This is a genomic window from Nonomuraea sp. NPDC049158, from assembly GCF_040648335.1.
GTDB lineage: Bacteria > Actinomycetota > Actinomycetes > Streptosporangiales > Streptosporangiaceae > Nonomuraea.
In genome coordinates, this window is record NZ_JBEZDM010000002.1 from 57,672 (window position 1) to 115,342 (window position 57,671).

The following is a 57,671-nucleotide window of genomic DNA, read 5'->3' on the forward strand; positions in this document are numbered from 1 at the left end:
CATCGCCGACCCCGCCACCGCCGAGCGCGTCATCGCCGCCGGCATCGAGCGCTTCGGCCGTATCGACACCCTGGTCAACAATGCGGGGATCTTCATCGCCAAGCCCTTCACCGACTACACCGCCGACGACTACGCCGCCGTGAGCGGCGTGAACCTGACCGGGTTCTTCCAGATCACCCAGCTGGCCATCCCGCACCTGCTCGCCCAAGGCGGCGGCCACATCGTCAACATCACCACCAGCCTGGTCGACAACCCCGACTCCCATGTCCCCTCGGTGCTCGCCTCGCTGACGAAGGGCGGCCTGCAGTCCGCCACCAAGTCCCTGGCCATCGAGTACGCGACCCGCGGCGTCCGCGTCAACGCCGTCTCACCGGGCACGATCAAGACCCCGATGCACCCGGACGAGATCCACCAGACCCTCGCCGCGCTGCACCCGGTCGGGCGGATGGGCGAGGTGAGCGACATCGCCGACGCGGTGGTCTACCTCGAGACGGCCCCGTTCGTCACCGGGGAGATCCTGCACGTAGACGGAGGCATGAGCGCCGGCCACTGACAGCCGCGCGGAAGCGGCATCGCGACGGTCCTCGCCGCGTCAGTCGTCCTTCTCGTCCGCATCATCCTGCTCATCCGAATCGTCCTCGGCGTCGTCCTCATCGTCCGAATCGTCCTCGGTGCCGTCCTCGTCGTCCCAGTCGTCCTCGGCGTCGTCCTCATCGTCCCAGTCGTCCTCCTCGTCGTCCCACAGGTCGCTCGCCGACAGCGGGTGCTCGTCATCGATGAGGGAACTGTCCACCGAGCGGCGCCAGGCGCCCCTCTCGTCTGGGTCGGCCCAATCCTCGTCGGTGATCCTCGGGATGGGGATGGTGGCCCGCCGGTGGTCGACCATCCAGGAGTTGCGGAAGAAGTCGAACTTGAGGTGGTAGCAGCCGGCGGACTCGGTGTACATGATGGGCGGGACGAGGAACTTCGCTACCCCGACCTTGGCCGCGACGATCACGTAGTCCTCGGGAATGGATTCGTCGTTCCAGCAGGCGGCGAAGTTCACCGGCTTGAGCGCGCCCTCGCCGAGCACGTGGATGAGGGTGTCCTGGATGACGAACCGGTCTGGGTCAAGGGCCACGTCCTCGCCGAGCATGAGGATCGGCGCGGGCAGGATGTGCGCTTTGGCGAAGGACTGCGCGTCGGTGTAGAGCTCGATGATCTCGTCGTGGCGCGTGGGGTCGTAGCGTCCGGAGTGGAACGGGCAGCAGATCTGGCCGTTGGGCCGCTCCGGCTCGGGGAAGAACGCGGATTTGTCGACCCGTGTCATGGCCGACCCGCTGTGCCGGGCCCGCAGGAACTCCGGGATCCAGCCGGCATTGTCGGACTCGATCACCTCTGTCCGGCACAGCGCCCGGAACGCGGTGTCGCCGAGCTTGCAGTTGAAGTAGTCGAGAAGGGTGAGCGCGGCGCACTCCGCCAGCGACAATGCCTCGGTCTTGGGGAACCAGAAGTCGTAGCCGTTGGCCACGAAGTGCACGCCACGGAACTCCTTGTGCACGAAGGTCTCGCTGCTGCGGCTTCCCCCCAAGCCGCTCCAGTGGGCCGCCGCCACCTGGTTGTAGTACGCGTCGGCCGACCGGGCCAACTCTGGCGCGAACACACTCTCACCGGTCAGGTAGCACGCCTTGCTGAACAGCTCACCGATCTCCGGCGCCTCGGTGACCTCGTCGGCGGTGAAGATGAGTTCGGTACGCAGGAACACCTTGCGGCCGTCGCGGTAGGGGGCGCCCTCGTGCTCGTACCGCTGATCGAAGATCACACACGTGAAGTCGCCGATCTCGCTGAGCGCGGCACCGCCGACCAGGTCAAGCGCCGGCGATCCCGTACCGCCGGTCAGGTACAGCAGCACCGTGTGCCGGGAGATGTGCCGCCGCGCCGCGTCGAAGTACGGCGTGTCCCGATGCCGGTGGAAGTTCGCGTCATCCGGCTCGAACCGGTTGCACCTGAACACCGGGTTCACGTGCGAGAACCCCTCCGCCGTCGCCGGAGGCAACGCGTCGGCCACCGCCGCGGTCAACGCCTCGGCCAGCAGCGCCGAGTGGAAGATGAACCGTTCACCGCCCCGGGAGGCGGCATTCAGCGGCGGCACGTACAGGTTCAACTCATCCAGCTGTGCCAGCCGGGCCTGGGCCTGCGCCGGCAACCGCAGCGAGAACGAGAACACCCCCTCCGTGTGCTCCACCCGCCCGGCCAGTTCCGCCTCCAACGGCACGTCCTCGAACAGGCGGTCCAGCGGGATGATGTTTTCGAACGTGCGAAACGACAACTCGTGCGGATCCACGAACACCGCCGCCAGGTACGGCGCGTCCGCGCTGGGACGGGCGAACAGATCCCGCACCCGCTCGTCGATTCGCTCGGCATCAATGAACCGCACCGCCTTGAACCGCGCCGACGGATGCCACGAGATGTCCAATCCATCGACCGTCGCGGCCGGCTCGGCATCGGTCGCGTCCACCTCCGCCCGATATCGAGCGGCCTCATCGGTGGCCACATCCCTGGTCGACAGGACGAAGAACCGATCCCGAAGTTCGATGCTCACACGCACCTCCACAAGCTGCGCAGCCCCGACGGAAGGTTCGCGGCGTGCGCCAGTTTCCGCACGCCGGCCTGGCCCACATCGGAGCCGTACAGCCACAGCCGCGCGAGGGACCCGACGAACGGGGCGGCGAGCAGGGCTTCCGCGCCCGCCTCGCCGATGTCGTTGTACCGCAGGTCGAGCTCGGTCAGCTCCGGAAACCGATGCAGGGAACGCACGCCCTCGGCGGTCACCCTGTTGCGCTGCAGGCGCAGGCGGCGCAGTCCGCCCAGGTGCGGGGACGCCCCGAGGGCCGCCAGACCGGCGTCGCCGATACGGCAATACCGCAGTTCCAGCGCCCGTAACCGGTCGGTGCGGAGCGAGGCGGCGAGAATCTCGGCGCCGTCGGGGCCGAGATCCAGATAGGAGAGGTCAAGCTCGACGAGTCGCCCGACATCCAGTCCGTCGAGAAGCCGCATGTCCAAGGTGCCAGGGCGCAGCTCGGCCGCCGGGCCGCCTTCCCCCTCGTCGTCGTCCCCCTCGTCGTCGTCCCCCTCGTCGTCGTCCCAGTCGTCGTCCTCGCCGGCCGCCGCGTTCGGCGCGATCCTCAGCGTGGTGACGAACCGCCCGTGCAGCACCTGCTCCACGGCCTCGCGGACGTCGTCCGACCACTGGACGGCCACTTCCGCGGCGAACCCGTACCGGCGCGCCAGCACACGCGCCGTCGCCGGCAACCCGTCGTCCCATCCGTCCTCGTGCTCCGCGACGAGGTCGGCGATCTCGCGCTCCAAGGCCGGGCGATCAGCGGGGCGGGTGCGCGCCAGGCGCTGCTCAAGGCGGATCAGCGTGCCTCTGGCGTCGCCGTGCTCCAGCAGCCAGTCGCTGTAGGCACGCCACGAGGCCATGTCATCGGGATGAGCCCGTAACGCGTCTTCGACGGCGGTCACTTGCATTCGTCCGAATGTACGGAGATCGGCGGATGTGTCAAGGCGACCCACGCCGTCGGCAAACGGACCCCGAGTGACCTCGCGGGCAGGTATTCTGCTGCGCCGAGTACATGATCGCTGGGGTGGGCGGCCCCAACCGGCACGAGTACATTCTGGCGTCCTCGGACGGGGTCAGAGGCTCGCCTCAGTTGGAGGTCTCCACCGTGAATCCACCGGGTTCAGCCCCTTCGGCAGCCGATGATCGGGATGCGGAGCGCATGCCCCGGGCCGCGTGCGGCCGCGACGACACCGCCGCCGAGAGGCGGGCGTGGGAGTCCGCGGCCCGTGCCTGCTACCAGAAGATCGGGCTCCCGTTCCCCGAACGGGTCGTGTGGGTGTCCTCACCGCTCGTCGGCGCGTTCGCCGCACCGATCGCCGCATGTCTGAGCACCGGCCACCGCAACAACCGCGTCCTGGACTCCGTCTACCGCGCGTTGGACGATACCGCCGGTGAGGCCGTCGGTCACGCGGTGCGCGCCGCGGTCCGGGTCGCGGCCGACGGCGCGGTGAGCGATCCGGTGCACGGCGCGGCGGCCACCGCCCTGCACGCCGAGATCGCCGAGACAATGGGCTCCGCGATGGCCTCGGCGGTGCGGGAAAGGGCGCGCGTCACACCTGCCCGCAAGGAGTCGGCACCGCCGACGAGCCGGAATGTACCCACCGGCGCATTGGCCACGCTTGCCACGGCGTCGCAAGCGGCCGTGGGGGCGGCGGTGGACGCAGCGGTGGGCGGCCCGCGGCAGGATACGATCCGCGGCGAGGTGCGTCGGCTGTGGCGGGCCCATCTGGCGGGCCAGCGGTCCGACACCTGGCTGACCCTGGTCGGCCTCTTCGGGCAGGATGCGGTCCCGCCGCTCGACGAGCACCGGTCGTGGCCAACCGTCGCGGAGCAGGCCGCGGCGCAATCCGCACCCGCCGGCTGGTGGTGGTGGCCTTTCCGGGGCTTTGTCATGCTCTGTCCGCGCCCGGCCGAGCTGTACCTCGAGCAAGTCGGCGAGGGCGCCGGAGTCACGCACCGGCCGCACCGCGCCGACGGCCCCACGGCCGTCTGGCCCGACGGGTTCGGGCTGTACTTCTGGCACGGTACCCACGTCACCCGAGCCGTCATCGACGACACCCTCACCGCCGACGAGATCCTCCGCGAAACCAACGTCGAGATCCGCCGCTGTGCCATCGAACGTCGCGGCTGGGACCGCTTCATCACCGAGGCCCGCCTTGCCCAGGTCGGCCCTGCCGTACCCGACCCCGGCAACCCAGGGCAGACCCTCACCCTGCACGAGGTCCCCGCGGACATATACGCCACACGCGTGCGGGTCCTGCTGTGCACCAACGGCACCGTCGAACGGGACGGCACCCGCCGCCGCTTCGGCCTCACCGTCCCCGCGGACTGCACCGACCCCCTCCAGGCCGCCGCCTGGACTTACGGCCTCACCTCCGCGCAATACATCACTGCACAACGACGATCCTGACCCTCCGCCCACCGGCAAAGGAGCCCGAGAAGATGCCCACCATCGAACAGGCCATCGCCACCTTCGGCGTCACCATCGACGAGCACCTCGACCGGCACGCCGAGATCCCCGTCCTGTCCGGCCTGCAGTTCCAGGGCGATGTCGCCGTCGTACCGGCCGACCGGGATCCGGCTCGCATCCCCGTCCCCGAGATCGGCGTCCCGATCGTCCGCGGCCAGGCCGAGGCCAACACCCACCTCCTGCTCGCCACCGGCAAGGCGTTCTTCAGCCCGGAGCGCTTCGGCGGCGGAATGGTGCTCGGTGTGCTGACCGTCGCAGAGGGGGCGTCCGCCTACCTCGCGCATCCCGAACACGCCTTCACCGGCATCGCACCGGGCACTTACGAGCTGCGGCGCCAGCGCGAGCAGGCCGGCGAAGCCCGGCTCGTCGCCGATTGAGGGTGCCGCCGGTCCGGGTGAAGGCAGTCTGAACGGCCTCTGGACACGTGTGGTGCGCCTCAGGTCACCAAGCCCCTGCGGTAGGCGTAGACCACGGCCTGCACGCGGTCACGCAGGTCGAGCTTGGTGAGGATGCGCGACACGTACGTCTTGACGGTCTCCTGGCTGATCACCAAGGTCGCGGCGATCTCGCTGTTGGACAGGCCGTCGGCGATGAGGCGCAGGACCTCCAGTTCGCGCGGGGTCAGCGCGATGCCGTCCGGGGTGTCCTCGGCGGGACGGATCCTCGACGCGTACCTGCCGACGAGCCGCCGCGTCACCTCGGGTGCCAGTAGCGCGGCACCTGTCGCGACGGTGCGGATGCCGTTCAGCAGCTGCGCCGGTGGGGCGTCCTTGAGCAGGAACCCGCTCGCGCCCGCCCGCAGCGCCTCGTAGACGTACTCGTCCAGGTTGAACGTCGTCACCACGAGCACCTTGATGGGATCCGCCACCCCGGCACCGGCCAGCAGGCGGGTCGCCTCGATCCCGTCGAGCACCGGCATCCGTACATCCATCACCACCATGTCCGGCTTCAGCCGGCGGGCGAGGTCGACCGCGGCGCGACCGTCCCCGCACTCCCCCACCACCTCAAGGTCGGGCTGCGCACCGATGATCGTCGCGAACCCGGTACGGATCAGCGCTTGGTCATCGCAGATCAGCACCCGAACCGGCGCGTTCATGACGGGCTGCCCGCGGGGACGCGGGCCCGCACGACGAAGCCGCCGCCCGCGGGCCGGTCCGCGCTGAACTCGCCGCCCAGGGCGTCGACCCGTTCGCGGAGCCCGGCGAGACCCCGCCCGCTCCCACCAGGAGAGCGGCTCCGCGAGCCGGAGCCATCGGTGCTGACCTCCACGCTGATCTCCTTCTGGCCATAGCGCACACGGACCACGGTGCGGCTGCCGTGGGCGTACTTGAGGGCGTTCGTCAGAGCCTCCTGCACGACCCGGTAGGTCACGAATTCGGCGCTGCCGGCCGACTCCGCCGGCCGGCCCTCCTCGGTGAACTCCACCGGCTGCCCGGCCTGGCGCGTCTGCTCCACGAGCGTGTGCAGCTCGCCGACGGACGGCGTCCTGACGTCGGTGTCGTGGCCGGGGTTGAGCAGGTCGAGCAGGTGCCGCAGGTCGGCGATCGCCCGCCGGCCGGTGTCGGTGACGGCGCTCAGCGTCTCGTCGAGGCGATCGGGCACGGCGGTCAGGTAGCGTGCCGCCTCGGCCTGTACGACCATCGCCGTCACGTGGTGAGTCACGACGTCGTGGAGCTCGCGGGCGATGCGGGTGCGCTCGGCGGCGCGGGTGGCCTCGGCGACGTGCCGGCGGAGCTCGGCCTCGGCGGCCCGGGTGGAGCGCAGCCAGGCCCCGACGCCCCAAGCGAGCACCAGCGCCAGGTAGAACAGCACGAACCCTTCCGGCCGCTCGGCCCCGCCGGGCCGGTCGAGCGCGACGGCCAGCGGCAGGTACGCCACGGAGAGGACGACCGCGATGACGCGACGATGACGCTCCAGATGGGCGCCCGCGCTCACGAGCGCGATGGGCAGCCCGGTGCCCGCCAACGCGTGGTAGCCGCGCAGCTGGTCGAGCGCGAAACCAAGCGACACCAGGACGAGACAGACGGCCGGCCACCGCCGGCGTACGGCGAGCGGCAGGCTCTGGAGGGCGACCGCCACGACGGCCAGCACGTCGAAGGGGCGGAGCGGCAGGTCGCCGACCTGTGTCCCGGCGCTCTGCAACGCCGGAAAGAACGACGCGACGGCCAACAGCAGCGCCAACGGAGAATCCCGGACCGTGACGTCACACCGCCGCCACAGATCCGGGACCCGATGGAGACCGATCACTGGGAGAGCGTAGCGGCCGTGCCGGGCCGGGCGCCGCGCCGGCGAGGGACCAGGTTGCCGCGACGGCGGGCCAGCCACATGAACGCGATCGTCGCCAGCACGCCGAAGACGACCGAGTACGGGCTTCCCTCCGGCCCGAAGTCGCCGCCGGTGAGCAGGGCCGGGCCTGACGTCACCCCGTGCAGCAGCCCTTCCGACGCGCCGTTGCCGGAGACCTCGGTGCTGAAGATGCCGGCCGCGGCGAAGTTCCAGCCGAAGTGCAGGCCGATCGGCACCCACAGGGTGCGGGTGGCGACGTACGCCGCGGCGAGCATGCCACCGCCCTCGATCGCGATGGCGAGCGCGCCCCACAGGCTGGCATGCTGGTTGAACAGATGCGCCATGCCGAACACCAGGGCCGTCAGTGTCAGCGCTATCCACGTGCCGGTACGTTCCTCGACGATCCGGAACAGGATGCCGCGAAAGAGCAGTTCCTCCGTCACCGCGGCGGCGGCCATGAACCCGACCAGCCCGATCGCCCCCGCCACCGAGCCGCCGCCGTCGATCCGGTAGCCGCCCATGAAGGCGATGTTCACGATCACGGCCGAGAACAGCCCGATACCGATCAGCACCCCTCGGCCGACGGCGGTGGCGGCGCCTTTCGCGGCCACCTCCACCGGCTCGCGGCGTTCGGACCACCGCACCACCCGGGCGTACACGAACACCGCGAGCGCGGCCGTCGCGACACCGAGAACCAGAGTGAGAAACGCGTTCCCCTGTACCGCGCCCACCACCGAACTGCCGACGAAGGCGACCACCGCGACGGCCACGAGCTGCTTCAACAGTCGCATGACGACTCCTCTGCGAGATTCCATGAGATTCCGCGACCGGGGCGCCGCGGCTACGTCGAGAACGCTAGGGATTCGACGGCCGGGAATCGTCACCGCGCAGTGGACACTCGCGGGTAGCTCGCACGGGGGACAAACGTCAAGCAGCCACCTCAGCCGGGACGCCGGGGCGTGATCCGGGCCTCGATGGCGTCCAGCAGTGCGGCCAGGCCGAACTCGAACTCCTCGCGGCTGCCCACGCGAGACAGCTCTTCGGCATGGGCGACCAGTCCAGGATGCGCGAGCAGGAAATCGCGGAACGAGTGCGTCCGCGTGGCGCGCGCCCGAGGTGGCCGGCGTCCGCACCGTGCTCGTCACCAAGAAGGTCTGAGCCATGCCCGAAGTGATCATCTCCGGCGCCGGCCCCGCCGGTCTGACCCTGGCCATCGAACTGGCCCGGCGCGACGTGGACTTCGTGCTGATCGACAAGGCGTCGCATCCGCTCATCGGATCCCGGGGCAAGGGCATCCAGCCCCGGACCCTTGAGGTGTTCGAGGACCTTGGCGTGCTGGACCGGATGGTCGCGGCCGGCGGCGAATACCCGCTCCAGCGCGTCTACACCGAGGACGGCCCGGTCGACCGGCGCGTCATGGAGCACCAGGACCCGGCGCCCGCGGAGCCGTACCGCAACGCGCTCATGCTCCCGCAGTTCCGCACCGAGAGCGTGCTGCGCGATCGGCTGGCCGAGCTCGGCCACGCCCCGCGATACCAGTACGAGCTGCTGAGCTTCGACGCTGTTCCACATCACCGACGGCGAATGGGAGGTCTACGTCAACGACACCGTGCACCTGGTCACCCCCGGCTGCACGGTGTGGATTCCGCGGAACACCGCTCACTCCATCTTCGTCCGGTCCAAGCGTGGCCGCGGCTTCTGCGTCGTCACCCCGGCGGGGTTCGAGAAGTTCTTCGAGGACATGGGAGAGCCGGCGACGGTGCCGAGCATGCCGACGCACCAGACCCGCGACTCGTCGGTCGAGGAACTGCTGGCCGGCGGTCAGGCGATGGGCTGGGAGTTCGTGGAGCCGCGACCACGCCGGCTGCCCGGCTGATCGTTCGGACCATGGGCGGGGCGTTCGCGCTGCTCGTCTCCCCTCGACCGTGCGTTCGCCCCCCGGATTGCGGGTACGTGAGCCCGGGGGGCTCGAGCATCCATGACGACCAGGGGGACGTCTCATGACTGAGCACATCTTGGAGCCGGCGGCACAGGAGATCGCGGACGCGACCTCGAAGCCCCCGTTCCTGTACGAGCTGGGCCCCGAGGGCGCCCGGAAGGTCCTCGACGACATCCAGGCCGCCCCGATCGACAAGCTCGACGTCGAGGAGAAGTGGATCACCGTACCGGCCGAGGTCGGGGACGTTCGGGTCCGCATCGTCAAGCCCCCGGGCGCCACCGGCACGCTGCCCGTCATCCTGTACGTCCACGGCGGCGGCTGGATCCTCGGCAACGCCGGCACGCACGACCGGCTCGTCCGCGAGCTGGCCGTCGGGGCGAAGGCCGCCGTGGTCTTCGTCGAGTACGAGCGCTCGCCGGAGGCGCGCTACCCGGTGGCGATCGAGCAGGCGTACGCCACGGCCCGCTGGATCACCCGCGACGGGGCCTCCGAGGGACTCGACGCCACACGCCTGGCGGTCGCGGGCGACTCCGTCGGCGGCAACATGACGGCCGCCCTGGCCATCCTGGCCAAGCAGCGCGGCGACGTGACGTTCGTCCACCAGTCGCTCTACTACCCGGTCACGGACGCCGCCCAGGACACCGGCAGCTACCGGGAGTTCGCCAACGGGCCCTTCCTGACCGCGAAGGCCATGGCCTGGTTCTGGGACGCGTACCTGCCGGACCACGACAGGCGCGCGGAGATCACCGCCTCGCCGCTGCGGGCGAGCCTGGAGGACCTCACCGGGCTGCCCGAGGCGTTCGTGATCGTGGACGAGAACGACGTGCTGCGGGACGAGGGCGAGGCGTACGCGCGCAAGCTCGTGGCGGCCGGGGTGCGTACGACGAGCCTGCGCTACAACGGCATCCTGCACGACTTCATGATGCTCAACCCGCTCCGGCAGACCGCCGCCACCACGGGCGCCGTCGAACAGGCCATCCAGGTCCTGCGCAAGGCCCTCGGCACGACCTGACGCCCGCACCCGCCACGAGCACCCGGACGCCATGGTGACGCCTGATCACCAAGCCGCCCGCGTCGGAAAAGCCGCAGCTCGAATGCTCAGACGGCCAGCCGGTCGCGGAGCTCGTCGGCGGTGATCCCGAAGGTCTCGCGCACCGTCGCCCCGCCCGGGCCGACGTCGATGACGGCGACGTCGGTGTAGACGCGGCTGACGCAGCCGATGCCCGTCAGCGGATAGGCGCAGGTGGACACCAGCTTCGAGCGGCCCTGCTTGTCGAAGAGCGTCATCATCACGAAGACCTGCTTGGCGCCGATCGCCAGGTCCATCGCGCCGCCGACGGCGGGGATGTCGCCGGGCTTCCCGGTGTGCCAGTTGGCCAGGTCACCGGTGACCGAGACCTGGAACGCGCCCAGCACGCACACGTCGAGGTGGCCGCCGCGCATCATGGCGAAGGAGTCGGCGTGGTGGAAGTAGGAGGCGCCGGGGAGTTCGGTCACCGGGACCTTGCCGGCGTTGATGAGTTCCGGGTCGATCTGGTCGCCGGTCGCCGCGGGGCCCATGTTGAGCATGCCGTTCTCGGTGTGCAGGACGATCCCGGAGTCGCGGGGAAGATGGTCGGCGACCTTGGTGGGCTGTCCGATGCCGAGGTTGACGTAGGAGCCGGCCGGGATGTCGCGGGCGACGATCGCGGCGAGTTCGTCGGTGGACAGGGGCATGATCAGCACGCTTCCTGGACGATGCGGTGGACGTAGATGCCGGGGGTGACGACGCTCTCGGGGTCGATGCCTCCGGCGGGGACGATCTCGCGCACCTGCACGATCGTGGTCGTGGCGGCGGTGGCCATGACGGGGCCGAAGTTGCGGGCGGTCTTGCGGTAGACGAGGTTGCCCATCGTGTCGGCGCGGTGGGCGCTGACCAGCGCGACATCGCCCTTGATCGGATACTCCAGGACGTAGGCCCGCCCGTCGATGGTGCGGGTCTCCTTGCCTTCGGCCAACAGCGTGCCCACGCCGGTGGGAGAGTAGAACGCGCCGATGCCCGCGCCCGCGGCGCGGATCCGCTCGGCGAGGTTGCCCTGCGGCACGACCTCAAGCTCGACCTTCCCGGCGCGGTAGAGCCCGTCGAAGACGTAGGAGTCGGTCTGCCGCGGGAAGGAGCAGATCACCTTACGCACGCGGCCGGCTTGGAGCAGCGCGGCCAGCCCTGCTTCGCCGTTGCCGGCGTTGTTGGACACGACGGTGAGGTCCTTGGCGCCCTGCCGGATCAGCGCGTCGATGAGGTCGAGCGGCATTCCGGCCATGCCGAAGCCGCCGACGAGGACGGTGCTGCCGTCCTCGATGCCGCTGACCGCCTCGTCGGCGCTGTCCAGGATCCGCGCCCGGCTCATGCTGCCACCGCCAGGTTCTCCAGGACCACGGCCAAGCCCTGGCCGACGCCGATGCAGATCGCGGCGACGCCCCACCGCTCGCGGCGCTCGCGCAGCACCCCGGCGAGTGTCCCGAGGATGCGGCCGCCGCTGGCGCCGAGCGGGTGGCCGATCGCGATCGCGCCGCCTCTGGTGTTGACGATCTCCGGGTCGATGCCCCAGGCGTCGACGCACACGAGCGACTGTACGGCGAAGGCCTCGTTGAGTTCGACCGCGCCGACCTGGTCCCAGCCGATTCCGGCGCGGGCGAGGGCACGTTCGGCGGCCTCGACGGGGGCGTACCCGAACTCCCGCGGATCGAGCGCGGACGCGCCCCGCCCGGCGATGCGGGAGAGCGGTTCGATGCCGAGCCGATCCGCGGCGGCGGGCGAGCCGAGCAGGAGGGCGGAGGCGCCGTCGCTGAGCGGCGAAGCGTTGCCGGCGGTGATGGTGCCCTCGGGGCGGAAGCTCGGCTTGAGGGCGGCGAGCTGCTCGAGCGAGGAGTCGGAGCGGACGCCCTCGTCGCGGGCCAGCCCTTCTGTGGGGACGATCAGGTGGTCGTAGAAGCCCTCTTCCCAGGCGGCCATGGCCAGCCGGTGGGAGCGCAGCGCGAAGGCGTCCTGCCGCTCCCGCGTGACGGCGTGTTTCTCGCCAAGTTGCTCGTTGGCCTCACCGAGGGAGACGGTCCATTCCTTGGGCATGCGCGGGTTGACCAGCCGCCAGCCGAGCGTCGTCGAGACCGCGGTGAGGTCGCCGGGCGGGAAACCTCTGGACGGCTTGGGCAGCACCCACGGCGCGCGGGTCATCGACTCGGCCCCGCCGGCCAGGACGATGTCGGCGTCGCCGGTCTCGATCGCGCGGGAGCCGATCATCGCCGCGTCCAGGCTGGAGCCGCACAGCCGATTGACGGTGGTGCCCGGCACGCTGGTCGGCAGCCCGGCGAGCAGGGCGGCCATCCGGCCGACGTTGCGGTTGTCCTCGCCCGCGCCGTTGGCGTTGCCCCAGACGACCTCGTCGATCGCGGCCGGGTCGAGCTCCGGCACCCGGTCCAGGAGCCCGGTGATGACGCGCGCCGACAGATCGTCCGGCCGTACGCCTGACAGGGCGCCGTTGAACCGGCCGAAGGGAGTCCGGACGGCGGAGTAGAGGTAGCAGGCCATGACACCGAGATTAAGGACCGAGCTTGATACTGTGAAATATCAATATCCAGCCCTATTGAGACGCAACTCCTATGGATCTACGTCACCTGCGGTACTTCGTGGCCGTCGCCGAGGAGCTCCACTTCGGGCGGGCCGCCGACCGGCTGCACATGGCCCAGCCACCGCTGTCGCAGGCGATCCGCCGGCTCGAGGACGATCTGGGCGTGGAGCTCCTCCAGCGGACCACTCGCCGGGTCGGCCTCACCGACGCGGGGCGCGGCTACCTGGCCCGGGCCCGCCGGATCCTCGACGCGGTGGACGAGGCGGCGAACGAGGCCCGCCGGGTCGCGGCCGGCGCGGTCGGCCATCTCGCGATCGGCTGTGTGGGCTCGGCGACCTACAGCCTGCTGCCCGCGCTCGCCCGCGGCCTGTCCCACGAGTTGCCGGGCGTCGACTTCTCCTTCCGCGGCGAGATGCTGGTGCCCGACCAGGTAGCCGCGCTGCGGAGCGGTGAGATCGACGTGGCGCTGCTGCGCCCGCCGATCGCCGATCTCTCGCTCACGGTTCTGCCGCTACGCCGGGACCGGCTCGTCGTCGCGGTCCCCGCTGAGACTCGCCTGGCCGCCCAGCGGCAGGTGATGATCACCGATCTGTCGGAGGTCGGCCTCATCGTCCATTCCGCGGATCGGCGCTCGGTGATGTACGACGTCGTCCTCGGGTTGTTCCGCGATGCCGGCGTCGAGCCCCGGATCCGGCACGAGGTCGGCGAGACCTCCACCCTGATCACGCTCGTCGCGGGCGGCCTCGGCGCGGCCGTCGTCCCCGAACCGGTGACGGCCCTGGCCTTGGAAGGCGTCGCCTTCCGGCCGCTGGCCCCTCCCGCGGCCATCGACCTGGCGGTCGCCCATCGGGCCGACCGCGCCGAAACCCACCTCATCCGCGCCGTCTCCGCCGTCCAGCGCATCGTCCGTACTTACCAGATGAGTCCCATCAGCCGGTCGCGAGCCAGCGGTCCATCGATCGAGTAGGTCACCCTAAGCGTGGTGAGTTGCTAAATTCCCTACGCAATGAGGCAAATGTTGCCTATGGGGGAGGTTGGATGCGCAGGTGGACTGCTCCATCCATGATCGGCTGGACGCTCGTATCGGTCGTCGCGCCAGGCGTCGTACACCTGCGGGCGGGCCGCAAGCGTACCGGCATGATCATGCTGGGGATCTTCGGCGTGCTGCTGATCGGTGTCGTGATCGCGCTGATCAACCGAAATGCGCTGGCTGGTCTGTTGCTCGATCCGACCTGGCTGGCCGTGATCACCGGCCTGTGCGTGGTGGCCGGGCTGGCCTGGGCCGGGGTCGTGATCAGCTCGTACATCGTGCTGCGACCCGCCAGGCTCGGCAAGTGGGGACAGATCGGTACGGCCACGGTCGCGGGCGTGCTGGCGGTGACCGTGGCGCTGCCTTTCGGGCTGGCCGCCACGACCGCGCGTACCTCTGACGACGCGATCGGCAGCGTCTTCAAGTCCTCACCGACCAAGCCGATCGATCACCGGGATCCGTGGCAGGGCCGCGATCGGGTCAACATCGCGCTGCTGGGCGGGGACGGCGCCGCCTCGCGCAAGGGCGTGAGCATCCGTACCGACAGCATCAACGTGGTCAGCATCGATGTCCGCACCGGCAACTCCGTGGTCCTGGCGCTGCCGCGCGAGATGGAGAACGCGCCGTTCGCGCCGGGATCCGCGCTGGCCAGGCGGTTCCCGCCGCCGAAGAACTTCTACTTGCCGCCGGCCCAGGGCCGCGGCTCGGCCGACCTGCTCAACGCGGTCTGGGCGTACGCCGACACGCACCCCGAGGTGGCCGGCCACTCCGCCGACCGCGCCCCGGAGGCCGTCAAGGGCACGCTCGGCCAGATCCTGGGCCTCAAGGTCGACTACTACATGCTCGTCAACATGTGGGGCGTGGCACGCCTGATCGACGCTCTCGGCGGCGTCACCATCAACGTCGAGCAGGACGTCTGCTACGGCGTGGGCCGCTCCGACGGCGGCGTGGTCAAGGCCGGCACCCGTACCCTCGACGGCAACGAGGCCCTGTGGTACGGCCGGGCTCGCGACCATCCGGGCAGCACCTGCGCCGGCGCCGACAACCACACCCGCATGCTCCGCCAGCAGTGCGTGATGAGCGCCATGCTCAACCAGCTCAACCCGAGCAACGTGCTGTTGAAGTTCAACGCGCTGGCCAAGGCCGCCAAGGAGACCTTCCGCACCGACATCCCGCGCGATCTGCTGCAGGACCTGGTGCCGCTCGCCCAGAAGGTCAAGGGCGCCAAGGTGGCCAAGATGAACTTCGTACCACCCGCCTACAACCCGGCCTATCCCGACTATCCGCGCATCCGCAAGGCGGTGCGGGCCGCCATCGCACGCGCCGGCAAGGTCGTCCGCGCCGGGGCCGCCACCCCATCTCCTGCCAGCACGCCCACCACCACGCGATCACCAAGCCGGCTCGCCCAGCCGTCCGACCGACTGGACACGCTGGACTCGGCATGCGCACCCGCCAAGAAGAAGACCTAGCCGTCTCCTTTGTTGGCGAGATGCAAGCGGCGGCATAGAAGCAAGGGGACAATTGTGGCGATTGGTACCGTTCGCACATCCCTTACCGCCTCAGGCGAGAGGATGCCCCCAACGATGGGTTAGGTCATGGCCACACGACGAGAACGTCTGCGCTACCGGTTCGACAACAGCATGTCGAAGGGCACACCGGCCCTCATCGGCTGGCTCGCACTCGTCACCGTCGTGATGGTCGTGATCTTCGCGGGCCTGTCCATAGTCTTCGCCGACGACGACGTCCACGACAGCTGGTACCAAGCGCTCTGGGGCAGCCTCATGCGCGCCATGGACCCGGGCACCGTGGCGGGCGACAACGAGGGCAGCACGATCTTCACGATCCTCGGGTTCGCCATCACGATCGGCGGGCTGCTCATCGTCTCCAGCCTCGTCGGCGTGCTCACCACCGGCTTGGACAACAAGCTGACCGAGTTGCGCAAGGGCCGGTCCCGCATCGTCGAGTCCGGCCACACGGTGCTGGTCGGCTGGTCGGATCAGGTTTTCACGATCATCCCCGAGCTGGTCGAGGCCAACGCCAGCGAAGCCAAGTCCTGCATCGCCATCCTCGGCGACGGCGACAAGCTGGAGATGGAGGAGGAACTGCGGACGCGCGTCGGCGACACCGGCAAGACCCGCGTCGTCGTACGCAGCGGCAGCACCGCGGAGCCGACCGATCTCGACCTGCTCAGCCTGGACACCGCCCGGTCCGTCATCGTCCTCTCCCCCGCGGGTGAGGACGCTGACGCGCACGTCGTCAAGACGCTCCTCGCTCTGACCAACCGCAACTGGCGCCGCCGCCGCCCGCCGATCATCGCCTCGGTCACCGACAGCCACAACCGCGTCGCGGCCGAACTGGCCGCCAACGGGCACGCGCAGGTGGTCGACACCGACGACATCGCTTCGCGGCTCATCGTGCAGACCTCCCGCCAGTCGGGCCTGTCGGTGGTGGTCACCGATCTGCTGGACTTCGGCGGCGACGAGATCTACATGCGGACGGAGCCGAAGCTGACCGGTTTCCCGTACGGGGAGGCGCTGTTCGCGTACGAGACCGCCTCGCTGATCGGGATCCGGCGCGGCGACGGCTCGGTGGTCCTGAACCCGCCCATGGACACCCAGGTCATGGACGGAGACCAGATGATCGTGATCGCCGAGGACGACTCCACCGTCCGGCTCGTCCGCAGCTTCCCGCCCATCGTCGAGCAGGCGATCGCCCATCCCGCCCGCGAGGCCTCGCCTCCGAAACGCACACTGATGCTCGGCTGGAACAGCCGCGCCCCGAAGATCGTCGCCGAGCTCGACCAGTACGTGACCCCCGGCTCGATCCTGAACGTGGCCGCCGCCGTCGACGAATCCGAGTTCGCGCTCGAGCTCCCCAACCTGGCCCTGAACGTCAAGGAATGCGACACCACCGACCGGATCACGCTGGAGTCGCTGGAACCGGGCATGTTCGACCACATCATCGTGCTGGCCGACGACCGGGTGGAGTCGCAGCACGCGGATTCACGCACGCTGGTGACGCTGCTGCACCTGCGCGACCTGGCATCCCGTACCGGGCAGCGCTTCCCGATCGTCAGCGAGATGAACGACGACCGCAACCGCCGCCTGGCCCAGGTGACCAAGGCCGACGACTTCGTGGTCGGCACCAAGCTGATCAGCCTGCTGATGACCCAGTTGTCGGAGAACCCGCACCTGGGCGGGGTGTTCCGCTACCTCTTCGACGCCGACGGCTCGGAGATCTACCTCAAGCCCGCGACCGACTACATCCGCCCTGGGATGACGGTCAGCTTCGCCACCGTCATCGCCTCCGCCAGGGCCCGCGGCGAGACCGCCATCGGCTATCGGCTGACGGTCGAGGCCACCGCCCCGCCCAACTACGGCGTCGTGCTCAACCCCGGCAAATCCGACCCGGTCACGCTCGGCCCCCGCGACCTGGTCATCGTCCTCGCTGAAGACTGACCTGCTGGGAAATGACACGACGGCCGAGGCGCTGCATGGGGCCTTCGATGAAGCGGTGGCTGAGCCAGCTGGCCGGGATGAGCAGGCTCAGGAAGAGCACGCTGATCCCGATCTGCAGGGGCAGCGGCGACCAGCGCATCTCACCGGCCACCCGCATGATGATCAGGAGTATCGGCAGGTGGACCAGGTAGAGGGAATAGCTGATCGTGCCGAGCCAGGTGAGCACGGCAGGAAAGGGGCGAGCACGTAAGGCCATGCCACCGGCGAAGGTGAGGGCGGCGAGGAGGACGGTCAGCCCCCACACGTCCGGTCGCACCCACCACCACCCGGCATTGAGCGCCCAGAGCGGCGTCGCGGCCACGACCATCGCGGTGACGACCACGGGCCAGAGCGGCGCCTGCCCGCGTTCCCAGCGACGGATCGCCGTGCCGGCGAACATCACCGCCAGGATCGCCGCCCCGAACCAGGGGACGCGGCTGCTCAGCAGTACCAGCGCCAGCCCCATCACACCCAACGCGCAGGCCGCGACCGTACGCCCCCGCCCGGAGACCACGCAGCCGAGCCCGACCACGAAGAGGCCGGACGACACCCAGGCCAGCCATCCGCCCGACAGCGGCGGCCCGGTCAGGACCAGCCCGGCGACGGCGCCGATCAGCGCGAACGTGGCCGGAAGCAGGTTCCGTCCGTCGCGTACACCGACCACGAACAGCGCCGCGGCCAGCAGATAGAAGACCATCTCGTACGACAGCGTCCACAGGGTGTTCAGCACACCTGCCGCCCCGACCGCGTCCAGCAGCATCGTCAGGTGCGCGGCCACCGAGGACAGGTCCCTGGGCACCTCCAGCCGCACCGGGATCCACCAGGCAAGAGCGAGGACCAGGGCGATGACCGCCAGGTAGAGCGGATAGAGGCGGAAGAACCGGCCGATCCAGAAGGCCCGCACGTCGCCGTGCCGTTCCAGCGAGGACGGGATGATGTAGCCGCTGACCAGGAAGAACACCAGCACGCCGTAGACGCCGAGGTTGAACGAGGTAGGCCGCAGCCACGGCATCGCCCAGGTCGTCAGATGCTCCCCCACCACCGCCAGAGCGCCGATGCCACGCAACGCGTCCAGCCAGGCGAACCGGGAGGGAACCTGTTGCACATCAAGGGCGGGGAGCATACGGCCCAACGTATCGGAATCGTGATCCTTCGGACGCCACGTCCGACCTTGGCGCCCGGCCAGCGCGGACCCACGACGCGATCCCGCCCCACCGGCCCCTCTTGACCTGCTCTCTTGACCAACGTATGCACATTCCTATGCACTTACTTTAGCCAAGCAGGTCCCACTGCTCTCCATGAGCACACCAGCCGGAGTGGAAATCCCCGATGTCTCATTCACCGGTTCCTCCCGACGCGTTCACCTCCACCTCCGGATCGATGTCCCGCCGGGCCGTCTTGGCGGGCGGCGCCGCCGCCCTCGCCGCCGTGCTCACCCCGGCCTCGCCGGCGAGGGCCGGCATAACCGGGAACGGCGGTAAGACAGCCGTCGCCTCCGGCACCGACTTCGCCGTCGCGGCCTCGCCCGACGGCCGCCTGCTCGCCCTCGACCTGCTCGGCGTCCTGTGGGTCTGCTCCGCCTCCGGGGGCACCGCCCGCAGGCTCACCAGCGATCTGTACGACATCGCCCAGCCCGACTGGTCCCCGGACGGATCCACCATCGTGTTCCAGTCGTACCGCGACGGTGTCTTCAACCTGTGGACGATCCGGCCCGACGGGTCCGCGATCAAGCAGTTGACCACCGGCCCGTTCGATCACCGCGAGCCCCGCTACAGCCCGGACGGGCGCACCATCGCCTATTCCTCCGATGCCGGCGGCAGCTACGGGATCCACCTGCTCGACCTCGCCACCGGAGCGACCCGCGTCCTGACCGACACCTCCGCCGAGGAGTACGAGCCGGCCTGGTCACCCGACGGGAGCAAGGTCGCGTTCGTCGTCGCCGACACCAGGATCGACGTCATCGAGGTCGCCACCGGCACGCGCGCCACCGCGGTCACGGTCCCCGCCGGTCAGGTCATTCACCAGCCGTCCTGGCTGCCGAACGGCACCGACCTCGCCTACCACCTCTTCCACGCGGGCGCCAACGATCTGGCCGGCACCGCGGGCACCCTCGTCACCGGCGAGGAGGTCTTCCCGTTCCGTGCCCGGTTCGCCCCGGACGGACGCTATTACTACACCTCCGCGGGCACCATCAAGGTCCGCCGCCTCAGCTCCACGTCCGTCGGCACCATCGGCTTCACCGCCGCGCTGACGACGACGACTCCGGCGTACAAGAAGAGGGTCCGGGTATTCGACCAGCCCGGGTCATTCCCCGTCGTCGGAATCGGCAGCCCGGCCGTCTCCCCGGACGGGTCCGCCATCGCCTTCCGCGCGCTCAACGACATTTATCTGATGCGCGACGGTGGCCCGCCGGAACCGCTTTTCCGTGACCGCTGGTGGAAAACCGACCCGGATTTCTCCCCGGACGGGCGGCAATTGGCATTCGTCACCGACCGCACCGGCACCCTCAATATCTGGGTCCGCGACCTGAGCACCGGCGCCGACCGGCAGCTGACCCAGCTGACCGACTCCGCCGCCCTGTCGGTCCGGTGGTCACCCGACGGCAGGGAGATCGCCTACCTGGACCAGGACGGCGCCCTGTGGGTGGTGGACGTCTCCACCGGCGACATCCAGAAGGTCTTCGACGCCACCTTCGAACCAGGCCGCCCGACCTGGTCACCCGACGGCAGAACCCTCGCGCTGGCCGCGGTGGTGCCGTACTCACGACGCTACCGTGAGGGACTGTCCAAGATCCTGCTCGTCGACCGGGCCACGGGTGCCGGCACGTACATCGACCCCGCGCCGCACCGGTCCTTGCAGACCCGTGGTGACGACGGCCCTGTCTGGTCACCTGACGGCGGCATGCTCGCCTTCGCCATGGAATCGCTCCTGTGGGTCCTGCCCGTAGACAAGAGCGGACGGCCCACCGGCAGCGCCCGTCAGGTCACCCGGGAGGTCTCCGACGCCCCCGTCTGGGCAGGCGGCTCGGCCGCCCTCCTCTACCTGAACGAGGGCCGTCTCAGGAGCGTGCGCCTCGACGGCAAGCCCGCCCAGTCGATTCCGATGCGGCTGACCTGGCGCAACGACACGGGCCCCGATCAGGTCGTCATTCACGCGGGCCGCATGTGGGACGGCGTCTCCAAGAGCGTCGTCCGCGACGTCGACATCATCGTACGAGGCCAGCGCATCGCCGCGATCGAGCCGCACCGGGACGGAAGGCCCGGCGCCCGGATCGACGCCCGCGACAGGTTCGTCATGCCGGGCCTGATCGACATCCACCATCACCGTGAGATGCAGGGCTACGCGTACGGATCGCGGCAGGGTCCGCTGTGGCTCGCCCTGGGCGTCACCACGACGCGCTCACCTGGCTCGCCCGCGTACCACATGGTCGAGGAGCGCGAGTCGGTGCAGTCCGGTGCCCGGCTCGCACCTCGCTACCTGGGCACGGGCGAGGCCATCGACGGGGCGCGCATCTACTACAACTTCATGCGCCCGACGTACTCCCACGACCAACTGCGGCTCGAACTGCAGCGGGCCGCCGCCCTCGACTACGACATGATGAAGTGCTACGTGCGGCTACCGGTCATCTGGCACAAGGAGGTCATCGACTGGGCCCACCGCCAGGGCAAGCCGGTCAGCTCGCACTACCACTATCCGGCGATCGCCATGGGCGGCGACCAGACCGAGCACGTCGGCGCCACCAACCGGTTCGGCTACTCACGCACCGTCACGAACGTCGGCTCCGCCTACTCGGACGTCATCGCCATGTTCAACGCCTCGAAGATGGCCAGAACCCCCACCCTGTTCAACTCCTCGACCCTCTACAGGGACGACACCTCGCTGGTCACCGACGAGCGAGTCCGCCGGCTCTACCCGAACTGGCGGATGGCCGCGCTGCGGGCGACGGTCACCACGGCGCAGACCGCCGACCCGACGGCGGTCCAGGTGATCCGGACCAACCTCGCCAACCAGGTCGCGCAGCTCACGGCGATGATCCGCGGCGGCGGCGTGGTCACCGCGGGCACCGACGCACCGATCGATCACCTCGGGATCAGCCTGCACATGAACCTGCGCGCCATGGTCAAGTACGGCCTGACGCCGCAGGAGACGCTCACCGCCGCGACCAGCACGTCCGGGACCTACCTCGGCCTCCCGCTGGGCAGGATCGCCAAGGGCATGTACGCCGACCTGGCCATCATCGACGGCGACCCGCTGTCACGCATCGAGGACGCCGCCAACGTCACCGCCGTCGTCGTCGGCGGGAGACACCGCACCGTCGAGCAGCTCCTCGCGCCGTACCCGTCCTCGACCACCAGCGACCAGGCGCCACCCGCGACCTCCGCGCCTTCCGGAAAGGTCAAGGACCGCGTCCCCGTCCACCAGAGCGCGGCGAGCCACTGGTGGAACGACCCCGCCGAGCTCGAGGGAGCCCGGGTCGCCTGCTGCTACGACCACTGAAATTTTCATCGGGTACGACCCGCGTGGGCGGGTGATCCGGCGGCCTTGACCACCGCCTTCGCGATCGGCAGGGACCGGAGAGCCTACCCGGGAATTGACAGGCCGCGGCGGCGTCATATTTGCTCTGTGCCATCACCGCTATCCCTCAATGGCGCCCATGAAAGGGATTACTCCATTGAATGTTAGCGCTCACAATGTCGGCTGGAATCTCAAGGGATGCGCGCCCCGCCGACCCGGCGTCTGACGCGGTCCTTTCGCCATTGGGGTGACAGGAGAAGCCATGCGTAAGGTCCTGTTATCAATCGTCTCCGCCCTGATCACATCCCTGTCGCTGGTCGCCCCGGGCCCCGCCTCGGCCACGGTGATCGGCGCGACCGGGTGCGACGCCCGGGTCGCCCACGCGGCCGCGACCGCCGCCCTGGCGACGACCACCGTCTGGATGGCCGGCGACTCGACCATGGCCAACCCCAGTTCCACCTGCCCGGTGGGCTGGGCCACCGAATTCGACTCGCTGTTCCACAGCAACATCGTGGTCGACAACCTCGCCGTCGCCGGGCGCAGCATCCAGACCTGGCTCTACGAGGGGAACGTGACCTCCACGATCGGCTCGAACGGCGAATGCGTCCTCAGCTCCACCGCCTACTCGTCCCGGTGGCAGCAGATGCTCACCGGCATGAAGGCCGGTGACTACCTGTTCATCCAGTTCGGCATCAACGACAGCTCGACGACCTGCCCGCGCCACGTCGGCACCGCCCGATACCAGGCGCTGATGACGATGATGGCGCAGGCGGCGAAGGACCGCGGCGCCCACCCGATCCTGCTCACCGCCGTCGCGGCCATCACCTGCTCGGGCGGCACCGCGGTCAAGAACCGCGGCTTCGTCTCCCAGACCACCGCTGCCGCCACCGCCACCGGCTCACCGGTCATCGACCTGCAGACCCTCAGCGTCGACTACTACAACTCCCTGGGCCTGTGCCCCAACAACGGCGACTACACCTCCGGGCCGGTCGGACAGTTCTTCTGCAACGACCACACCCACTTCGAGGCGTACGGCGCCCGGCGGATCGCCCGGCTGGTCACCGGCGCCCTGCGAACGCAGAACATCCCGCTCGCCGGATCCCTGCTGTGACACCTGCCGCCACTAGCGGTCCCTGGCCGCGCGGCGGGCCGCGTCGATGGCCTCGGCGGGCACCGACCGGGCCGGGCGGGTGAGGATGCGGCGGATGACCGCCGCGGGCACCTTGGGCTCGCGGTCCTCGGTCAGCAGCCCGTTCGACTCCTGCTCGGTGTCCGTCAGCTGGGTCCAGCACAGACCGGCCAGCTCCGGGTTGTCCAGCACCGCGTCCACGATCTGCCGGAAGCCCTCGGCCAGCTCCTCGGTGGAGCCGACGGTGCCGTACCCGTGCCAGGCCTCGTCCCGGGCCGGGCGGAGGCTGGTCCCGCCGATCTCGGACAGCACCACCGGCTGGCCGCGCCGGACCGGGTCGCCGAGCAGGGCGACGCGCCGCGCGGGCGGGCGGTCGCCGAGGATGCGCGCGAGCGCCTCGGGACCGGCGTAGCGCTCGCGGATCGATTCGCCGGTCGGCGCGTAGTCGTGCAGTCCCCAGATGTCGCTCTCCGTGTGCTCCCATCCGTCGTTGGAGATCACCGGCCGGGTACCGTCGAGCGCCTTGGTGAGGTGGTAGAGCGCGGTGGCGGCGTGCCGCTGCTCGGGTACGTCCGCCGCGTGCCAGACGCCCCAGCTCTCGTTGAACGGCACCCACGTCACCACGCACGGGTGGCTGCGGTCGCGGGCCACGACCTCCAGCCATTCGCGGGTCAGTCGCTCGACCGTGCGGGGGGCGTACTCGTACGCGCTGGGCATCTCGCTCCACACCAGCAGGCCGAGCCGGTCGCACCAGGCCAGGAAACGCGGGTCCTCGACCTTCTGATGGATCCGGACGCCGTCGAACCCCAGCTCCTTGGCCAGCTCGACCTCCCGGCGCAGCGCGGCGGCGTCCGGCGCGGCCAGGTGCGAGCGGGGCCAGTAGTTCTGGGCCAGGACCAGGCGCAGGAAGCGGGGCTGGCCGTTGAGGAGGAAACGGCCGTCCCGGACGCCGGTGCTGCGCAGGCCGACGTACGAGGTGACCGCGTCGATCGGCGCGCCGTCGCCCCTGATCACCTCGACCCTGGCGGCCAGGAGTGTGGGCTGCTCCGGCGTCCACAGCAGGCGGCCCTGCTCCATTTGGTGCCGGGCCGCCGGGACGGCGATCGTCCAGCGGCCGTCCCGCCGGTCGGTGCGGCACGTCTGCTCCGCCAGGACCTCATCGCCCAGGCTGAGGACGACGCGGACGTCCACGGCGGGGTCCGGCCGGCGGGACAGCTCGACCTCGACGGTGACGGACGCGCCGGGGACGTCGGGGGTCCAGTGCAGGCCGCGGACGTGCAGGTCGGGCACGACCTCCGCCCAGACCGGCTGCCAGATGCCGGTGGTGCGGTGGTACCAGATGTCGTGGGGCTCTCCGCGCCAGTCCTGCTTGCCGCGCGGCTGGGTCGCGTCGTCGCACTCGTCCTGCGCGCGGACCACGACGACCTGCTCCTCGCCGGGAACGACGGCCTCGGTGACGTCGAAGGTGAAGGGCGTGTGGCCGCCCTCGTGCTCTCCGGAGTACTCGCCGTTGAACCACACCCGCGCGCGGTAGTCCACCGCGCCGAAGTGCAGCAGGAGCCGCTCGCCCGGCCCCGGCTCGCGCTCCAGGCGCAGCCCGCGGCGGTACCACACGATCGGGTGGGGCTCAGGCTCGTGTACGCCGGACAGCTCGCTCTCGGGCGGGTACGGCACGACGATCGCGCGGGTGAAGGCCCCGGCGTCGCGGTGCCAGCCCTCGGCCAGGCCGCGGTCGCGGTCGTCGGTCGCGTAACCCCACTCGCCGCACAGGTCCTGCCAGTGCGGGCGCATCAGGAGGGGACGGGGGTAGCCGGGATCGTGGGTAACGAAAGCTCCCCGAGAGTCGGTAACGAAGGCTTCTCGAGTGTGGGTCACGAAAGCTCCTCCAGCAGGGTCAGCACGGTCACCGAGTGCGGCGAGATCTCCCACGCCCCACCGCTCGCCTCGACCTCGCCCAGGTCCCGCACGGCGATCGTGTCCTGCGCGCCGAGCGTGTTGACCGCGCCGAGCCCGGGGGCGTCGCCGCCGACGGTGCGCACCCGCGCGCGGGCGGGGGTGGCGCCGGTGCTGCCGTCGAGGACGATCCGCACCCGGATGTTCTCGTCGCGGTGCCGGTTGACGACGGCCACCCGCACCGAGCCGTCGTCGGCGCGGGTGGCCGACACGTCGATGTACGGGACGGTCATGGGCGCGGTGACCAGCCGGCCGTCAGGGCCCCAGCTGTCGCCGAGCCGGACCGCGGCCGTCCTGGCCGGACCGTCCACCTCAGACGGCAGCACGGTCCTGCCGGTGTGGTGCCGGTAGAGGTGCCAGACGTGGTAGATCGCCGAGCGCAGGGCGCCACCGGGGCGGGCGACCACCAGGCCGTTGGCGTTGACCAGGTTGACCGGGTTGGCCATGGCCACGGGCGCGGGCAGGGCGGCGGAGCGGTGGACGGCGTGGAACACTCCGGCGCAGAAGACCAGGTCGGCGACCGTGCGGGGACTCCACCGGTTCACCCGCACCCGGCGTCCTGGGCCGCCGCCCGCCTCGGGCAGCTCGGGCCCGGCGACGCCGCCGCCTGTCTCGGGCAGCTCGCGCTCGGCGATGCCGCCGTCGTCGCCGGGCAGCGGCCGCGGCCAGTCCTCGGGTTCGAGGTGGCGCATGGTCCACTCGTCGAGCGTGAGCGCGGGCGGGCGCTCCAGGCCCAGCTCGGCGGCGAGTTCGGTGACGAGCTGGGAGTAGGCGTGGATCTCCCGCTCGAAGTACAGCGCCTGGGCCACGACGGCGTCGTAGTCGTCGTCGCCGGTCCACAGGTGGGTGCTGGCGCCGTACAGGTGCAGGGACAGGTAGTCCAGCAGCTTGCCCGCGCGAGCCAGCAGCGGGCGCGTCCACTGCTCCTGCTGCCAGGGGATGCCGACGCCGATCAGGCGGATCTCGGGGTCGACCAGGCGCATGAACCGGGCGTGCTCGAGAGCGGCGGCGGCGTACTCCTCGGCCGTGCGGTGGCCCATCTGCCACGGGCCGTAGACCTCGTTGCCCACGCCCCAGTAGCGCACCTTCCACGGCTCGGCCCGCCCGTTCCCGGCGCGGCGGCCGGTGAGCGTGGTCGCGCGGGCGGAGTTGGTGTACTCGACCCAGCGCACCGCCTCGTCCACGTCCCGGCAGGAGTGCACCAGGTACGGCTCCGCGCCCGCCGCCTCGCACCAGGCCAGGAACTCGTCGGTGCCGAAGCGGTTGGACTCCTGCCCGCCCCAGGCCAGCTCCAGCCGGCTCGGCCGCGTCTCGCGCGGGCCGATGCCGTCCTCCCAGTGGTAGGCCGAGGTGAAGTTTCCCCCGGGCCAGCGGATGGGACCCGGCCCCAGCTCCCGTACCAGTTCCAGCACGTCGGTGCGGGTCCCGTGGAGCAGGCCTGGTTCGGCGACGGACAGCGGTGAGCCCTCGTCGAACACGCCGCCCTCGATGTTCCCGAAGAACGCCGATTCCAGGAAATGTCCGTATACGTCGTCGTCGATCCGGCCCGCCGGGCGGCGGGTGTCGATCGTCACGAGTGCCTCACGGCCGTGGACAGACATATGGCTCAAAGCTCCATTCCGATCACTGCTTCACCGCTCCCGCGATGCTGTCGACGAACTTCCGCTGCAGGACGACGAACACGGCGATCACCGGGATCAGCGAGATCACGGCGGCCGCGGCCATCCCCGACCAGTCCGTTTCCCGCTCGCCCATGAAGACCGTCATGCCCACGGCCAGCGTCCGCAGGTCGGGGTCGCTGAGGGTGAACACCAGCGGTAGCAGGTAGACGTTCCAGGCGAACAGGTACGTGAGGATGACCACCGTGGCGGTGATCGGCCAGGCCAGCGGGAGCATCACGCGGAAGAAGACGGTGAAGTGGCCCGCGCCGTCCAGGCGGGCGCACTCCTCCAGTTCGTTCGGCAGCTTCCTGAAGAAGCCGGCGTACAGGAGGGTCGAGGCGATCTGCCCGCCCGCGCCCAGGCCGAGTATCACCCCGGCGTGGGTGTTGAGCAGCCCCAGCTGGTCGGTGAGCTGGGTGATCGGGATGATCGTGTACCCCTCGGGCAGGAAGAACGTGACCAGGAACAGGCCGATGACCACCTTCTTGCCGGCGAAGTCGTAGCGGCCCAGCACGTAGCCCGCCAGGGCGCTGCGCACGACGACGAGCACGACCGTTCCGATGGTGATGACGAGGGTGTTGACGAAGTACCTGGCGAAGCCGACCTCGCTCCAGGCGCGGGCGTAGTTCTCCCAGACCGGCTCCTCGGGCAGCAGGCCGAGCCCCGAGCCGAAGATCTCGGGCGAGGTCTTGAGCGACGCCGAGACCAGCCAGACGAACGGGTAGATCCACAGGGCGCCGAGCACGAGCAGCAGGACGGCGGTCACCACCTGCCCGGCGCTCAGCCGGGACCGCGCGGTCATGCCGAGCCCATCCGGTTCCTGGCCCAGCGCATGCCCAGCGCCTGGGCGATCGCCAGGGCCATGGTGAGCAGGCCGAACAGCACCGCCGCCGCCGAGGCGTACCCGAGCTGGGGGACGGTGGCCTGGAAGGCCGTGCGGAAGATGAAGATCTCGATCACCTCGGAAGAGAAGGACGGGCCCCCGCCGGTGAGGGTCTGCATCAGGTCGAAGACGTTGAGCGCCGCCACGGTGTCGATCAACGTGATGATCACCAGGAACGGCACCAGCAGCGGCAGCGTGACGCGCCGGAACTCCGACCAGGGGCCGGCGCCGTCGATCATCGCGGCCTCGTGGACGGCCGGCGGGATCGTCTGCAGCGCGGCCAGCCAGTAGATGAGGGTGATGCCCAGCCACTTCCACACCCAGACGGCGATCCCGGCGTAGAGCGAGGTGCCGGCGTCGGCGGCGAAGTTCGCCGGTGAGTCGATCAGGCCCGCCCAGACCAGCGACACGCTCACCGGGCCACTGGCGTCCAGCAGCAGAGTGAACACGATGCCGACGATCGCGCCGGTGGTGACGACCGGCAGGAAGAACAGCGTGCGGAAGAAGCCCTTGAACGGCGTCTTCCTCCGGTTGAGCACGATCGCCAGCGCGAGCGCCAGCCCGACCCGCAGCGGCACGGCGATCACGAGGAAGACGATCGAGTTCCAGAACGCGTTCCAGAACAGCTCGTCCTCGATCAGCCGGGTGAAGTTCTCGACGCCGATGAACGTCCCGGTGTCGGCGAAGCCCGGCCAGTCGAGGAAGCCGAACCACCACGACGCCAGCAGGGGGTAGATGGTGTACGCGCCGTACCCGACGAGGGTCGGCAGCAGGAAGAGGTAGATCCACCAGTCCTTGCGCAGGCGCCTCAGCCGTCCGGGCCGGGGGCGCGCGGAGTGGGTTGTCGTCATGGTGCTCCTGTCCGGCCGCCCCTCAGCGGCCGGCGTAGTCCTGCTGCTCGTAGTCCTTCTCGCGGTCCCAGTTGGCGAAGACCCAGGCGTCGAGGCCGACCTCGACCCCCTTCTTCTCCTTGACCGCCTTGATGGCGCGCTCGCGCTCGGCGCTGAGCTGGTCCTTGTAGCGCCGGAGCTGGCCGCCCACGTCGGAGTTGGAGCCGGTCAGCACCGACTGGACGATGTCGCCGAGGTCGGGATGGATGTCGCGCATCTCGGCCAGCACCTGCCACACGCCCGGCGTGCCGACCTCGGGCACCGGTGCGATGCGCACGTCGTCCTGGAAGTTGGCCACGCACTTCCGGTAGGCGGGGTGCACCTCCGCCTCCTTCACCACCTCGGCCAGCGCGGGCGGCTGGTCCATGGCGGCGGCCAGCTTGAGCTGGAACTCCTTGGTGGTCATCCGCAGCAGCACCTCGGCCGCGGACTTGGCCTTCTTCGACTGGCTCGACACCCAGAACGTGCCGGGCATCGGCGGGCTGTAGACGAGGTTCCTGGTGGTCTCGGGGCACGGGATGTGCCACACGCCGACCCCGCGCTCGACCGCCTCGGGCTCATCCACGCGCAGGCCGCCGACGAACCACGCGCCCCACGGGTAGATGGCCGCCTGCCCGGCGGCCCAGCGGGCGCGGGCGTCTCGGGGGCCCATCGACGCGGACGCCGGGTGGACGACCTTGTCCTTCTGCAGCGCGAGGAGGAATTCGACGGCGTCGATGTACGGCTGGGAGTCGTGGACGTACGCGCCCGTCGCCCAGTCGATGGCGCCGGGGGCGCCCGCGGTCATGGCGAGCCGGTGCACCAGCGTCGCCAGGTACGCGGGGTCCTTGAGCGGGATCACCATTCCGTACGCGCCCGCGGCGTTCCCCTTGGTCACGCGGCGGGCGATGGCGCGCAGGTCGTCCCAGGTGGCCGGCTCGTCCTCGGGGTCCACCTTGGCCTCCTTGAGCAGCGCCGAGTTGAACCACGGCACCGCCTCGTGATTGCGGCCGGAGAACGGGGCGAAGGAGTAGATCTCACCGTTGAAGCGGTGGATGCCGTCGTAGAGCTGGCCGGCGATCGAGCTGCCGGCGAAGTCGGCCAGCTTGCCGACCGGCTGGAACCAGCCCCCGCTGACCAGGGCGGCAGGGGAGACGGAGCCCAGCCCCGCCAGCGAGTGCACGTCCGGCATCTGGTTGCTGCGCCGGGCCACCTGCAGCGCCTGGCCCAGGTCGGGCGCGTCCATCTGGCGCCGTTCGATCGTGACGCCCGGGTGACCCTGCTCGTAGGGGGTGAAGAGGTCGCTCTCCAACATCTTGGTCAGCGGCCTGAACTGGTCCCACCACTGCAGCGCGTCACCCGCGGGCTGGCTCCGGCGGCTCATCTGCCCGCCGCCGGTGCACGCGGTCAGCGCCGTGGCCAGGACGGCGGCGCCCGCGCCGCCGAGGAACTGGCGGCGGCTGACGCCTGCCAGGCCGGGCGGGATTTCAGGGATTCGGCGATGCGACCCCATGGCGACTCCTCTTGGTCGTCGGCTCGGTCACGATCCCGCCCAGCCCTGAAGGTTCAGGACTCCCCGCGAAGCGGATCCATGTTTGCGCAAACCTATGGCTGACCTCTATCAACGTCAAGGTCATGACGGTTAGCTTGTTAAAAGACCAGTTCAGAGGCCTAACCTCCGCTGCGACATGTTTGCGGAAACACGCATGACGGCTCCATGAGCGGCGACAGAGGACGTCGATGTACGCTGTACGCCGCTGCTACGAGGAAGGGAGAGCGCCCCGCGTGGCTCGACTACCAGGAACGGGATCGTCCGGCGGCCCGTCGATGGCGGACGTCGCCCAGCTCGCCGGTGTCTCAGGCCAGACCGTGTCGCGGGTCGTGAACGGCAACGACCGGGTGACCGCCGCCACGCGGCTCAAGGTCGAGACGGCCATGAGACAGCTCGGCTACCGCACCAACATCGCCGCGCGGGCGCTGGCCACCGGCCGCTTCCGCACGATCGGCGTGGTCATGTTCAACCTCAGCGCCGTGCTCAACGTCCGCATCCTCGAGGCCGTCGTGACCGGCGCCCAGACCCGCGGCTACTCCGTCAGCGTCGCGATGGTCGACGGCCCGACCGAGAAGGACATCCGCGCCGCCGTCCGCGGCCTCACCGACCGCGCGGTGGACGGCGTGATCGTGATCGAGGCCCGGGTGCTCGACACCCCGCACCTGCAGCTGCCCGAGGAGGTGCCGGTGGTGATCGCCGACAGCAGGGCGGCGCACCGGCACCCCACGTTCGGCATGGACGAGGCCGCCGGCACCCGCGCGGCCGTGGATCACCTGCTCGGGCTCGGCCACGCCACCGTCCACCACGTGGCCGGGCCGACCGACTCGATCCCGGCGCAGCGGCGCCGGGCCGCGTGGCAGCGGCTGCTGAAGCGGTCGGGCCGCGCCGTCCCGCCGCCCGTCGTCGGCGACTGGTCCCCGCAGTCGGGGTACGACGCCGCCCGCCGCCTGCTGGCCGCCGACGACGTGACCGCCGTCTTCGCCGCCAACGACCAGATGGCCGTGGGCGTCCTGCGGGCGGCAGCCGAGCTGGGCCGCAGGGTGCCGGAGGACCTGAGCGTCGTCGGCTTCGACGACCTCGACTTCACGCCGTTCCTGTCCCCGCCGCTGACGACCGTGCGCCAGGACCTCGCCGCGGTCGGCCGCCGCTGCCTCGAGCAGCTCATCGCGCGGATCGAGGCCCCGCAGGGGGCCGAGGCGTCCGCCTCCGCCAGCCGGTTCGTGCTGCCGGAGCTGGTGGTGCGGGCCTCCACGGCGCCGCCGCGCCGCTGACCTCGACGCCGACCTCCCCGCAGACCTCACCGCAGACCTCATCGCCCCCGTCCGTTGACAGGCCAGCCGGGTTAGCGCAAACATGAATGCGGCCAGTCGAACGACGCATCGGCCTCCCTCCGAGAGAGCAGGTCCCATGCTGCGCCGACTCTCGACCCTCGCCATGACAGCGGTTCTCGCTCTCTCGACCCTCACCCAGGCCGCCGTCGCGGAAGGAGCCGAATCCGTGGCCCACGACAAGCCGTGCGCCCGCGCGTACGGCGCTCTGGGCGCCAACTTCAACGAGAATCTCGACACCCTCGACTTCCGGGAACTGCGCGAGGCCCACGCGCGGTGGGTGTGTACGCGGCCAAGACCGTGCGGCCCCGCGGCGACCTCGCGGGACGCGGCTACTGGCTCGACAGCTTCCGCGCGCTGCGGCAGCCCTGACCCACCTGCGCGATCACCGACTAATTCTTCCGGGTTATTGACGATAAATAAGCGGCTGGGGACACTCACCCGCAGGCTGCGCACCGAACGGACCGCGCGCGGACGTGGAGGACGTGACTAGTGACTGATTTCAACGACGGATCGACCGTCAACCGACGGTCCCTGCTGGTGGGAGCCGCAGGCCTGCTGGGTGCGGCGGCACTGCCCGCGACCGCCGCGCGGGCGACCACCTCCATGAAGCGATACCCGTCGAACTGGCCCGAGCTTGCGCCCTACGGCCTCGCCGACACCCGGCTCGACCTGTGGCCGCGCGAGGACAACTCCTTCATCCTCCCGCTGGAACTCCGCCCCCGTGACAAGGAGCTGGGCCGGGTCTGGATGCGGGACACGTACGTCAACTGCTTCGTCGTGCAGGGTCGTCCCGTCTACGTCGCCACCGGCACCACCCGGGTGCCCGGGCTCGCGGGCGCCGCCCCGTGGAACGACGGCGTCTTCATGTGGGTGTCCCCGTCCCTGCGCGGGCCGTGGACGCTGGTCGACACCACCGGCATCCGTCCCGGCGCCGAGAAGGGCAAGGTCTGGTCGCCGGAGTTCGTCGAGGAGAACCGGCCCGGACGCATGGTGGTCGCTCCGTGGCAGGAATACTGGAACGACGACCAGTTCGGCAAGCGCGGCGATGTCTGGGCGCCGGAGGTGCACTACTTCCGCGGCAAGTGGTACATCGTCGCCTGCATGGGCGACCACTCGAAGAAGGTCGGCTCGTTCATGCTCGTGAGCGAGGGCGGGCCCGAAGGCCCGTACCGGCTCGTTCAGGGCAACCACGACAAACCCTTCGGCGACTCCTTCATCGGCGGGCCCGGCTTCATCCTGCCCGGCGCCTACCACCACATCGACGGCGGCCTCTACACCGAGGGCGATGACGCCTGGCTGGTGCTGCACAACAACCTGTACGCGAAGTTCCGGGACGACATGGAGGACATCGTCCCGACCACCAACCTCCCGCAGTTCCAGCAGACGCCCTACGCGCCCGAGCCGTATCTCGAAGGCGCGTACGTCTTCAAGCACGGCGGCAAGTACTTCCTGCTCCAGGCCGCCTGGAACCGATCCTCGGCCAATGCCGACGGCAGCACCCGCTACGCCTACGACCCGCCCGGCGCCGGTCGCGAGCAGTACCACTACGACGCGGTCGTCGCCGTCTCGGACACGTTCGAGGGACCGTACTCGAAGCGGTGGACCCTGGGTGTCGGCGCCGGCCACAACAACTTGTTCGTGGACCGGAGCGGCCAGCTGTGGGCGACGTTCTTCCGCAACCCCAGATTCGGCTACTGGGCCGACCCGTCACGCGTCGGCGACACGGCGGTGCCCGGGATCGTGCGGGTGGAATGGACGGGGCCGAAGGGCGACCGCCTGTACGTCCAGCGCCGGAACCACGGGCGCGCGATCAACGACTGACCCTCCGGCCGCCGGTGCCGCTCATCCGAGCTCGGTGACCGTCACCGTCGGCTCATCGATCTCCGCGTCCGTGCACGACCGGAGGATGACGTCCCATGCCCGCGGCCCGGAGCGCACGATGCTGTTGCCCCTGAAGCGAATGCCCCGGGTGCTCTTGGCGTCGAGCGCCGGGACGTCACGGAGCACGAAGAGATTTCCTTCGACGACGACGCCGCGGTGAACCGGGTACGCGGAGTCGGTCCGCGGATCGACGAAGACCGCCGGTCCACCCGGTTCGACGAACTCGTTCCCGCGGACGACCAGATCGCGTACCGGACCGGACTCCCACCATTCGGCGGCGTCTCCTGAGACGTAGACCGCGGCCATTCCCGGGCGTTCGAACCGGTTGTCCTCGATGACCACCGGACGCCGCGTGGTCACGAGGACGGCGCGCGTGGGCACGTTCCGGAAGAGGTTGCGGGCGATGTGCACGGCCGGCGTCCGGGTCACGTTCTCCACCGCGGCCCGCCCGGTGAGGTCGCCGGGAAGCTCGGCGCCGGCGGTCAGGACGACGACCCTGAGCGGGTGGGCGCGGTCCCGCCCGCTCGGCTGCCGTACGCGCTGCACCGTCGCGGTCGCGATCGGCTGGAGCGTCTCCCGCTCGACGATCTCGATCAGGTCGCCGAGCGAGAACTGCGGGAGTCCGGCCGTCTCCGGATGCGCGTACTCGAGCACCAGCGTGCGGCGATCGGGCTGCTCGGCGACGCGGAGGTAGGTGCCGTGCACATTGATCGGGTCGTCGTGCGGCCCGTCAAAGAGGCAGTCGCGAACGGCCGCGACTCCCGAGCAGCCGGAGAACTGGACGAAGTCGGCGAAACCCGCCGTGTGCCGCCCGCTGCCCGGCGGGCTTCGGAACTCGCAGCCCTCGATCGTGATGTCACGGCTCGCCTGAGCCACGACGCCGAAGCCGTGCAGGAACCGGAAACGCAGCCCGGACAACCGCACGCCGGAGCTGTCGAGCACGAGCGCGCCGGGATGATCACGTGTCGTCAGGCGCATCTCATAGACGAGACCGAGGTCGGCCGGTTCCTCGCCGCGGTCGTAGTCGATCCGGATCTCGCGGTCCCCCACCGCCGTGATCGACCGGACGTCGTCGAAGAGCGGGTTCGGCCCGCGCCGCGTGGTGTGGCCGGACGGATCATGGATCTGCGTGTACTCGAGCGCGTCACGGCCCTCCCAGGCGACGGCGCCCGAGCCGAGGGCCTCACCGTGCCAGCGGATCGAGCGTCCTTCGACGGAGAACAGCGTGACCTCGGGCACCCGGATCACCCGGTACGCCCGCCCCGCCTCGACGCCCACGTCCACGACCGTGGCGTCGACGACCGTCGGCACCGCGAAGTCGAACTCCAGTCCCTCGACGCGCACCCGCCGCGAGTCGATGATGGCGAAGGTGGTCTGGAGCCCATGAAGGAGGATGCGGGCGCCCTCCCCCGAGACGACGAGGTCGTCCATCGCCTCGACGAGCACGGCGATCGTCTTCTCGCGGTACCGCGGATCGTCCCCCACGGTGTTGGAGACGTAGAGCTCACGACGTTGAGCGCCGTCCGGCCAGAAGTGATAGTCGCCCGGCGGGAATCGGAGGACCACCGGCCCCGCCACGGCGCCGGCGGCCTGGAGGGCCGCCGCGACCGCGGGCGCGGCATCGGAGCGGCTGCCGGGAGCCGCCCCGAAGTCGGTGACGTCCAACGTCACCGGGCTCATGTCGAGGGCATCGATGAACGGGCTCGGCGCAACCGGGCGAGCCCGCCGGAAGGAATGGCCAGCGCGTGGGGCCCGGCGGCCAGAACGATGTCCCCCTCGACGACCCGCCGCCCCCTGGCGTCCCAGATCTCCAGGCCGGCGCTGACCTCGTCCCCCTCGTTCAGCAGGATCGGGGAGCTGTCGTCGGCATTCGCCACCAGCAGTTCCGTCCAGTCGCCGGCCGGAATCGCGATGGCGTGCGGCGCGTACCTCGCGACGAAGTGCCGGCCGCCGTCGTGAACGCGGGCGACCGGGTACATCAGTTCGGGGCGCTCGGGCACCAGCCGGCCGTGCAGCAGCAGGTCGCGGTGCTCGCGCCAGACACTGAGCCAGAACGTGAGCGCCTCGGACTGGCCCCCGGGAAGCCGCGTCAGGTCCACGGAGATCTGCGGCACGCCCAGCAGTGCGTTGATCAGATGATGGGCGACCCGCTCCGGGCCGTCGCCCTCGGCCCACATGATCGGGTCGCTGTGGATCGGCATGCCCGGCCGGCTCAGGCGCAGGTCGAGGATGCCGACGCGGTTCTGGACCGCGTTCAGCGGGCAGTCGCCGACGCGGATCATCGAGGCGTGCCGGCTGGGCACTGGATGAACGTACGGCTCCCGGAACTCGATCAACGGCTCGACTCCGAGCCCTCGTAGCCTGTCGACGATCTCGGATACGGTGTCGACGGCCGCGGCCACGGACCCCGGCGCCCCCTGGTCATGGAACTCCTCCAGGAAGTCGAGCTTCAGGCCGTCGGCCCCCGTCCGCGCGATGATCTCCTCCATCCGCCCGACCAGGTAGGCGCGGGTGAAGGGGTCTCGCGGGTCGAGGACCTCCGCCTCCAGTTCGAGTTTGTCGCGCAGCGTGGAAAGCCCCAGGTCGCGGGCCTTCGCCCGATAGCCCAGGAAGGGTGTGCCGATCCACCACACGGTACGCAGCCCTCGGGCGCGCAACGCCGCGACCAGGCCGGCCGCGTCGGGGAACTTGTCCTGCGTGACCTCCCAGTCGCCGCACGATCCGTATCCCCGGCCGTGCGAGTTCGTCTGCCAGCCGTCATCGACGATCACCGTGCCGAACCCCATCGCGGCCGCGCGATCGGCCTGCGCGAGCACGGTGGCGGCCGAGACGTGCTGGTGCGCGAAATACCAGGTGCACAGCACCGGGTCCTCGGCCCCCGGCGCCTCGCGATGACCTTGCTCCCCCTGGAGCCAGCGCCCCGCCTCAGGTACGGCTTCCGCGAAGGTGCCGCCGGACACGTCCAGGAGAAGCCGCACGTCGCCCGTCGTACCAGAGCCGCCGACGGCGATCTTGATCACGAAGTCGGCGGTCTCCTCCACCAGGCCGGCCAGCACCTGGGTCTCGCTGCTGCCGCTGTCGACCGCGTAGACCAGACGGGTGAGGTCGCGCGAGCCGAGCAGGGCCCCGAGCGGAATGCCCCGCAGGGCGGTCGCGTCGACCGCCGCCCCCCACGATGGCGGGATCGTCGCGTGCGGCTCGGTGCTGCCCGGGCGCCACCACGCGCCCGCATCGGTCGCGGGGATCGTCACGGTAAGACTGAGCGGCTCGCCCAGCGTGCCGAACACGACCTCGAAGACGCCGCCCCGCAGTTCGCGCACGTCACCGGGCCGGGTCGCGCGCACCAGGAGCCCCGCGCCGGAGTGATCGGCGCCCAGCGGGACAGGCTCCTCAGGCTCCGAGTGGGTCCACCCCGGTAGCCAGGCGGCACCCGTGGCAGGCAGTTCGATTTCCGTCATTTGATCCCCGTGAATGATATTCCGCCGATGATGTGACGCTGCGCGAAGAAGAAGAGAAGAACGCATGGAAGGGTCACCACCAGGGTGGTGGCCATCAGCAGTGGCGTGTTCGTGCCGTGCACGGACTGGAAACCCGCCAGGGCGAGCGGCAGCGTCTTCCACCGCTCTGTCGAAAGGTAGATCGCGGCCTGGAAGAAGTTGTTCCAGTAGGACATGAACTGCAGCACCGCGGTCGCGATGACGATGGGCCGGGAGAGCGGCAGATAAATCGAGAACCAGATGCGGAACCAGCCGGCGCCGTCGATGAGGGCGGCATCCGTCAACGCGTCCGGCAATCGCAGATAGAACTGCCGGTACAGGAAGATGAAGAACGAGGAGCCGAAAAAGGTCGGCACGATGATCGGCCACAGCGTGTCGATCATGTCGAGATTCTTGAAAAGAATGAACTGCGGGACGATCGTCACCTCCCCGGGCAGCAACATCGTCGACAGCACGATGGCGAACAGCACCCCGGAGCCCCGGACCCGGATCCGCGCGAACGCGAACCCGATGAGCGAGGACGAGAAGACCACCGCGACGACCGGGACGAGCGTGCTCAGCACCGAGTTGCGCAGGTAGGTCCAGAAGGGAAACGACCCGAGACCGTCGGAGAAGTTGGACCACTGCCACTGGATGGGCCAGAGCGACACCCCGCCCTGCGACACGCCCGCCTGCGTCCGCAGCGCGGTCGCGATCATCCAGAGGAAGGGGTAGACGAAGACGACGGACCCGACCACGAGCAGGGTGACCGCGAAGACCCTGGGCCCCAGCGGCCGAGGTCGCGCCCCCTCCGCGCTAGCTGACATGGACACGCCGCCTCCGCTCCTTCGGCCGTTGCGATTCGTAGTAGACCCAGAAGGCGCTCCCCCGGAACACCAGCGCCGTGAGCACCATGATCATGGCGAACAGGATCCAGGCCAGGGCGGACGCGTATCCCATCTGGAAGAAGGAGAACGCGTTCTGGTACAGGTACAGGACGTAGAAAAGCAGCGAGTCGGACGGGCCGCCCCCGTTGTGCGTGACCACGTAGCCCTGGGTGAAGGTCTGCATCGCGCCGATGAGACCCGTGACCACGTTGAAAAAGATGACGGGGCTCACCTGGGGAAGCGTGATGTGCCACAGCGAGTGCCAGCGCCCGGCGCCGTCGATCTCGGCCGCCTCATAGAGGTTCTTCGGTACGTCCTGCAGGCCCGCGAGATAGATGATCATGTTCCCGCCGACCGTCCAGAGGCTCATGAGAATCACCGCGGGCAGGGCCCAGCCGGCGTCGAAGAGCCACTTGGGTCCATCGACGCCGAACAGGCGCAGCAGCCCGTTGACCAGGCCGTAACTGGGATGGAAGACCCAGATGAACAGCACCGCCTGGGCCACTCCCGTCACGAGCGAGGGCAGGTACCAGATGGTCCGGAACACGTTGACCCCGCGGACCCGGACGTTCATCAGGAGCGCGACACCCAGGGAGAGCAGCGTCTGCAGGGGAACGCTCACCACGGCGTACGTCAGGGTGACCTTGATCGCCTGACCGAGCTTGGGGTCCGAGAGCGCTTCCTTGTAGTTGGCGAGCCCGGTGAACTTCGCCGGATCGATCAGGTCCCAGTCCATGAACGACAGGACCAGGGAGTACACCATCGGCCCACCCGTGAAGATCACGAAGCCGACGATCCACGGAGAGACGAAGAGCCAGAACGCGGCGGTGTTCCGCGAGATCCAGCGCGCCCGGAGGGCGCCCCACAGACCGGCGCCGATGAGGCCGAACACGATGGCCAAGATGATGACCAGGGAGAGGATGGGCCGGAGCCCCTCGTCGACGTGCAGCCGTTCGAGGAATCCCGAAAGCCCGTCCACGATGCCTGACATGCCGCGATCCCCTCTACGCGATCCGCTCGGTGATCGTCACTGCGCCGCGTCCAGCAGCTTCTGGCACTCGGCCTGAAGCTGCGGCAGCACGACGGCCGGATCCTCGGTGCCGGAGCCGATCGCGGTGCGCGAGTTCAGGTCACCTGAGAAGGCGCTCTCGATCCGCACCTTGTCCTTGACGGCGGGCGTGGTCACCGCGTTCTTGACGGCGTCGATGAAGGCCTGCAGGTTCACCTTCGGGGCGATGGACTTGAAGGCGTCGAGCGATCCCTGGATGACGGGGATGCCGAGCGCGGACTTCGTCGTCGCCAGCAGGTTCTGCGCGTCGGGGGTCGAGCTCATGAACTTCGTGAAGGTCTTCGCCGCGGCGGTCTCCGCCTCGTTCGCGTCCTTCGCGATGCCCAGGCTGTCGACCTCCATGGGCTCGCCCTTGCCGGGCAACGGCACGATGAGGAACTTCGAGGTGTCCAACGCGGCGATCTTGGCGATGTTCCACGGGCCGAAGTCGGGCAGCATCGCGACCTTGCCGTCGGCGAGCCACTGGAACATGTCCTGCCCCTGGGCGTCGGCCTGGTTGGGCGCGAAGCCGCCGGTCTTCACGGCGTCCACCACGGTCTGGGCGGCGCGGATCCCATCGGGGTTGCCCATCGTGCACTGCTTGCCGTCCGCGCTGTAGTACGAGCCGCCCTCCGCGATCAGCCAGCCGTCGTACCAAAGGGGCGCGGAGCCGTAGACCTTCTTCGGGCCCGATCCCGACGTCAGTTTCTTGGCCGCGGCCACGAAGTCCGCGGTCGTCATCGGCGTCGCGCCGGACGGGACGGCGACGCCGGCCTTGTCGAAGGCGTCCTTGCTGATGGCCATGACCTTGCTCTTCGCGACGAAGGGCACCGCGTAGTCGGCCCCGCCGAACGTCCCCGCCCGCTGGACGGCCGGCGAGTAGTAGACGCTCTTGTCGACCTCGACCTTCTGGAAAGCGTTGGCGAAGCTCGGCAGCGAGGTGTCGGAGATCTCCGCCACGGTCGGGGCGCCGCCGCCGGCGATCGACGTCTGGAGCTTCTGCTCGTAGTCGCTCTGGATCCAGTTGGGCTCGACCTTGATCGTCGGGTTGGCCTTCTCGAACGCCGCGATCATCGCCTTCATGGTGGCGGCCTCGTCGGTGGTCCCCCAGAAGGCGTAGCTGATCGTGGTGGTCCCGGCCGAGGCTGCTCCATCACCGCTCTCACTGCTACACGCGGCGAGCGCGAGGAACGAGGCGGCGGTGACGGCGGCGAGTGCCTTTCGGTGCAAGGGGGGTCTCCTTTTGTCAGTGATCTATCGCTGCCCGCGAAGCACGACGACGCTGCCGTCGGCACTTGCGCGTACGCGTGAACCGTTCGGCACGTCAACCGTGGTGACGTGCCCGTCATCCCAGGTGGAGGTCCAGGTCACGCCTGGTCCGCCGGTCACCTGGAACTCGGTGGCCTCCCTGGCCTCGTGCCGCAGCCCGACGACGGAGGCACCGACGGGAACTTCGTCCACCTCGATCCACTCCCCGGCCGGAAGATGCGAGCGGGTGTGGACGACGCCCCCCTGGGCGCCCGGCTCCAGCCCGGTCAGGCCGACCACGATGTGGGCGACGTGCGTGAAGGGGACCTCGGGATAGTCCGCCCTGGAGCCCGCGAGGTAGCGCATCCACCGCAGCGCCTCGTCGTCCCACCCGTACCGGAAGAAGGCCTCCGGAAGGTAGGTGAAAGCCTCGATATTGAACGGCGGCGTCGCCGCGAGGCCAGATCGGAGGAAGTCGAGATGCGCGCTCGAGCGCTGGTCGTCGCGCATGATCCCCTTGAGCGCGGGGAACCAGGTGCTCTCCAGCCGGAACCCGCCGACCGGTCCGTCGGCGGTGAAGCCCGCGGTGTAGTGCTGGTCGCCGGGCAACCACCATGACGTCGAGAAGTGCTCGTCCAGTTGCTCGGCCCGCGCACGATTCCACGCGGCGAACTCCTCGTCGAAGGTGATGGAGCCGAGCGCCAGGTGCGCCGCCCATTGGCTGGCGATCCCGTCGGCGGCCACCAGGAGGTGCGGGGGCCGCTCCCCCTCGTTGTAGGTCGCCGTTCCGCGGAAGATGTCCCCGCTGCCGCCTTCGCCCGCGACACCCGTCCCGAGGGGATCATGGGCGTCGACGAACGACGTCATCGTGTTGCGCACGAACGCCGCGATCTCCGGAGCGAGCAGGAATCGGTCGTCCGCCGTCCAGCGATATTGCTCGACCGCCTTCTCGACGAGTTCGAATGGCGCCGGGATCTCTCGTACGAAGTCGTCATCCGAGTGGTAGTCGATGGCGGCCGGCGTGCCGTCGAAGTCGAACGCCCACAACGGATACCAGCCGCGGGCGCCGTTCGACGATCCGGCGAAATGCCGGAGCATCGAAAGGTTCTCCGCGTCCAGTCCCAGCAGATGCGCGCCGAGCATTTGGTGGGCGAGGTCTCGCGAATAGAACATCGGCCGGTCCGTCAAACCGGCCCAGTAACTCGGGAGATATCTCGGGTCCCGTCCGGTCTGAACCCACTCACGCGAACGATGTGACGCCCAAATGAAAGATTCGACAAGATCGTGCATGCTCGAATCAACTCGAAGATGCCATGGTGGGTGGTTTTGACCGGACCGTGCGACCTGCGCCGCAGGTGGTGACTGCCTCGTCATGAAAAGCGAGTGTTACATACACGTCATAAACACGTCAACAGTAGGGCAACGCAGTGCGTTACAAGACGGCCACACGCTCAAGGAGCCCGCGTCGCGAAGGACAGGGCGGGCCCATCGTGGGCTCGGCAGCCCGTCATGGTGGCAGGCAGCCCCCATGGTCTGGGCAGCCATCAGCGGAGGACACACCCCGCGAGCAGGTACGATCGCCGATGCCGTCACACTGGCGGCATCGGGCGAATCCGGTGAATCAGGCGATCAGCGAGCGGCAGCGGACCAGCCCGCTGAGCCGCGATCGGCGACTATCTATGCGCGCGGGGCGGCCGTCGAGCCACGAATGATCAGCTCGGGGTCGAACATCAGCTCCCCCGCCGGCACCGGCCGCCTGTTGACCAGATGCACCATGGTGGCGGAGATCGCCTGCGCGATCCGCTCGATCGGCTGCCGGACCGTCGTCAGGGGCGGATCGACGAATCCCATGATCTGGGAGTCGTCGTAGCCGACGACGGACACATCGCCCGGCACGGACAGACCGCGCCGGCCCGCCGTACGAATCGCACCCAGGGCCATGTAGTCACTCGCGGCGACGATCGCGGTCGCACCCTGGTCGAGCAGGGTCTCGGCGGCCGACATTCCGCCCTCGACGCTGTAGACCTGACGCGCGACGAGTCGCCGCGGGTCATCCACGCCGCGTGAGCTCATCGCCTCGACGAAACCGTCGAGGCGCCGCTCGCTGGGCCGGTTGCCCACCGGGCCGACGATCATGCCGATGTCGCGGTGGCCGAGGTTCCACAGGTGCTCGACGGCCAGCGCCGCCGCCACTTTGTCATTCGTGGAGAAGCTGGGGGCCGGGAGGCCCTCGATCGCGCCGTTCATCGAGACGAACGGGATCTGCCGTTCCTGCAGCAGCCGGTACGGCGCCGGGTCCACGCCGATCAGGGTGTTACTCGCCGAGGCGAAGACCGCGCCCGCGATGCCCAGATCCATGGTGGAGGTGATGAAGTCGATCTCCTGCAACCCGCCCACCGTCGTGGAGCACACGACGGCCTTGAACCCCTGAGGCGCCAACGCCGACTCGATCAGCTCGCAGAGCCGTCCGAAGAAGGGCTGGGCGAGGCCAGGGGTCAGGACGATGACGAGCTGACTCTGCCCGCCGCGGTCGTATCCCAGCTCGCGGATCGCGTCCTCCACGACACGGCGCGTGCCGGCGGCGACCACACCCCGACGGTTGAGCACACGGCTGACGGTCGCTTCGCTGACCCCGGCACGAGCGGCGACGTCACTGATTCCGACCTTGGCCATAGCTCCCTTTTGATCGATACGGACGACGCGTGATGTCACTATACGGCCAGACCTACTGCGCGGGCAGTTCAGTAACACCGCGGCGATGGAGTCGATCCTGGACCTGCCGTGACAACGTGGCGGCTGACCGGGCAGAGAGGGATGGGCGGGCTGCTGGCCGGCCGATCTTCGCCATGGCGCGGCGACACTTTCGCCGGCGGCCGGGAACCACATGAAGACCACGTCCGCTCGGCGTCGACCATCGACTGAACACCAGGTCCACGACCGGAATGATCGGGAGGAACAACATCATGACCGCGTTCGCGCTTCCGATCCGCACCGGTGACCACCCCAAGACCGGCCCATCGGTCCCCCACGTCCAGCTCAGCCAGAACAGCCCCGATCAGCTACGGGAGCAACCCGCCGGAACGGTGCTGCTGCCACCTCGCCTCAACGCCGAGTTCGTCCACGTCCACCCCGACGGCAGCCTGCACCTTTTCCTGTCGAAGGAGGGTCAAGCAGAACTCATCGCCAAAGGCTGGGGCGAGCGCCACCCGCTCTACTCACCCACGCCGTTGACCAGGCGCCGCAGCGTGGCCGGCTCGGCCGGGCCGACCGCCCGGGGACGTCCGGTGCGGTTCTTGCCGGGCAGCATCCGTGTCCGGCTGCTGGATCGGCTCCATCAGCCGGACACGCCCGCAGCTCTGTACGGCGGTCAGTGCTTGTAGTCAGCGCTTGTATGCGGCGACGACCTCCACTTCGACGAGCCAGCCCGCGACCGGGAGGTTGGCGATCTCGATCGTCACGCGGGCCGGGCGGGCCGGGTTGACCTCCATGGGCGAGGCGGGGGGCGCGGTGCCGAGAGGGACGGGTACGGGCTGGCCGGTGGCCAGGTCCGTGTTGGCGAAGAACTGGCGGTAGGCGCGGTTCCAGCCGGTGAAGTCGGCCGACTCGGCTCCGGGAGGCTTCTCCAGGTAAGCGCGCATGGAGACGACGTCGGCCAGGCCCAGCCCAGCGGCGGAGAGGTTCGCCTTGATGCGCTTGAGCACGTTGAGTGCCTGGGCCTCGGTGATGGTGACGCCAGGGGGCAAAGTAGCGCCGGGGAAGTCGACGTAGCGCTCGGGAGAGTCGGCGGGAGCCCCGGTGTTGGCCGCCGCCGGGCCCAGGCCGCTGGCAGTGTAGGAGGCCACCTGCTTGCCGAGCGCCACGCCGTCGGCGATCGCGGGGTTGGTGGTGCCGGCCGGGAGGAAGGGCTTGACCTCCTGCGGCCGGGGCGACCAGGTGGGGTTGGCGGCGGCCGTACCGGTGCCGAGCACGAGGACGACTGCCGCGGAGAGGGCGATGGTGCGGATCTTCATGCGGAGGTGTCCTCTCAGGAGGTGCTCAAGGCGCGCTGGTGCAGCTCGGTGACGACCTTGCGGGCGGACTCCAGGGCTCCCGCCTGCCAGGCGATCATGTAGCTCAGCCAGTCCCCCGCGAAGTGCACGTGCCCGGCCGGTCTGTTGAGGAGCTGGTACGCGCCCTGCCGGGACGGCCAGCCCACCCATGCGCCCTCGATGTGCGGCTGGAGTTTCCAGGCGATGGACACCGACGAGGCCAGCTCGTCGCGATACTTCGCGCCATGGATCTTCATGCCCTGCTCGATCGCGCGGCGCTCGCGGTCCGCGTGCTTCAGCGCGGCGTACGCGTCGGCCTGGGCGCCGAAGTTGTAGTAGCCGACGACCATGCCGCGCGAGGTGCCGTACCCGTAGGAGGGATACCAGATCGTGGACAGGTCGAGGTCGGTGGCGGTGATGCCACCGTAGATGTCCTCGTCGTTCTCCCACCAGCGACGGCGGTACTCCAGGCCGATCTTGCCCGCGTTCGTGGCGGTCGGGGTGGCAAGGGCGGCCTGGACGTCCGGGCCGAGGTTGTGCGCGGTCTTGGCGAGGATGTGCGGGGGCATCGCCGCGACGCACAGGTCCGCTTTGATCTTCTGGGTACGGCCGTGGCGGTCCTGGTACTCCACCTCCACGCCGTCCGGCAAATCGGTGATCTTGGTAACTTTGGCGCGTAGCCGGATCCGCTGCCGCCCGATCTTGCCGGCGAAGGCCCGCGGGATCGCGTCCATGCCGCCCACCGGCTGGAACATCAGCATCGCCTGCTCGTAGCCGAACTCGAACGAGAACCGCTGCCCGACGCCACTCGCCAGCACCTCCGACAGCGACGGCACCGGCTCGAGCAGCGTGCCCGGCTGCTCACCCGCGCCCGGGTTCACGCTGTGGCCGCGGCGGTCGCCTCCGGAGTACTTGAATCCGCTCGCCTTGTTCCCCACCGCCCCGAAGCTCGACAGGAAGGCGATCAGCCGCTCTTTGTCCTGCGCGGTGAGCGCGGCGTCCAGCGCCCCCGCGTCGGTCGCCCGCGACAGCAACTCCGAGACATACCCGTATACGTCGGCCTTGGCGGTACGCCAACGGACAGGGGACTGCATGTTCTGGTGGTAGATGTAGGCCTGGGCGTTGGAGTTGGTGAAGACCTCCAGGTCCACGCCGAGCTCGCGGCAGTAGTCCATGGTGACCATCCACTGCGCCAGCCGGGCCGGTCCCGCATTGAGATAGACGCCGTCACTGAACTTCGCGACCTGTGAGGAGCCGTCCAGCTCGGTCACGCGGTCACCGCCGCGGATGGTCCAGTTCCGGCCGCCCACCCGGTCGAGCGCCTCCAAGATCGTGCAGTCGTAGCCCGCCTTGCCCAACTCGTACGCCGTGGCAAGACCGGCTATCCCCGCGCCGAGGATCACCACCTTCTTCGCAGACCTCCCGGTGAGCGAGAAGTCAGACTGCTGCGGCGGGTCGAAAGATTCCTTCGCGGCCGCCTCGGCGGTCGGCGCGAGGCCGAGCGTGCCCATGGTCGCGAAGAGCGCGCCTGCACCGCCGGAAACACCGACGGCGGACAGGAAATCGCGTCTGCTGTAGCCCAACACATACCTCCAAGATTTGCTGGAGGCGAGTCTTGGGAGGTTTTGTTGCCGATCGTCCGACATTGTGTTGTTTGTGGGTTTCAAGCTCATCATCGTGTTTGTAGATGAATGTGAGGTTTCCGGGCCTCCCGTGTCGCGTGAGCGTCAGCCGCCGATCGTGGCCGACGGCACCGCGCACTCGGCTGTGCGGACACTTCGAAACTGCCTGTCCACACGGCCGTCCGGAGGGAGTTGCACCACCAATCGACGCCAAAAGAGGGGGAAGCGCCTGCACAGTTGCCTCGAGCGCGCGTCGGAAGGGTCGCGTCCAAAACGGCTGTCCACCGGGCAGGATGGCCGCTGAACAGGGTGTCGAGGGAGACGGCAGTGACGGATCCTCCGGCGGGTGCACGAGACGGGGACAGGTGACCGATCCGTTCCGCTTCGACCTGGACGTGCACCGCGCCATCGGCCCCGGCGCTGTCGGCCTGTCCGCGTTGCCCGCCTACGTTGAGCGTGATCATGACCGAGCGGAGCCTTGGCGGCTGTGGCATCCGATCGAGCCGAGCCGTCCGGAGGGAGTGCTCGCCGATCTGGCGAACTCGTCGCTGCTGTAGTTCGAGCCGGCTAGGACTCGTAGAGATCCGTCTCGCTCAGGACCGGGCTGCCGTCGTAGGAGCGCCCCAAGCGGGCCGCGGAACCGAACATGGGTCCACGAGCGCGCTGGATTCCAGCGAACCGGCCAAACCCGAGCGGCTTGGGAACGTCGTCGTAGACGGCCTCCATGCCGCCCCTGACCGAGTACGTCTCGTGCCAGAAACCGGTGCCGCCCGAATCCCGCAGGAACTCCAGCCACCACTCCCGATGAGGCTCGGACCGGGCGAAGGCGAGCAGCGACGGCAGGTCCCGCCAGTACTGGCGCATCCCCATGTTCATCGGGAAGAACGAGTAGTACACGGGCTCGTGCAGCAGCAACCCGTCCGGCTTGCCCGCGACCGAGCCACTGATCTTCCGGCCGAAGCTGAAGAAGGTCCGGATCCCGTACAGGCGATTCACTCGCATGCCGAGGTACAGGACGATGAGGTCTGGATAGGCGGACAGATCGACGGTCTGCCGGTTCACCCGAGTTGGCATTTGATGCTCCTTAAGGGCGCGGTTGCGCATGGGCCGGTCGTCGGTTCAATGGAGGTCAGGACGGGCGATGGACATGTCAGTCGCCGGTGAGCGCCACGTGTACGGAGGAGACCGCGCTCGCGCCATCGCCGACGGCCGTGGCCACGCGTTTCGTCGAGCCCGAGCGGAGGTCGCCGACCGCGAAGACCCGGGGAGCGCTCGTCTGGAACGGAAGGCGCGAGCCGGACGAGCCGGTGGGAAGCGGACCGTCCGTGAGGACGAAGCCGTCGTCGGCCTTGGCGACGCCGGACAGCCAGCCCGACACGGGGTCGGCTCCGATGAAGCACAACAATGCGTGACAAGCCAGCCGTTCCGGCCGCTCGCCCGGCCTCTCGACGACAATCGACGTGAGGGTGTCATCTCCGGCCAGTTGCCCCCGATGACGGCCACCGGCTGATGCTCGTACTCGCGGACGTCCAGCTCGGTCGCCGCATACCGGATGCAGCCGGACTTCTCGAACGTCGCCCACTGCGGAATGTCGAGACGGCGGTAATGGGCTCCGGTAGCCGCGATCACCGCGCGGCACGGAATGCGTACGCCGTCCTCCAGCAGGACGGTCGGCCGTCGATCGTCGGAGAGATCGAGACCTGTCACCGCGCACGGCGAGTGGATCCGTACGCCGGACTTGAGTGCCTGAATCATCGCCAGGCGGGTCAGGTTCGAACCGCTGACACCGTGAGGGAAGCCCAGGTAGTTCTCGATCCGGGCGCTCTTGGCGGCCTGGCCGCCGAGCCCGCTTCGATCCAGCAGCACGGTGACGAGGCCTTCGGACGCCCCGTACACGGCGGCGGCCAGTCCCGCCGGGCCGGCGCCCACCACGACGAGATCGACCGCGGATCCGTCGGCCCGGTAGATGAGGCCGAGCAGCTCCGCGAGCGTTCTTGGCGTCGCGCGCCGCGACACCGAACCACCGACGATCTCCAGGACGTCGCCGGCGGCCGAGCGGATGACCTCGCGCCGTTCCCGGAACGCCGTCAGCACGAGGTCGGCGATGTCATCCTGTTCGGCGAGGGCCCGGCGTAACTTCGCCACCCCGATGCGCACGACTGTCCCGGCGGACACCACCCGAGCGGTCAGGTAGACGTGCTGACCGGTCAGCAGGTTGAGCTCGCCGAGAAAGTCGTCGGGGCCACCGTGGAAGATCAGACGTTCCGGCTCGATCGCCGTCGCGTCCCGGACGATGTCCACGGTCGCCGTCAGGAGCAGGAAGAAGTCGTAGGAGTCGTCGCCGGACACGTACAGATCCCGACCGGCCTCGGCGTGTTCCACCTCCCCGTACGCGGCGAGCCGGCGGAACTGCTCGTCGTTCAGGACCGGCCCGCGCCGCGCCGCACCGTCGTTCATGTGGTTCCTCCGTCGTACCGGGCCGGAACAGTAGGTCGAGCCAAATCACTGGGACCGGCCGCCGGCTCGACCCCTTGAGACGTCAGCGCGCGGCGCTTTTGATGAGGTCGGCGGCCATGGAGGGCTGCGAGATCATCGCGACGTGCGAGGCGCCGACCTCGTGGACCCGTGACCCGGCCCGCCGTGCCATGAACCGCTGCGCCGCGACGGGGAGCACTTGATCGTTCCTGGCGATCAGGTAATAGGAGGGAATGGTCTTCCACGCCGGGGCGCCCGACGGCTCTCCGAGCGTGCGCGTGTCAGCGGGCCGCTGGCCGGCCTGCATCAGGTCAGTGGTCGCCCTCGGCACGTCCCCGGCGAAGACGCCGTGGAATACCTCCTTCTTGATGTATCCCTCGACGAGCCCATCACCATAAGGACGAAAGTCCAGCGCAGCCTCATTGAGCTTGCTCCCCGGATACTTGTTCTGCAGATCCAGCAGCGATTCACCCTGGTCAGGGGCGAACGCGGCCACGTAGACCAGCGCTTTCACGTTCGCGTTACCGATCGCGGCGTTCGTGACGACGATCCCGCCATAGGAATGCGCGGCCAGGACGATCGGGCCGCTGAGCGTGGCGAGAAGGGAGGCAAGGTAGGCGGAATCGGCGGCCACGCCGCGCAGCGGATTCGCCGGGGCGATGACCGGATAGTTCTCGCGGATGAGCCTGGCGCTGACGTCGTTCCAGCCGGAGGAATCGGCGAACGCGCCGTGCACGAGCACCACGGTGGGTTTGGGCTTGGCTTCCGCCTGCGCCTCGGACGTTCCCAGCAGGGCACCGGTCGCTAAAGCGGCGGATCCGGCCAGCACCGCTCGGCGGGTCGTCGTCATAGACGTGGTCCTTTCAAACGTGTGTGATCAGCACCTCGATTGCAGGTCAGAGTAGATCCCGAATAGTTGACGATCGCTGAACCCGGTAGGTCAGTCTTTGGGAAGTACGCCTCAGTCCTTGACAAGTACGTCGACCTAGCCTGCGGGCATGAAAACGAACAAGAGCGAGACGGCCAGGAAGTGGGGCCTACGGATTCATCTGCTTCTTTATGTTCTGGCCAATCTGGCCCAGGTCGTTGTCTGGTTTCGCTACGACTCGAGAAGCCACTTCTGGCCTGTTTGGTCGATAGCCTTTTGGGGCATCGGGCTGGGCTTTCACACCTGGAGCGTCTACTCGCCGCCCCAACCGAATTCCGCAAGCAACTTCTCGGCGCGGCGGGAGAACAGGTAAGACCCGCGTTCGTCGGACCGGTCGCGGGCCTTTTCCGCGGCGGCCCGTACGACGTCCGCGGGTTCGCCGCGAGCGTGCAGCAGGCGCGCCCGCAGCAGCAGGACAAGTCCTTCGGCGTAGCGTTGACCGTAGGCCTCGAGGGCCTGGTCCGCTCGGTCGAGGGCGACGCCCGCCTCGTCCGGCATCCCGGCGGCCAACCACATCTCGGCGATCAGCGCGTGGTGGAACGCGACGCCCCACCGCGGCGGGTCGACCATCGTCGCGGCCAGGAGCTGGTCGGCCTCCGCCGCGATGACGGCCGGGTCATCGCCGGTGAGGGCACGGGCCCAGTACCAGTTCAGCCGTATGTAGTGCTCCTGCTGGATGGCCGCGCGGCCGGTGCCCACGGCCATCCACCGCTCGATCGTGCGCATCACCCAGCCCGCGTCACCGGCCACCGAGGCGATGATCGTGGTGTAGTAGGCCCAGGTCGCGACCGCGTACGAGTCGTCGGGGCCGTTCCACTTGTCGATGATGGTCTCCGCCGTCTCGACGTCACCGTGCAGTGCCGTCACGACGGCATGCCAGCCGGGCCACTCACCCGAGACGTCACGCCGGATCGGGGTCTCGCTGTGCGCGGAGACGACCCCGTCGAGCAGGGCGGGGTTGTTCTCGCTGAAGCATCGGTATGCCGCGCCGATGTGGCCGATGTCCCATTGGTGCAGGCCCCAGGCTTGCCGGCCGTACACACGGATGACCGGATCGGAGGACGCCTCCCCTTGCTCGTACAGCCGTCGGACCAGGCGAACGCGGTCCCACTCCAGGAAGGTGTAGGCCCCGAACAGGCGAGCGAAGAGGAGGCCGGCTGCCTCGACGTCCCGGCCGAGTTGGCGGGCCAGGTGTTCCGCACGCTCCAGCAGATCGAACGTTGTGCCGCCGAACCCGGCTTGCCGGCGCGGGGCGATGGCGAGTAGCGAGAGGGCGGAGAGCTCGAGTTCCGGGAGCTTGGCCGTCCGCGCGATCTGGGCGGCCGATTCCAGGTGCCGATCGGCGGCGGCGAACGCGAGCTTGGTCGCCGCGCGACGACCGGCGCGCTTCAGCGCCTCCACGGTACGAACCGGGTCGGCGAGCGGGCCGGCGGCGGACAGGTGGAAGGCGAGGCGTTCGGTGCTGGACTCGTCCTCCGCTTGGCCTTCTTCGAGCGCGTCCGCGACACGCAGGTGCAGCCGGACGGCCCGCAGCTGCTCCATCGTCTCCGTGATCGCTTCGCGCACCAGGTCGTGCGCGAAGCGCCACGAGAACGGGTTCTCCGGCCCCGTTTCGAGCAGGCCGAGCGCGCGCAGCGGTTCGCGGCATGCGAGGCAGTGAGCGACGTCGACACCGGCGGCGCGGGCGAGCAGGCCGAGGTCGACGTCGCGGCCGATCAGCGCGGCGACGCTCAGCAGGTGGCGAGCCCTGTCGTCGAGGCCTGCCATCCGATCGCGGACGACGTCTCGTACGGTGGACGGCACCCCCGCCCGCGCCGATGCGTCGCCGTCGCCGAGCGCGCCGCGATCGCTGAGAAGCCGCGAGAGTTCGCGGACGAAGAAAGGATTGCCGGCGGTGCGGACGTGGATGTCGCGGGCGACGTCCGCGCCGGGTTCGTGGCCGGTCTCGCGGCGGATGAGTTCGGCCACGTCGGTCAGGCTGAGCGGGCCGAGTTGGATCCTGCGGTGGCTGGGCAGCCGGCTGGCGGCGGCCAGTACCCGCGAAAGGTCGGGGCTGGGTGTGGGTACGCGGTCGCGAAGGGCGCAGATGATCGCGGTGCCGGTGGGTAACCGGCCCGCCAGATGGCTGAACAGCTGGAGCGAGGTGGCATCGATCCATTGAAGATCGTCCATGACGAGGAGCATCGGCCGTTCCGCCGAGGCCTGGCCGATAAAGGTGACGACCTGCTCGTACAGGCGGAACTGGGCGCGGCCCCCGGAAACCGGCGGCGCGGCGTCATCGTCTCGAGATTCGAGGAGGCGACCGAGTTCACTGGCCAGCCACTTCTCACGCGCCAGCACGGGCAGGCTGTCGAGGACAAGGGCGAGCGCCTGCTCCCATGGCCACATCGATGGTGTTCCGTCGCCTTCCAAACAGGAAGCCCAGACGACGAGCGCGCCACGCCGGTCCGCGCCGGCGGCGGCCTCTTCCAGCAGACGCGTCTTACCCGAGCCCGGTTCGCCCTCGACGATGGCGAGCCCGGTGCGGCCGGTGAGCGCCGCCTCGATGGCCTGCCGCAGCACGCCGAGTTCCTCGCCCCGGCCGACCAGGCCGGCCGCCTGCCCCGCCGGTGCGCGGTCACCCTCACCCTCCGTACTCGTCACCACCGGTGATGTCGGACTCTGCGTCAGCACTCGCAGGTGCGCGGCCTGCAACGCCGAACCGGGGTCGATGCCGAGTTCCTCGGCTAGGCGATCACGGACCGCGTGGAACGCTGACAGCGCCTCCGCCTGCCGCCCGGCGGCGCCGAGGGTGGTGATGAGGCCGGCATGTACGGGTTCGTGAAACGGTGCCATCGACGCGGCCAGTTGCAAGGGCGGGATCACCCGCTCCGGTCGGCGTAACGACACGGCCAGTTCGGCCGCTGCCACGCAGGCGGCGTAGAACTCGTCGTCGAGGGCGGCGAAGATCGGCATCGCGGTCGATCCGTAGGACAATCCATCCCCCGCAGGGCCACGCCAGAGGCCCAGCGCCTTGACGTAGTCGTCGAGCGCCACTTCGCGAGCCTGCCCTTGGGCGCCGTTGAGGAGTTCCCGGAACGTGACGAGATCCAGCGTGCCGGATCCGGCGCTGAACACGTACGCGTTGCCGCGGCGGTGCAGGTATGTACCGGCTGCCCGGGCGGGGACAGCGGGCTCGAGCACCCGCCGCAATGCCCCGATGTACTTCTGGATGAGATTGAGCGCGCTGGCGGGGGCGTCATCGGCCCACATCAGGTCGATCAATTCCCTCGTACTCACCGGATGGCCCACGCGCGCCAGGAGCAGGGCCAACAGCTGCGCCTGCTGCCGTGGGCCGGCGTCCAGTTCGGCGCCATCGCGCCACAGCCGCAACGAACCGAGGATCTGCAGTCGCAGCGAGCCAGCACCGGTCGGCGGACCCTCGCCGTCGGGCCGAACGGGATGGGCTGGCCCGGTCACGTCGACTCCCGGATGGACATGACAAATTTGTCAGCTTACGACCCGTTTCGCACCGTGGCGCGCACCGATTATATGGGCCCGGGATCGGCCGCAGAAGGGCCGACCGACCTTCGAGCTCGACGGCTGATCAACCAGCCGAACCCGGTCGCCGTGAAGAACATGACGATGCCGTACACCGCGCCTGGGATGGCGATCGCGGCGCTGTTCAGCAGCGTCGGGCTCAGCGCCACCGTGATGGCGAGCCCGGTGTTGTGAATGCCGATCTCAAACCCGGCCGCGGTCGCCGCACGGTGATCGACACCCGCCAGGCGCGGCACGCTGTAGCCGATCAGCAGGCTCACGATGTTGAAACCCAACGCGACCAGCCCGACCGAGACGAAATAGTCGACGAGGTTCTCCCGCTCCGCGTACAACACGGCGTAGATGACCCCGACCAGGACCACGACCGACAGCGCCCGAACGGGGAGGTTGAGCCGCCGCGCCACCTCCGGCGCCCACGCGCGCACGAGCATCCCGATCGCGACCGGTAGGAGCACCATCACGAAGACCTGCGACATCTTGTCGAACTGCAGCCCGAGGGCGGCCTCGCCGGACAAGAAATACCCAGCTGAGAGGTTCACCACGATCGGCAGGACGACCACGGCCAGCACCGAGTTGATCGCGGTGAGCGTGACATTCAGCGCGACGTTCCCGCCGAACAGGTGGCTGAACAGATTGGCCGTGGGCCCACCGGGCGACGCCGCGACCAGCAACATCCCGACCGCCAGCTCCGGCGGAAGCCCGAAGGCGAGCACCAGGCCGAAGCAGATCGCCGGCAGCAACACGATCTGGCACAGCAACGCGACCGCGGCCGCCTTCGGATACTGGCCCACCCGCCGGAAGTCGTCCAAGGTCAGGCTGAGACCCAGGCCGAGCATGACGATGCCGATGGCGAAAGGCAGACTGGCCAAGATCAATGGGGAGCCCATGGCGGACATTCTCGGGCATGCTGACAAATCCTGGTAGGGGCCAAAGTTTGTCGTCGTTCCAGGCTGACTACAGACCACCGATCATGCAAAAGGCCAGGTCAACCCGCAGATTGCCTGGTCTCGGTCGCGCGCCCTGAAGACTCGAACCTCATGACTGTGTACGCCCCAGACTTGTCAACGGCCACGTGCGTGTCGCTGGTGGCCAGGTAGAAGTCCCCAGCTCTTCGTAGTTGACTACTTCTTGATCAAGCGTGCTGGTGTCCTGGTTCGTGCCTGTTTCATGCGGAAGGACTCGCCCTCGGTGACCACGACGATGCTGTGGTGCAGGAGCCGGTCCAGCAGGCTGACGGCGGTGGTGTGTTCGGGCAGGAAGCGTCCTCATTGGTCGAAGGGCCAGTGTGAGCCGATGCCGAGGGCGCGGCGTTCGTAGGCGGCGGCGACGAGGCGGAACAGCAGCTGGGCGCCGGTGTCATCAAGCGGGGCGAACCCAACTTCGTCGATGATGATCAGTTCGGCGCGTAGCAGGTTCTCGATCATCCGGCCGACGGAGTTGTCGGCCAGTCCGCGATAGAGCGTCTCGACCAGCTCGGCGGCGGTGAAGTAGCGGACCTTGTGGCCGGCCTGGATGGCGGCGACGCCCAGGGCGATGAGGCTGTGGGATTTGCCGGTGCCGACTCGGCGCCGACCGCGCAGCGCAAGGAGGTCGAGACGCAGGTACGGCAGTACGTCCGCCGCCACGCTGCTGACCCCGACCTCTCCATTGCCGGCATCGCCCGGGCCCTGGGGTGGTCGGCGCGATACCTGCAGGATGTGCTGCAGGCCGCGGGCACCACATCCCGCGAACTGATCCGCTCCGAACGGCTGCGGCTCGCCCGGACCCCGCCTGCACAGCTCCGCCTGGGACAACCGGTCGATCGCGCAGGTCGCGCACGCGTGCGGGTTCGCCAGCCACGCGTCGTTCGCCACCGCATACCGGCACGAGTTCGGCGTGACACCCAGCGAGACCCGCGGCGACCGCTTCCGGGGCAACTCGCGCGGCTGGAGGTCGGGAAGTCTTTCGCTGCGGCGCACGGCGCTTGCGCCAGAGCGCATAGAGCGGCTCGAAGCCCAGCGAGCAAATACGCAAACCGCGTGGAAGAGGCGTGCCGCGCCGAATGAGGTCGAGCGGCTGAGTGTGATCGACGCACTGACCGGGCGTCACGCGGTGTTCGTGGCGTAGGTGGCGAGATCGTCGGCCACAACCCGCCCCCAGGGGCACGTCCAACGAGCACATCAGTCCCGGCCTGCTGCGACACGACGCGGTACGCCGGGCCTGCCCGCAGTGCGGGGTACCGGTGGTTCACCGACCCCGCCGCCCGGCAGATCTACGCGCCCGAGGAGCATGCGTTCCTGACAAGGATGTATGCCGCCGGGCTGCGCGAACTGGTCACCCTCCGAGGCCCTGACTCCCGAGCAGCGCACCTGGCCGAGCTGCTGCCGGCCCATAGCGAGGAGTTCCGGCGGGTGTGGGACGACCACGAGATCGGGATACGTCCCCATGAGGTCAAGCACTTCGTCCACCCCGAGGTCGGCGCGCTGGAGCTCACCTGCCAGCGGCTGGTCGACCCGGGCCAGGCCCACTCGCTGATGGTCTACACCGCCATTCCCGGCAGCGAGAGCTACGAGAAGCTCCAGGTGTTGTCCGTCATCGGCGCGCAGACGCTTCGCTGAGATGCGCGACCGCGTCTATCTTGGGTGCTCATTTAACGGTGACGCCCTCATTCTGCCGGTCATCGCGGTGGAGGACATCGGATGGTTTACGCACTACGGCGGGCCTCGGTCAACGTGCCCGAGGCCCGCCGGGCGTCATCGCAGGTTGTAGGCGCGGATGACGGTGTAGTCGACAGTGCCGCCATCGGCCCGCGCCGCGTGCGCGCGCACGGACACCGAGCCCTTGCCCGGGTGGTTCAGAGCGGCCAGCCACGTGTCCGTTCCCGTCGGGATCAGGACCGCCTTCCGCCACGTCGCGCCCTCGTCGTAGGAGACCTCGACACTGACCCACCGCGTCCGCGAGGCGGCCGAGCCCGGCTGCGCCTTCAGACTCACCGGCATCATGAGCGGCCGACCGGCCGGTGCGCTGTTGGCCAGGTCGACCGGCGGCGTGAAGGAGAACGAGGCCAGGGGCAGGTAAGTCCACTTGTCCGTGCCCACCTCACCGGACTTGAACGTCCACGCACCGCTGATCTTGGTGGAGGCGTTGAAGCCGGTCGTACGGTCGACGTCGTACTCCAGCCGATAGGTGCTCTCGGCTGACGGCACCGGCCCGCTGGCGTCGTAGAAGTATTTTGGTATCTCGGCCAGTTGGACGCCGTCGCGGTAGAACCCGACCCGGCCGCCGTCGAGCAGCGAGTAGCCGGTGTGCCCGGAGTCGTCGCCGAACGGCGGGATGTTCAACATGATGATGTTGCCTGCTCGGGCGACGTACGTGCGCGGGTTGAACTTCGGCCCGGCAGGTCCGCGTTGCCAGTCGACCACGAATTTCCTGCCCGGCTGCCAGGTGGTGTCGTCGTACCAGAACTGCGTCTGGCGCGCTCCGCTCGTCTCCCACCGGTTATCCCAGACCACGCCCTTCGCGCTGTAGTAGATGGTACGGGTGCTGGGCACGTCATACCTGATCGGTCCCGACATCGCGCTGCCGCCCTCGGGCGGGAAACCGAAGTTGTGCATGTAGCCCTGCTGCTTGTCCGGGGTCACGCCGTGGTTGCGGTTGACCACGGTCGCCAGCTCGCCGGGGCGCACGGTGTGGCGGTAGCCGGTGAGGAACCGCCCGCGGACGAACTGCACGAGGTCGTACTCGTACGGCGAGCCGTAGAAAGTGCCGTCGGCGCCCGGCTCGGCCCAGAAGCTGCGCACCTCCGACACCAGCGTGCCCTGCTCGGCCGTCACCTCCTTACCCAGGTCTGCGGTGAACAGCTTGCCGAAGTCGGCGCCGACGATCCGCGCTGCCAGTCCGTATCCGCGCGGCAGGCCGCGGGAGAAGCCGGCCGCGGCCAGCCGGGTCCGCGCCGAGGACTTCGGTACGGTCACCGACACCGGTGTGCCCTGGCGCGCGTCGAGCTTGAGGACTCCCTCGTCGGTGTTCCCGACGGTGAGGTTCGGCTGTACCAGCAGCGTCGAGGTCCCGTCGGGTGTGATCACCGTGGCCTGAACGTGGTAGCGGCCGGGCCGGAGCTTGGCCTTCACGGTGCCCGACGCGTCGTAGGGAACCTGGTAGACGTCCAGATCGAGACCGACCACCGACAGGTCGTAGTCACTCGCCGGTGTGCCCGCGCGGTCGGTGAGCTGGAAGGTGACGGTGCGGGTCTCGTGTCCCTTCGTGATCGTCAGTGGGGTCCGCACCGACACGCCGTCGGCGTTCGAGGCCAGCAGCGTTCCGGTGAAGGTGCCTGTCGCCGACGGCACCCGGGTGTCGGCGGTCAAGGTGAGCGCCGCGGTCCCACCGGCCGGCACGACGGCCCGCGCCGGACTGGCCGTGAACATCCCGGCCGGCGCGACGACCCCGTCCGGGCCGGTCGCCGTGATCGTGAGGTCGAGGGTGACGGGAGCTGTGCCGTCGTTCCGGTAGGTGATCGTCTTCGTCACGGGAACGTCGTCGTCGGCCGGCCACGGTTGCGACCCGAGCGCGAGGCCGGTGACGTCGGGCAGGATGGCCTGCTGGACCGCGCGGCCGACGTCGACCCTGCCGGCGCCCTGCTGGAAGGCGTTCAGGCTTGGGTTCGGCTTGGCCGTGGCGACCAGCGCGGCTTTGAGGTCGGGGCCGGTCCACTTCGGGTGCTGCTGCGCCAGCAGCGCCGCGGCTCCCGCGACGTGCGGCGTGGCCATCGACGTCCCGTTCAGCTGGGTGTACCCGGGCGAGTACTCCGGATAGTCGGATCCCTTCGCCAGCGCCGCGACGATGCCCACGCCCGGCCCGGTGATGTCCGGCTTGATCGCGCCGTCGACGCGCGGCCCGCGGTTGGAGAATGACGCCAAGGCATCCTGCTTGTCGACCGCGCCCACGGCGAGCGCGGCGTCCGCGGTGGCCGGCGAGGACACACCGCCGTCCCGGCCCTCGTTGCCCGCGGCCACGACGAACAGTGTGCCGGTGGTCGCGGTCAGGCGGTTCACCGCCTCCTCCAGGACGTCGACGCCCGGGAAGTCGGTGCCGCCGAGGCTCATGTTGACCACTTTCGCCCGCTCGGCGGCCCACTCCATCCCGGCCAGGATCGACGACTCGGCGCAGTTGCGGGTGCTGCACACCTTGCCGATCAGCAGGTTCGCCCCGGGCGCCACGCCGCGGTACTTTCCGCC

46 protein-coding genes and 2 pseudogenes (2 of these 48 cut by a window edge) are annotated in these 57,671 nt (G+C 69.4%); 18 read left to right on the forward strand and 30 right to left on the reverse strand.

Translation table 11 applies throughout. The annotated features are described in order from the left end of the window. Positions 1-553: the 3' portion of an SDR family oxidoreductase gene (locus AB0B61_RS04405; protein ID WP_358427847.1), read on the forward strand. The gene continues 161 nt to the left of window position 1, outside the view; 553 of the gene's 714 nt are visible here — the last part of the coding sequence; its start codon lies beyond the left edge, outside the window; its stop codon occupies positions 551-553. Positions 554-592: 39 nt separating this feature from the next. Here AB0B61_RS04405 and AB0B61_RS04410 read toward each other — a convergent pair whose 3' ends face one another. Next, positions 593-2,581: a hypothetical protein gene (locus AB0B61_RS04410; protein WP_358427850.1), complete on the reverse strand. Its 1,989-nt coding sequence runs from the start codon at positions 2,579-2,581 to the stop codon at positions 593-595. Then, entirely contained in the window at positions 2,578-3,510 is a 933-nt protein-coding gene (locus AB0B61_RS04415; protein ID WP_358427852.1) for a TIGR02996 domain-containing protein, read from the reverse strand. The genes AB0B61_RS04410 and AB0B61_RS04415 overlap by 4 nt, the downstream gene beginning before the upstream one ends. 251 nt (positions 3,511-3,761) lie before the next feature. On the opposite strand from AB0B61_RS04415, the gene AB0B61_RS04420 reads away from it, so the two are divergent. Then, complete coding sequence (locus AB0B61_RS04420; protein ID WP_358427855.1) at positions 3,762-5,012, forward strand: DUF6745 domain-containing protein; 1,251 nt, start codon at positions 3,762-3,764, stop codon at positions 5,010-5,012. 32 nt (positions 5,013-5,044) lie between these two features. Then, positions 5,045-5,449 (forward strand): hypothetical protein, encoded by a 405-nt coding sequence (locus AB0B61_RS04425; protein ID WP_358427858.1) that lies wholly within the window; start codon positions 5,045-5,047, stop codon positions 5,447-5,449. A 59-nt stretch (positions 5,450-5,508) separates the two neighbouring features. Here AB0B61_RS04425 and AB0B61_RS04430 read toward each other — a convergent pair whose 3' ends face one another. From AB0B61_RS04430 to AB0B61_RS04440, 3 genes are read right to left on the reverse strand one after another with little or no spacing between them, the layout of a single operon-like run. Next, positions 5,509-6,168, reverse strand: a complete 660-nt coding sequence (locus AB0B61_RS04430; protein ID WP_358427861.1) for a response regulator transcription factor — start codon at positions 6,166-6,168, stop codon at positions 5,509-5,511. Beyond that, the gene (locus tag AB0B61_RS04435) at positions 6,165-7,319 is read right to left on the reverse strand and encodes a histidine kinase (protein WP_358427864.1); all 1,155 of its coding nucleotides are present in this window, start codon (positions 7,317-7,319) and stop codon (positions 6,165-6,167) included. The genes AB0B61_RS04430 and AB0B61_RS04435 overlap by 4 nt, the downstream gene beginning before the upstream one ends. Continuing rightward, positions 7,316-8,149, reverse strand: a complete 834-nt coding sequence (locus tag AB0B61_RS04440; RefSeq protein ID WP_358427867.1) for a CPBP family intramembrane glutamic endopeptidase — start codon at positions 8,147-8,149, stop codon at positions 7,316-7,318. Before AB0B61_RS04440 ends, AB0B61_RS04435 begins: the two co-directional genes overlap by 4 nt. 370 nt (positions 8,150-8,519) lie before the next feature. On the opposite strand from AB0B61_RS04440, the pseudogene AB0B61_RS04445 reads away from it, so the two are divergent. The 3 genes and pseudogenes from AB0B61_RS04445 to AB0B61_RS04455 all read left to right on the forward strand — a co-directional run. After that, positions 8,520-8,858: pseudogene (locus AB0B61_RS04445) on the forward strand (FAD-dependent monooxygenase); the annotation flags it as partial. 70 nt (positions 8,859-8,928) lie between these two features. Further along, positions 8,929-9,234: an AraC family ligand binding domain-containing protein gene (locus AB0B61_RS04450; protein ID WP_358429301.1), complete on the forward strand. Its 306-nt coding sequence runs from the start codon at positions 8,929-8,931 to the stop codon at positions 9,232-9,234. 124 nt (positions 9,235-9,358) lie between these two features. Beyond that, positions 9,359-10,309: an alpha/beta hydrolase gene (locus AB0B61_RS04455; protein ID WP_358427869.1), complete on the forward strand. Its 951-nt coding sequence runs from the start codon at positions 9,359-9,361 to the stop codon at positions 10,307-10,309. Positions 10,310-10,395: 86 nt separating this feature from the next. Here AB0B61_RS04455 and AB0B61_RS04460 read toward each other — a convergent pair whose 3' ends face one another. From AB0B61_RS04460 to AB0B61_RS04470, 3 genes are read right to left on the reverse strand one after another with little or no spacing between them, the layout of a single operon-like run. Further along, positions 10,396-11,013: a 3-oxoacid CoA-transferase subunit B gene (locus tag AB0B61_RS04460; protein WP_358429303.1), complete on the reverse strand. Its 618-nt coding sequence runs from the start codon at positions 11,011-11,013 to the stop codon at positions 10,396-10,398. A 2-nt stretch (positions 11,014-11,015) separates the two neighbouring features. After that, positions 11,016-11,684 carry a 3-oxoacid CoA-transferase subunit A gene (locus AB0B61_RS04465; RefSeq protein ID WP_358427872.1) on the reverse strand — a complete coding sequence of 223 codons (669 nt, stop codon included), beginning with the start codon at positions 11,682-11,684 and terminating at the stop codon, positions 11,016-11,018. After that, the gene (locus AB0B61_RS04470) at positions 11,681-12,862 is read right to left on the reverse strand and encodes a thiolase family protein (protein WP_358427875.1); all 1,182 of its coding nucleotides are present in this window, start codon (positions 12,860-12,862) and stop codon (positions 11,681-11,683) included. Before AB0B61_RS04470 ends, AB0B61_RS04465 begins: the two co-directional genes overlap by 4 nt. A gap of 71 nt (positions 12,863-12,933) precedes the next feature. On the opposite strand from AB0B61_RS04470, the gene AB0B61_RS04475 reads away from it, so the two are divergent. The 3 genes from AB0B61_RS04475 to AB0B61_RS04485 all read left to right on the forward strand — a co-directional run bounded on the left by AB0B61_RS04475 (position 12,934) and on the right by AB0B61_RS04485 (position 17,390). Then, positions 12,934-13,869, forward strand: coding sequence for a LysR substrate-binding domain-containing protein (locus tag AB0B61_RS04475; protein WP_358427878.1), 936 nt, complete (start codon positions 12,934-12,936; stop codon positions 13,867-13,869). Between the two features lie 71 nt (positions 13,870-13,940). Further along, on the forward strand, positions 13,941-15,401 hold the full coding sequence (locus AB0B61_RS04480) for an LCP family protein (RefSeq protein WP_358427881.1): 1,461 nt from the start codon (positions 13,941-13,943) through the stop codon (positions 15,399-15,401). Positions 15,402-15,527: 126 nt separating this feature from the next. Beyond that, positions 15,528-17,390 (forward strand): potassium transporter TrkA, encoded by a 1,863-nt coding sequence (locus AB0B61_RS04485; RefSeq protein ID WP_358427884.1) that lies wholly within the window; start codon positions 15,528-15,530, stop codon positions 17,388-17,390. On the opposite strand, the gene AB0B61_RS04490 is transcribed toward AB0B61_RS04485, so the two are convergent. Beyond that, a complete protein-coding gene (locus AB0B61_RS04490; protein ID WP_358427887.1) occupies positions 17,368-18,552 on the reverse strand; it encodes an acyltransferase in 1,185 nt (394 codons plus the stop codon). The genes AB0B61_RS04485 and AB0B61_RS04490 overlap by 23 nt on opposite strands. Positions 18,553-18,758: 206 nt before the next feature. Here AB0B61_RS04490 and AB0B61_RS04495 point away from each other — a divergent pair, with 206 nt between their 5' ends. Then, a complete protein-coding gene (locus AB0B61_RS04495; RefSeq protein ID WP_358427890.1) occupies positions 18,759-21,926 on the forward strand; it encodes an amidohydrolase family protein in 3,168 nt (1,055 codons plus the stop codon). A 280-nt stretch (positions 21,927-22,206) separates the two neighbouring features. Beyond that, positions 22,207-23,055 carry an SGNH/GDSL hydrolase family protein gene (locus tag AB0B61_RS04500; RefSeq protein ID WP_358427892.1) on the forward strand — a complete coding sequence of 283 codons (849 nt, stop codon included), beginning with the start codon at positions 22,207-22,209 and terminating at the stop codon, positions 23,053-23,055. A gap of 12 nt (positions 23,056-23,067) precedes the next feature. On the opposite strand, the gene AB0B61_RS04505 is transcribed toward AB0B61_RS04500, so the two are convergent. The 5 genes from AB0B61_RS04505 to AB0B61_RS04525 are packed head-to-tail and all read right to left on the reverse strand — an operon-like array spanning position 23,068 to position 29,952. After that, complete coding sequence (locus tag AB0B61_RS04505; protein ID WP_358427895.1) at positions 23,068-24,948, reverse strand: sugar-binding domain-containing protein; 1,881 nt, start codon at positions 24,946-24,948, stop codon at positions 23,068-23,070. Next, the gene (locus tag AB0B61_RS04510) at positions 24,945-26,627 is read right to left on the reverse strand and encodes an alpha-L-arabinofuranosidase C-terminal domain-containing protein (RefSeq protein ID WP_358427897.1); all 1,683 of its coding nucleotides are present in this window, start codon (positions 26,625-26,627) and stop codon (positions 24,945-24,947) included. The genes AB0B61_RS04505 and AB0B61_RS04510 overlap by 4 nt, the downstream gene beginning before the upstream one ends. A gap of 22 nt (positions 26,628-26,649) precedes the next feature. Further along, positions 26,650-27,489, reverse strand: a complete 840-nt coding sequence (locus AB0B61_RS04515; RefSeq protein ID WP_358427900.1) for a carbohydrate ABC transporter permease — start codon at positions 27,487-27,489, stop codon at positions 26,650-26,652. Then, a complete protein-coding gene (locus AB0B61_RS04520) occupies positions 27,486-28,421 on the reverse strand; it encodes a sugar ABC transporter permease (protein ID WP_358427903.1) in 936 nt (311 codons plus the stop codon). Before AB0B61_RS04520 ends, AB0B61_RS04515 begins: the two co-directional genes overlap by 4 nt. A 22-nt stretch (positions 28,422-28,443) precedes the next feature. Continuing rightward, positions 28,444-29,952, reverse strand: a complete 1,509-nt coding sequence (locus AB0B61_RS04525; protein WP_358427906.1) for an extracellular solute-binding protein — start codon at positions 29,950-29,952, stop codon at positions 28,444-28,446. Positions 29,953-30,224: 272 nt separating this feature from the next. On the opposite strand from AB0B61_RS04525, the gene AB0B61_RS04530 reads away from it, so the two are divergent. Together AB0B61_RS04530 and AB0B61_RS04535 are read left to right on the forward strand one after the other, a co-directional pair. Then, entirely contained in the window at positions 30,225-31,262 is a 1,038-nt protein-coding gene (locus AB0B61_RS04530; protein WP_358427909.1) for a LacI family DNA-binding transcriptional regulator, read from the forward strand. Between the two features lie 549 nt (positions 31,263-31,811). Continuing rightward, complete coding sequence (locus tag AB0B61_RS04535; RefSeq protein WP_358427912.1) at positions 31,812-33,143, forward strand: family 43 glycosylhydrolase; 1,332 nt, start codon at positions 31,812-31,814, stop codon at positions 33,141-33,143. A gap of 21 nt (positions 33,144-33,164) precedes the next feature. On the opposite strand, the gene AB0B61_RS04540 is transcribed toward AB0B61_RS04535, so the two are convergent. The 7 genes from AB0B61_RS04540 to AB0B61_RS04570 all read right to left on the reverse strand — a co-directional run bounded on the left by AB0B61_RS04540 (position 33,165) and on the right by AB0B61_RS04570 (position 42,535). After that, positions 33,165-34,874: a right-handed parallel beta-helix repeat-containing protein gene (locus AB0B61_RS04540; RefSeq protein WP_358427915.1), complete on the reverse strand. Its 1,710-nt coding sequence runs from the start codon at positions 34,872-34,874 to the stop codon at positions 33,165-33,167. A 5-nt stretch (positions 34,875-34,879) separates the two neighbouring features. Further along, on the reverse strand, positions 34,880-36,661 hold the full coding sequence (locus tag AB0B61_RS04545) for an alpha-galactosidase (protein ID WP_358427918.1): 1,782 nt from the start codon (positions 36,659-36,661) through the stop codon (positions 34,880-34,882). Then, positions 36,658-37,506, reverse strand: coding sequence for a carbohydrate ABC transporter permease (locus AB0B61_RS04550; RefSeq protein ID WP_358429305.1), 849 nt, complete (start codon positions 37,504-37,506; stop codon positions 36,658-36,660). Before AB0B61_RS04550 ends, AB0B61_RS04545 begins: the two co-directional genes overlap by 4 nt. Beyond that, positions 37,496-38,557 carry a sugar ABC transporter permease gene (locus AB0B61_RS04555; protein WP_358427921.1) on the reverse strand — a complete coding sequence of 354 codons (1,062 nt, stop codon included), beginning with the start codon at positions 38,555-38,557 and terminating at the stop codon, positions 37,496-37,498. Before AB0B61_RS04555 ends, AB0B61_RS04550 begins: the two co-directional genes overlap by 11 nt. A gap of 36 nt (positions 38,558-38,593) precedes the next feature. Then, on the reverse strand, positions 38,594-39,844 hold the full coding sequence (locus AB0B61_RS04560) for an extracellular solute-binding protein (protein WP_358427924.1): 1,251 nt from the start codon (positions 39,842-39,844) through the stop codon (positions 38,594-38,596). A 24-nt stretch (positions 39,845-39,868) separates the two neighbouring features. Further along, positions 39,869-41,035 (reverse strand): hypothetical protein, encoded by a 1,167-nt coding sequence (locus tag AB0B61_RS04565; RefSeq protein WP_358427927.1) that lies wholly within the window; start codon positions 41,033-41,035, stop codon positions 39,869-39,871. 504 nt (positions 41,036-41,539) lie between these two features. Then, a complete protein-coding gene (locus tag AB0B61_RS04570; RefSeq protein WP_357953826.1) occupies positions 41,540-42,535 on the reverse strand; it encodes a LacI family DNA-binding transcriptional regulator in 996 nt (331 codons plus the stop codon). Positions 42,536-42,825: 290 nt separating this feature from the next. Here AB0B61_RS04570 and AB0B61_RS04575 point away from each other — a divergent pair, with 290 nt between their 5' ends. Further along, the gene (locus tag AB0B61_RS04575; protein ID WP_358427929.1) at positions 42,826-43,242 is read left to right on the forward strand and encodes a luciferase family protein; all 417 of its coding nucleotides are present in this window, start codon (positions 42,826-42,828) and stop codon (positions 43,240-43,242) included. Here AB0B61_RS04575 and AB0B61_RS04580 read toward each other — a convergent pair whose 3' ends face one another. After that, entirely contained in the window at positions 43,243-43,872 is a 630-nt protein-coding gene (locus tag AB0B61_RS04580) for a Rid family hydrolase (protein ID WP_358427932.1), read from the reverse strand. A 14-nt stretch (positions 43,873-43,886) separates the two neighbouring features. Then, positions 43,887-45,473, reverse strand: coding sequence for a flavin monoamine oxidase family protein (locus AB0B61_RS04585; protein WP_358427935.1), 1,587 nt, complete (start codon positions 45,471-45,473; stop codon positions 43,887-43,889). A 404-nt stretch (positions 45,474-45,877) separates the two neighbouring features. Here AB0B61_RS04585 and AB0B61_RS04590 point away from each other — a divergent pair, with 404 nt between their 5' ends. Next, entirely contained in the window at positions 45,878-46,069 is a 192-nt protein-coding gene (locus tag AB0B61_RS04590; protein ID WP_358427938.1) for a hypothetical protein, read from the forward strand. A gap of 10 nt (positions 46,070-46,079) precedes the next feature. On the opposite strand, the gene AB0B61_RS04595 is transcribed toward AB0B61_RS04590, so the two are convergent. The 3 genes from AB0B61_RS04595 to AB0B61_RS04605 form a co-directional block, all read right to left on the reverse strand. Next, on the reverse strand, positions 46,080-46,586 hold the full coding sequence (locus AB0B61_RS04595; RefSeq protein ID WP_358427941.1) for a DUF4188 domain-containing protein: 507 nt from the start codon (positions 46,584-46,586) through the stop codon (positions 46,080-46,082). Between the two features lie 45 nt (positions 46,587-46,631). After that, complete coding sequence (locus AB0B61_RS04600; protein ID WP_358427944.1) at positions 46,632-47,969, reverse strand: FAD-dependent oxidoreductase; 1,338 nt, start codon at positions 47,967-47,969, stop codon at positions 46,632-46,634. A gap of 82 nt (positions 47,970-48,051) precedes the next feature. Beyond that, entirely contained in the window at positions 48,052-48,837 is a 786-nt protein-coding gene (locus AB0B61_RS04605) for an alpha/beta hydrolase (RefSeq protein WP_358427947.1), read from the reverse strand. 148 nt (positions 48,838-48,985) lie between these two features. Between AB0B61_RS04605 and AB0B61_RS04610 the strand changes: the two genes are divergently transcribed. After that, entirely contained in the window at positions 48,986-49,228 is a 243-nt protein-coding gene (locus AB0B61_RS04610; RefSeq protein WP_358427950.1) for a 2TM domain-containing protein, read from the forward strand. Here AB0B61_RS04610 and AB0B61_RS04615 read toward each other — a convergent pair. The 3 genes and pseudogenes from AB0B61_RS04615 to AB0B61_RS04625 form a co-directional block, all read right to left on the reverse strand. Continuing rightward, complete coding sequence (locus tag AB0B61_RS04615; RefSeq protein WP_358427953.1) at positions 49,168-52,374, reverse strand: BTAD domain-containing putative transcriptional regulator; 3,207 nt, start codon at positions 52,372-52,374, stop codon at positions 49,168-49,170. The two genes, AB0B61_RS04610 and AB0B61_RS04615, sit on opposite strands and share 61 nt — an antisense overlap. Before the next feature lie 68 nt (positions 52,375-52,442). Continuing rightward, a complete protein-coding gene (locus AB0B61_RS04620; RefSeq protein ID WP_358427956.1) occupies positions 52,443-53,342 on the reverse strand; it encodes a bile acid:sodium symporter family protein in 900 nt (299 codons plus the stop codon). 234 nt (positions 53,343-53,576) lie between these two features. After that, positions 53,577-54,308 (reverse strand): annotated as a pseudogene (locus AB0B61_RS04625) (ATP-binding protein). On the opposite strand from AB0B61_RS04625, the gene AB0B61_RS04630 reads away from it, so the two are divergent. Continuing rightward, the gene (locus AB0B61_RS04630) at positions 54,256-54,561 is read left to right on the forward strand and encodes an AraC family transcriptional regulator (RefSeq protein ID WP_358429307.1); all 306 of its coding nucleotides are present in this window, start codon (positions 54,256-54,258) and stop codon (positions 54,559-54,561) included. The pseudogene AB0B61_RS04625 and the gene AB0B61_RS04630 sit on opposite strands and share 53 nt — an antisense overlap. 8 nt (positions 54,562-54,569) lie before the next feature. Continuing rightward, a complete protein-coding gene (locus AB0B61_RS04635; protein ID WP_358429309.1) occupies positions 54,570-55,052 on the forward strand; it encodes a hypothetical protein in 483 nt (160 codons plus the stop codon). 135 nt (positions 55,053-55,187) lie between these two features. Here the strand turns inward: AB0B61_RS04635 and AB0B61_RS04640 are convergent, their stop codons facing one another. After that, positions 55,188-57,671, reverse strand: partial view of a S8 family serine peptidase gene (locus AB0B61_RS04640; protein WP_358427959.1) — the 3' portion only. It continues 843 nt past the right edge of the window; 2,484 of the gene's 3,327 nt are visible here — the last part of the coding sequence; its start codon lies off the right edge, out of view; its stop codon occupies positions 55,188-55,190.

Coding starts and splice junctions, on each gene's coding strand:
- AB0B61_RS04415 (WP_358427852.1), bottom strand. CDS start 3,510: ATGCAAGTGACCGCCGTCGAAGACGCGTTACGGGCTCATCCCGATGAC.
- AB0B61_RS04420 (WP_358427855.1), top strand. CDS start 3,762: ATGCCCCGGGCCGCGTGCGGCCGCGACGACACCGCCGCCGAGAGGCGG.
- AB0B61_RS04425 (WP_358427858.1), top strand. CDS start 5,045: ATGCCCACCATCGAACAGGCCATCGCCACCTTCGGCGTCACCATCGAC.
- AB0B61_RS04430 (WP_358427861.1), bottom strand. CDS start 6,168: ATGAACGCGCCGGTTCGGGTGCTGATCTGCGATGACCAAGCGCTGATC.
- AB0B61_RS04440 (WP_358427867.1), bottom strand. CDS start 8,149: ATGCGACTGTTGAAGCAGCTCGTGGCCGTCGCGGTGGTCGCCTTCGTC.
- AB0B61_RS04455 (WP_358427869.1), top strand. CDS start 9,359: ATGACTGAGCACATCTTGGAGCCGGCGGCACAGGAGATCGCGGACGCG.
- AB0B61_RS04460 (WP_358429303.1), bottom strand. CDS start 11,013: ATGCCCCTGTCCACCGACGAACTCGCCGCGATCGTCGCCCGCGACATC.
- AB0B61_RS04465 (WP_358427872.1), bottom strand. CDS start 11,684: ATGAGCCGGGCGCGGATCCTGGACAGCGCCGACGAGGCGGTCAGCGGC.
- AB0B61_RS04470 (WP_358427875.1), bottom strand. CDS start 12,862: ATGGCCTGCTACCTCTACTCCGCCGTCCGGACTCCCTTCGGCCGGTTC.
- AB0B61_RS04475 (WP_358427878.1), top strand. CDS start 12,934: ATGGATCTACGTCACCTGCGGTACTTCGTGGCCGTCGCCGAGGAGCTC.
- AB0B61_RS04480 (WP_358427881.1), top strand. CDS start 13,941: ATGCGCAGGTGGACTGCTCCATCCATGATCGGCTGGACGCTCGTATCG.
- AB0B61_RS04485 (WP_358427884.1), top strand. CDS start 15,528: ATGGCCACACGACGAGAACGTCTGCGCTACCGGTTCGACAACAGCATG.
- AB0B61_RS04490 (WP_358427887.1), bottom strand. CDS start 18,552: ATGCTCCCCGCCCTTGATGTGCAACAGGTTCCCTCCCGGTTCGCCTGG.
- AB0B61_RS04495 (WP_358427890.1), top strand. CDS start 18,759: ATGTCTCATTCACCGGTTCCTCCCGACGCGTTCACCTCCACCTCCGGA.
- AB0B61_RS04500 (WP_358427892.1), top strand. CDS start 22,207: ATGCGTAAGGTCCTGTTATCAATCGTCTCCGCCCTGATCACATCCCTG.
- AB0B61_RS04510 (WP_358427897.1), bottom strand. CDS start 26,627: ATGTCTGTCCACGGCCGTGAGGCACTCGTGACGATCGACACCCGCCGC.
- AB0B61_RS04515 (WP_358427900.1), bottom strand. CDS start 27,489: ATGACCGCGCGGTCCCGGCTGAGCGCCGGGCAGGTGGTGACCGCCGTC.
- AB0B61_RS04520 (WP_358427903.1), bottom strand. CDS start 28,421: ATGACGACAACCCACTCCGCGCGCCCCCGGCCCGGACGGCTGAGGCGC.
- AB0B61_RS04525 (WP_358427906.1), bottom strand. CDS start 29,952: ATGGGGTCGCATCGCCGAATCCCTGAAATCCCGCCCGGCCTGGCAGGC.
- AB0B61_RS04545 (WP_358427918.1), bottom strand. CDS start 36,661: ATGACGGAAATCGAACTGCCTGCCACGGGTGCCGCCTGGCTACCGGGG.
- AB0B61_RS04550 (WP_358429305.1), bottom strand. CDS start 37,506: ATGTCAGCTAGCGCGGAGGGGGCGCGACCTCGGCCGCTGGGGCCCAGG.
- AB0B61_RS04555 (WP_358427921.1), bottom strand. CDS start 38,557: ATGTCAGGCATCGTGGACGGGCTTTCGGGATTCCTCGAACGGCTGCAC.
- AB0B61_RS04565 (WP_358427927.1), bottom strand. CDS start 41,035: ATGTTCTATTCGCGAGACCTCGCCCACCAAATGCTCGGCGCGCATCTG.
- AB0B61_RS04570 (WP_357953826.1), bottom strand. CDS start 42,535: ATGGCCAAGGTCGGAATCAGTGACGTCGCCGCTCGTGCCGGGGTCAGC.
- AB0B61_RS04575 (WP_358427929.1), top strand. CDS start 42,826: ATGACCGCGTTCGCGCTTCCGATCCGCACCGGTGACCACCCCAAGACC.
- AB0B61_RS04580 (WP_358427932.1), bottom strand. CDS start 43,872: ATGAAGATCCGCACCATCGCCCTCTCCGCGGCAGTCGTCCTCGTGCTC.
- AB0B61_RS04595 (WP_358427941.1), bottom strand. CDS start 46,586: ATGCCAACTCGGGTGAACCGGCAGACCGTCGATCTGTCCGCCTATCCA.
- AB0B61_RS04600 (WP_358427944.1), bottom strand. CDS start 47,969: ATGAACGACGGTGCGGCGCGGCGCGGGCCGGTCCTGAACGACGAGCAG.
- AB0B61_RS04605 (WP_358427947.1), bottom strand. CDS start 48,837: ATGACGACGACCCGCCGAGCGGTGCTGGCCGGATCCGCCGCTTTAGCG.
- AB0B61_RS04610 (WP_358427950.1), top strand. CDS start 48,986: ATGAAAACGAACAAGAGCGAGACGGCCAGGAAGTGGGGCCTACGGATT.
- AB0B61_RS04620 (WP_358427956.1), bottom strand. CDS start 53,342: ATGGGCTCCCCATTGATCTTGGCCAGTCTGCCTTTCGCCATCGGCATC.